General features: G+C 69.2%; 53 protein-coding genes (1 of these 53 cut by a window edge). 27 read left to right on the top strand and 26 right to left on the bottom strand.

Translation table 11 applies throughout. From position 1 onward, the window contains the following. The 4 genes from HGG74_RS14595 to HGG74_RS14580 all read left to right on the top strand — a co-directional run. Positions 1-236: the 3' portion of a YybH family protein gene (locus HGG74_RS14595; protein ID WP_168487473.1), read on the top strand. The gene continues 187 nt to the left of window position 1, outside the view; 236 of the gene's 423 nt are visible here — the last part of the coding sequence; its start codon lies beyond the left edge, outside the window; its stop codon occupies positions 234-236. Positions 237-239: 3 nt separating this feature from the next. Further along, complete coding sequence (locus HGG74_RS14590) at positions 240-1,628, top strand: purine-cytosine permease family protein (RefSeq protein ID WP_312856857.1); 1,389 nt, start codon at positions 240-242, stop codon at positions 1,626-1,628. After that, a complete protein-coding gene (locus HGG74_RS14585; RefSeq protein WP_168487471.1) occupies positions 1,621-2,262 on the top strand; it encodes a cyclase family protein in 642 nt (213 codons plus the stop codon). Before HGG74_RS14590 ends, HGG74_RS14585 begins: the two co-directional genes overlap by 8 nt. Before the next feature lie 89 nt (positions 2,263-2,351). Further along, complete coding sequence (locus tag HGG74_RS14580) at positions 2,352-2,570, top strand: hypothetical protein (RefSeq protein WP_168487470.1); 219 nt, start codon at positions 2,352-2,354, stop codon at positions 2,568-2,570. 44 nt (positions 2,571-2,614) lie between these two features. On the opposite strand, the gene HGG74_RS14575 is transcribed toward HGG74_RS14580, so the two are convergent. Genes HGG74_RS14575 through HGG74_RS14550 form a run of 6 tightly spaced genes read right to left on the bottom strand, consistent with a single transcriptional unit; the run spans position 2,615 to position 7,840 of the window. Beyond that, positions 2,615-3,142 (bottom strand): flavin reductase family protein, encoded by a 528-nt coding sequence (locus HGG74_RS14575; protein ID WP_168487469.1) that lies wholly within the window; start codon positions 3,140-3,142, stop codon positions 2,615-2,617. Position 3,143: 1 nt separating this feature from the next. Continuing rightward, complete coding sequence (locus tag HGG74_RS21960) at positions 3,144-3,500, bottom strand: cupin domain-containing protein (protein ID WP_168487468.1); 357 nt, start codon at positions 3,498-3,500, stop codon at positions 3,144-3,146. A gap of 2 nt (positions 3,501-3,502) precedes the next feature. Further along, a complete protein-coding gene (locus HGG74_RS14565; RefSeq protein ID WP_168487467.1) occupies positions 3,503-4,966 on the bottom strand; it encodes a 4-hydroxyphenylacetate 3-hydroxylase family protein in 1,464 nt (487 codons plus the stop codon). Further along, positions 4,963-5,643, bottom strand: a complete 681-nt coding sequence (locus HGG74_RS14560) for a DUF2848 family protein (RefSeq protein WP_168487466.1) — start codon at positions 5,641-5,643, stop codon at positions 4,963-4,965. The genes HGG74_RS14565 and HGG74_RS14560 overlap by 4 nt, the downstream gene beginning before the upstream one ends. A 10-nt stretch (positions 5,644-5,653) precedes the next feature. Beyond that, positions 5,654-6,448, bottom strand: coding sequence for a carbon-nitrogen family hydrolase (locus tag HGG74_RS14555; RefSeq protein ID WP_168487464.1), 795 nt, complete (start codon positions 6,446-6,448; stop codon positions 5,654-5,656). Positions 6,449-6,493: 45 nt separating this feature from the next. Then, positions 6,494-7,840 (bottom strand): MFS transporter, encoded by a 1,347-nt coding sequence (locus HGG74_RS14550; RefSeq protein WP_168487462.1) that lies wholly within the window; start codon positions 7,838-7,840, stop codon positions 6,494-6,496. A 557-nt stretch (positions 7,841-8,397) separates the two neighbouring features. On the opposite strand from HGG74_RS14550, the gene HGG74_RS14545 reads away from it, so the two are divergent. From HGG74_RS14545 to HGG74_RS14535, 3 genes are read left to right on the top strand one after another with little or no spacing between them, the layout of a single operon-like run. Then, positions 8,398-9,876 (top strand): APC family permease, encoded by a 1,479-nt coding sequence (locus HGG74_RS14545; protein WP_168487460.1) that lies wholly within the window; start codon positions 8,398-8,400, stop codon positions 9,874-9,876. A gap of 22 nt (positions 9,877-9,898) precedes the next feature. Next, positions 9,899-10,537, top strand: a complete 639-nt coding sequence (locus HGG74_RS14540) for a TetR/AcrR family transcriptional regulator (protein ID WP_168487458.1) — start codon at positions 9,899-9,901, stop codon at positions 10,535-10,537. Between the two features lie 51 nt (positions 10,538-10,588). Then, the gene (locus HGG74_RS14535; RefSeq protein ID WP_205761967.1) at positions 10,589-12,238 is read left to right on the top strand and encodes an amidohydrolase; all 1,650 of its coding nucleotides are present in this window, start codon (positions 10,589-10,591) and stop codon (positions 12,236-12,238) included. A gap of 143 nt (positions 12,239-12,381) precedes the next feature. Here the strand turns inward: HGG74_RS14535 and HGG74_RS14530 are convergent, their stop codons facing one another. The 4 genes from HGG74_RS14530 to HGG74_RS14515 form a co-directional block, all read right to left on the bottom strand. Further along, a complete protein-coding gene (locus HGG74_RS14530) occupies positions 12,382-13,062 on the bottom strand; it encodes a haloacid dehalogenase type II (protein ID WP_168487456.1) in 681 nt (226 codons plus the stop codon). 70 nt (positions 13,063-13,132) lie between these two features. Then, positions 13,133-13,411, bottom strand: coding sequence for a hypothetical protein (locus HGG74_RS14525; RefSeq protein WP_168487411.1), 279 nt, complete (start codon positions 13,409-13,411; stop codon positions 13,133-13,135). Positions 13,412-13,552: 141 nt separating this feature from the next. After that, entirely contained in the window at positions 13,553-14,155 is a 603-nt protein-coding gene (locus HGG74_RS14520; RefSeq protein ID WP_168487455.1) for an NADPH-dependent FMN reductase, read from the bottom strand. Positions 14,156-14,245: 90 nt separating this feature from the next. Further along, positions 14,246-17,194 carry an aminotransferase gene (locus HGG74_RS14515; protein ID WP_168487453.1) on the bottom strand — a complete coding sequence of 983 codons (2,949 nt, stop codon included), beginning with the start codon at positions 17,192-17,194 and terminating at the stop codon, positions 14,246-14,248. Positions 17,195-17,382: 188 nt separating this feature from the next. Here HGG74_RS14515 and HGG74_RS14510 point away from each other — a divergent pair, with 188 nt between their 5' ends. Both HGG74_RS14510 and HGG74_RS14505 read left to right on the top strand, forming a co-directional pair. Continuing rightward, on the top strand, positions 17,383-18,957 hold the full coding sequence (locus HGG74_RS14510; protein ID WP_168487451.1) for an APC family permease: 1,575 nt from the start codon (positions 17,383-17,385) through the stop codon (positions 18,955-18,957). A gap of 115 nt (positions 18,958-19,072) precedes the next feature. Continuing rightward, a complete protein-coding gene (locus HGG74_RS14505; RefSeq protein WP_168487449.1) occupies positions 19,073-19,588 on the top strand; it encodes an OsmC family protein in 516 nt (171 codons plus the stop codon). 119 nt (positions 19,589-19,707) lie between these two features. On the opposite strand, the gene HGG74_RS14500 is transcribed toward HGG74_RS14505, so the two are convergent. After that, entirely contained in the window at positions 19,708-22,269 is a 2,562-nt protein-coding gene (locus HGG74_RS14500) for an ATP-dependent Clp protease ATP-binding subunit (protein WP_168487448.1), read from the bottom strand. Positions 22,270-22,683: 414 nt separating this feature from the next. Here HGG74_RS14500 and HGG74_RS14495 point away from each other — a divergent pair, with 414 nt between their 5' ends. Next, positions 22,684-23,085: a VOC family protein gene (locus HGG74_RS14495; protein ID WP_168487446.1), complete on the top strand. Its 402-nt coding sequence runs from the start codon at positions 22,684-22,686 to the stop codon at positions 23,083-23,085. A gap of 85 nt (positions 23,086-23,170) precedes the next feature. After that, on the top strand, positions 23,171-24,340 hold the full coding sequence (locus HGG74_RS14490; RefSeq protein ID WP_168487444.1) for a glucose-1-phosphate adenylyltransferase family protein: 1,170 nt from the start codon (positions 23,171-23,173) through the stop codon (positions 24,338-24,340). Positions 24,341-24,494: 154 nt separating this feature from the next. Here the strand turns inward: HGG74_RS14490 and HGG74_RS14485 are convergent, their stop codons facing one another. The 7 genes from HGG74_RS14485 to HGG74_RS14455 all read right to left on the bottom strand — a co-directional run bounded on the left by HGG74_RS14485 (position 24,495) and on the right by HGG74_RS14455 (position 30,130). Next, positions 24,495-25,577 (bottom strand): LLM class flavin-dependent oxidoreductase, encoded by a 1,083-nt coding sequence (locus HGG74_RS14485; protein ID WP_246262918.1) that lies wholly within the window; start codon positions 25,575-25,577, stop codon positions 24,495-24,497. Further along, the gene (locus HGG74_RS14480; protein ID WP_168487442.1) at positions 25,574-25,825 is read right to left on the bottom strand and encodes a tautomerase family protein; all 252 of its coding nucleotides are present in this window, start codon (positions 25,823-25,825) and stop codon (positions 25,574-25,576) included. Before HGG74_RS14480 ends, HGG74_RS14485 begins: the two co-directional genes overlap by 4 nt. A gap of 25 nt (positions 25,826-25,850) precedes the next feature. Next, positions 25,851-27,332: an aldehyde dehydrogenase gene (locus HGG74_RS14475; protein ID WP_168487440.1), complete on the bottom strand. Its 1,482-nt coding sequence runs from the start codon at positions 27,330-27,332 to the stop codon at positions 25,851-25,853. Next, positions 27,325-28,077: an alpha/beta fold hydrolase gene (locus HGG74_RS14470; RefSeq protein ID WP_168487438.1), complete on the bottom strand. Its 753-nt coding sequence runs from the start codon at positions 28,075-28,077 to the stop codon at positions 27,325-27,327. The genes HGG74_RS14475 and HGG74_RS14470 overlap by 8 nt, the downstream gene beginning before the upstream one ends. A gap of 12 nt (positions 28,078-28,089) precedes the next feature. After that, complete coding sequence (locus HGG74_RS14465; protein WP_168487437.1) at positions 28,090-28,641, bottom strand: amino acid synthesis family protein; 552 nt, start codon at positions 28,639-28,641, stop codon at positions 28,090-28,092. Then, the gene (locus tag HGG74_RS14460) at positions 28,638-29,267 is read right to left on the bottom strand and encodes an amino acid synthesis family protein (RefSeq protein ID WP_168487436.1); all 630 of its coding nucleotides are present in this window, start codon (positions 29,265-29,267) and stop codon (positions 28,638-28,640) included. Before HGG74_RS14460 ends, HGG74_RS14465 begins: the two co-directional genes overlap by 4 nt. Positions 29,268-29,446: 179 nt before the next feature. Next, a complete protein-coding gene (locus HGG74_RS14455; RefSeq protein ID WP_205761966.1) occupies positions 29,447-30,130 on the bottom strand; it encodes a GntR family transcriptional regulator in 684 nt (227 codons plus the stop codon). A gap of 140 nt (positions 30,131-30,270) precedes the next feature. Between HGG74_RS14455 and HGG74_RS14450 the strand changes: the two genes are divergently transcribed. Beyond that, positions 30,271-31,218, top strand: coding sequence for a flavin reductase (locus HGG74_RS14450; RefSeq protein ID WP_168487435.1), 948 nt, complete (start codon positions 30,271-30,273; stop codon positions 31,216-31,218). A gap of 81 nt (positions 31,219-31,299) precedes the next feature. Further along, positions 31,300-32,901 carry a BCCT family transporter gene (locus tag HGG74_RS14445; protein ID WP_205761965.1) on the top strand — a complete coding sequence of 534 codons (1,602 nt, stop codon included), beginning with the start codon at positions 31,300-31,302 and terminating at the stop codon, positions 32,899-32,901. Between the two features lie 81 nt (positions 32,902-32,982). Here the strand turns inward: HGG74_RS14445 and HGG74_RS14440 are convergent, their stop codons facing one another. Beyond that, a complete protein-coding gene (locus HGG74_RS14440) occupies positions 32,983-33,366 on the bottom strand; it encodes a hypothetical protein (RefSeq protein ID WP_168487433.1) in 384 nt (127 codons plus the stop codon). 241 nt (positions 33,367-33,607) lie between these two features. Between HGG74_RS14440 and HGG74_RS14435 the strand changes: the two genes are divergently transcribed. Beyond that, a complete protein-coding gene (locus HGG74_RS14435; protein WP_168487432.1) occupies positions 33,608-34,087 on the top strand; it encodes a nucleoside deaminase in 480 nt (159 codons plus the stop codon). 66 nt (positions 34,088-34,153) lie between these two features. Here the strand turns inward: HGG74_RS14435 and HGG74_RS14430 are convergent, their stop codons facing one another. From HGG74_RS14430 to HGG74_RS14420, 3 genes are all read right to left on the bottom strand, one after another. Further along, positions 34,154-35,428 (bottom strand): ArgE/DapE family deacylase, encoded by a 1,275-nt coding sequence (locus HGG74_RS14430; protein ID WP_168487431.1) that lies wholly within the window; start codon positions 35,426-35,428, stop codon positions 34,154-34,156. Between the two features lie 80 nt (positions 35,429-35,508). Beyond that, positions 35,509-36,831 carry an MFS transporter gene (locus HGG74_RS14425; protein WP_168487430.1) on the bottom strand — a complete coding sequence of 441 codons (1,323 nt, stop codon included), beginning with the start codon at positions 36,829-36,831 and terminating at the stop codon, positions 35,509-35,511. Positions 36,832-37,060: 229 nt separating this feature from the next. Continuing rightward, positions 37,061-38,257, bottom strand: coding sequence for an RsbRD N-terminal domain-containing protein (locus tag HGG74_RS14420; protein ID WP_246262917.1), 1,197 nt, complete (start codon positions 38,255-38,257; stop codon positions 37,061-37,063). A gap of 165 nt (positions 38,258-38,422) precedes the next feature. On the opposite strand from HGG74_RS14420, the gene HGG74_RS14415 reads away from it, so the two are divergent. Continuing rightward, a complete protein-coding gene (locus HGG74_RS14415) occupies positions 38,423-40,123 on the top strand; it encodes an amidohydrolase (protein WP_168487429.1) in 1,701 nt (566 codons plus the stop codon). After that, positions 40,123-41,373: a M20 family metallo-hydrolase gene (locus HGG74_RS14410; RefSeq protein ID WP_168487428.1), complete on the top strand. Its 1,251-nt coding sequence runs from the start codon at positions 40,123-40,125 to the stop codon at positions 41,371-41,373. The genes HGG74_RS14415 and HGG74_RS14410 overlap by 1 nt, the downstream gene beginning before the upstream one ends. Positions 41,374-41,410: 37 nt before the next feature. Here the strand turns inward: HGG74_RS14410 and HGG74_RS14405 are convergent, their stop codons facing one another. Then, positions 41,411-42,217: an alpha/beta fold hydrolase gene (locus HGG74_RS14405; protein ID WP_168487427.1), complete on the bottom strand. Its 807-nt coding sequence runs from the start codon at positions 42,215-42,217 to the stop codon at positions 41,411-41,413. Between the two features lie 119 nt (positions 42,218-42,336). On the opposite strand from HGG74_RS14405, the gene HGG74_RS14400 reads away from it, so the two are divergent. Then, positions 42,337-42,603: a hypothetical protein gene (locus tag HGG74_RS14400; protein ID WP_168487426.1), complete on the top strand. Its 267-nt coding sequence runs from the start codon at positions 42,337-42,339 to the stop codon at positions 42,601-42,603. Positions 42,604-42,632: 29 nt separating this feature from the next. After that, positions 42,633-43,520 (top strand): PaaX family transcriptional regulator, encoded by an 888-nt coding sequence (locus HGG74_RS14395; protein WP_312856856.1) that lies wholly within the window; start codon positions 42,633-42,635, stop codon positions 43,518-43,520. Here the strand turns inward: HGG74_RS14395 and HGG74_RS14390 are convergent. Both HGG74_RS14390 and HGG74_RS14385 read right to left on the bottom strand, forming a co-directional pair. Continuing rightward, positions 43,487-44,254 (bottom strand): alpha/beta hydrolase family protein, encoded by a 768-nt coding sequence (locus tag HGG74_RS14390; protein ID WP_205761959.1) that lies wholly within the window; start codon positions 44,252-44,254, stop codon positions 43,487-43,489. The genes HGG74_RS14395 and HGG74_RS14390 overlap by 34 nt on opposite strands. Positions 44,255-44,331: 77 nt before the next feature. Beyond that, complete coding sequence (locus tag HGG74_RS14385) at positions 44,332-44,817, bottom strand: cupin domain-containing protein (protein WP_168487425.1); 486 nt, start codon at positions 44,815-44,817, stop codon at positions 44,332-44,334. 209 nt (positions 44,818-45,026) lie between these two features. On the opposite strand from HGG74_RS14385, the gene HGG74_RS14380 reads away from it, so the two are divergent. The 4 genes from HGG74_RS14380 (at position 45,027) to HGG74_RS14365 (ending at position 49,092) form a co-directional block, all read left to right on the top strand. After that, entirely contained in the window at positions 45,027-46,082 is a 1,056-nt protein-coding gene (locus tag HGG74_RS14380) for an MBL fold metallo-hydrolase (protein WP_246262916.1), read from the top strand. Then, complete coding sequence (locus tag HGG74_RS14375; RefSeq protein WP_168487424.1) at positions 46,079-47,536, top strand: MFS transporter; 1,458 nt, start codon at positions 46,079-46,081, stop codon at positions 47,534-47,536. Before HGG74_RS14380 ends, HGG74_RS14375 begins: the two co-directional genes overlap by 4 nt. Before the next feature lie 144 nt (positions 47,537-47,680). Next, complete coding sequence (locus HGG74_RS14370) at positions 47,681-48,121, top strand: acyl-CoA thioesterase (protein WP_312856855.1); 441 nt, start codon at positions 47,681-47,683, stop codon at positions 48,119-48,121. A gap of 62 nt (positions 48,122-48,183) precedes the next feature. Beyond that, positions 48,184-49,092: a PaaX family transcriptional regulator gene (locus tag HGG74_RS14365; RefSeq protein ID WP_246262915.1), complete on the top strand. Its 909-nt coding sequence runs from the start codon at positions 48,184-48,186 to the stop codon at positions 49,090-49,092. A gap of 107 nt (positions 49,093-49,199) precedes the next feature. On the opposite strand, the gene HGG74_RS14360 is transcribed toward HGG74_RS14365, so the two are convergent. Then, complete coding sequence (locus HGG74_RS14360; RefSeq protein WP_168487423.1) at positions 49,200-49,616, bottom strand: RidA family protein; 417 nt, start codon at positions 49,614-49,616, stop codon at positions 49,200-49,202. Positions 49,617-49,771: 155 nt separating this feature from the next. Here HGG74_RS14360 and HGG74_RS14355 point away from each other — a divergent pair, with 155 nt between their 5' ends. The 5 genes from HGG74_RS14355 to HGG74_RS14335 form a co-directional block, all read left to right on the top strand. Beyond that, positions 49,772-50,629: a fumarylacetoacetate hydrolase family protein gene (locus HGG74_RS14355; RefSeq protein WP_168487422.1), complete on the top strand. Its 858-nt coding sequence runs from the start codon at positions 49,772-49,774 to the stop codon at positions 50,627-50,629. Between the two features lie 44 nt (positions 50,630-50,673). Then, positions 50,674-51,168, top strand: coding sequence for a cupin domain-containing protein (locus HGG74_RS14350; RefSeq protein WP_168487421.1), 495 nt, complete (start codon positions 50,674-50,676; stop codon positions 51,166-51,168). Beyond that, positions 51,165-52,067, top strand: a complete 903-nt coding sequence (locus HGG74_RS14345; protein ID WP_168487420.1) for an acyl-CoA thioesterase — start codon at positions 51,165-51,167, stop codon at positions 52,065-52,067. The genes HGG74_RS14350 and HGG74_RS14345 overlap by 4 nt, the downstream gene beginning before the upstream one ends. Before the next feature lie 28 nt (positions 52,068-52,095). After that, positions 52,096-53,754: an AMP-binding protein gene (locus HGG74_RS14340; protein WP_168487419.1), complete on the top strand. Its 1,659-nt coding sequence runs from the start codon at positions 52,096-52,098 to the stop codon at positions 53,752-53,754. A 20-nt stretch (positions 53,755-53,774) separates the two neighbouring features. Then, positions 53,775-55,707: oxidoreductase (locus HGG74_RS14335; protein WP_168487417.1), on the top strand; the 1,933-nt coding region annotated here is incomplete at its 3' end.

Below are 55,707 nucleotides of genomic sequence, written 5' to 3'. Positions count from 1 at the left end.
ACGGATGGGTCGGCGGGGGATGGCGCGTCCTCTCCTGCGGCTCGACCGACCGCCGCGTGGACACCTTCGCCGGCGGGGCCGTCTTCACCCACACCGTGGATACCACCGTGAGCACCCCGGACGGCACCGAGAGCTATACCGAACGCGAGACCATTGTCTTTGCCGCCGGCGCCGACGGCCGCCCGGTTGCCGTCCACGAACACCTTTCGCCCGTTCCGAAATCCCCGGAGGCCTGACCCGTGTCCTGGTATTCCCGGCTGGAAAGCCACCTCGAAGCCAACGCGGAGGGCACCGGCCCGGCCCGGGGCACCCTGGGCTTGCCCCGGATCCTGATGATCTGGCTGGCCGCCAACCTGGTCGTGACCACCCTGCTCACCGGGACGCTCTTCGTCCCCGGCGTCGGCTACGGCACCGCCCTGCTGATGATCGTGCTCGGCACGCTCGCCGGCGCCGTCGTGCTCACCCTCGTCGGCAACATCGGCACCCGTACCGGCCTGCCCACCATGGCCCTGACCCGCGGGGCGTTCGGCACCCGCGGCAGCCTGCTGCCGGTGGCGGCCAACGTCGTCATCCTCATGGGTTGGAGCTGGGTCCAGGCCATGCTCGCCGGCCTCGCCGTCGACTACCTGGTCGCCAGCGTCACCGGTTTTTCCAACCCGGCCCTGTTCGCCGTGCTCTGCCAGGTGCTGGTGGTGTGCCTGGCGATCTTCGGGCACGAGGGCATCGCCCGCGTCGAGCCGTGGCTGGCCGTACTGATCCTGCTGATCATGGGCTACGTCTTCGCCACCGCATTCGGCACCTTCAGCTTCGGCGAATTCACCGCGATAGCCCAGGATCAGGCCATCGGACTCACCACGATCACCGTGCTCGACGTCGTCATCGCCACCGCCATTTCCTGGACGGTGCTCTCGGCGGACTTCAACCGGCTGGCCAGGAGCCAGCGGGCCGGGATGATCGGCTCCGGGATCGGCTACAGCCTCTCCACCATCCTGTCCATGTCCCTGGGCGCGACCGCGATCGGCTTTGTGGTGCTCTCCGGCGGCGAGGCCGTCCCGTTCGACCCGGCGGTGATCGTCGGCCCCTTCGGCTGGCCGCTGGCCGTCGTGATCTTCATGTCCGTCATGGCCACCAACACCATGGTGGTCTACGGCATGGTCACTTCCGTGGTGAACGCCCTGCCCGGCCGCCGGCTGCCGTTCCTGGGGGTGGCCCTGGTGCTGGGCCTGGTCTCGGTCATCGGGTCCACCTGGTTCGGCCTACTGGAGCAGTTCACCGGGTTCCTGGTGATGATCGGCGCGTTCTTCGTCCCGGTCTTCGCGATCATGATCGCCGACTACTACCTGGTCCGGCGGGCGAACTACACGGTCGACGTGCTGCGTGCGGCCGGCGGCCGCTACTGGTACACCGGCGGGGTGAACTGGATCGCCATCGTGGTGTGGGTGGTCGGCGCGGTGCTGTCCTACCTCTGGACCTACGTCTGGATCAGCCCGGTGGGGGCAACCCTTCCGGCCTTCGCCGTCAGCCTGCTGCTCTATCTGGGCGGCATGAAAGCGGTCCGGGCCCGCGCCGCGGAGGGACGCCAGCGGCACCTGGCCGAGCAGGTGGAGGACGACGCCGTCCGTGCGTGACCTCACCCAGGCGGTGCGCACCGGGATGCCGGTCTTCCCGGGCGATCCCGAGGTGAGCATCGAGCCGGCCCTGAGCATCGAGCACGACGTCGTCGCCGTGTCCCGGCTGCACCTGGGCTCGCACAGCGGCACCCACGTCGACGCCCCCTCGCACACTGTGGCCGGCGGGCGGAGCGTGGACCGGCTGCGGCTGGAGGAACTGTGCGGGCCGGCCCTGGTGCTGCAGGTTCCCGGCCTGGCCGACGGCGAGCCGATCGGCTGGGACCGGCTCGCCGGCGGCGCCGGGGACGGCGAGGTGCCCGCCCGGGTGGTGATCTCGACCGGCTGGGACCGGTACTGGGGCAGCGCCCGCTACGAGCGGCACCCGGTGCTGTCCGCGGACGCGGCCCGGCAACTGTGGGACCGGGGGATGCGGCTGCTGGCCATGGACACGCTCAACCCGGACCCCACGCACCAGGAGGGCGGGTTCCGCCTTCCGGTGCACGATCTGGTGCTCGGCGGCGACGGCATCATCGTGGAGAACCTCCGCGCCGCCACCGGGCTACCGCAGCAGACCGTGCTGGGCATCTTCCCGCTCAACCTCGAAGGCTGCGACGGCGCCCCGGCCCGGGCCGTGGCCTGGGCGGCAAGCTGAGGCAGGTTCAAGCGGGAAATTCGCCCGAAGCTCTTGCGCTGCGGGCGGGAAGGTGCATAATTGACCAACCCGGCGATAGGAGGGTGGTCATGCTGTTCCTCTCCGCAACTGAGGCCATGCTCTGGCCGCAGCTGAGACGGCTCGGCCCCGGCCAGAGCATCGCCCTGGCCGGCCGCACCATTCTCGGCCGGGCCGAGGACGGCAGGCCGTACCTGGACGGGACCTTCGGGATGCTCAGCACGCATCCGGCCAGCGTTCCGTGCGGGCCCTGGTGCCGGCTGGACGTACCCAACGAAGCGGCCAGCTAGGGCCGGGGGCCGGCCAAGGGCCAGCCCCCGGCATCGTCATTCACTCAGAAGATCCAGGGCAGTTCCTGGTGGCCGAAGTCCTTGAAGGAGCCGAACTTGCCGGCGTTGAAGGCCAGGCCCTGCCCGTCGCGGTCCCGGCAGCCGGTGACCTGTCCGAAGAAGACCTGGTGGTCCCCGATGTCGTACTGGTTCACCACCTCGCAGTCTGCCTGCGAGAGCGCACCGCGGATCACGGGCAGCCCGCTGCCGGCGACGTCGAACTCGCCGCCGTCGAACCGTTCGCCCCCGCGGACCGCGAACCGGCGGGCCACCGATTCCTGCTTGGCGCCCAGGATCGAGATGGCGAACTTTCCGCTCTCGAGCAGGGCATCTCCGGTGCGGGTGCCGAAGTTGAGCGAGATCATCAGGATCGGCGGCTCCAGGCTGATGGAGGTCAGGGAATTGATGGTCATCCCGTGCAGCCCGCCGTCATTGGACCTGGTGGTGACGACGGCGACGCCGGTAAGGAACCGGCCCATGGTCCGGCGCATGGCCAGCGCGTCGGGTTCGGTAAAGAGGGTTGCAAGCTTCATGTCAGTTGCCGCTGTTCTGGTAGTACCGGACTTCGAACATCTTCGCCCCGGACTCCGAGAGCCACGGGCCGTGCTTCATGCCCGGCGGCCGGGTGGCCCAGTCGCCGGCCTTGAAGGTTTTGTTCAGCCGCAGGTCGGTGAAGGAACCTTCGAAGATGAACACTTCCTCCCAGAAGTCGTGAGCCAGCACGCCGTTCGGGGAGGTGTCGGTACCCGGCTCGAACTTGAGGATCCGGGTGACGCTGTCGTTGCTGTCGTCCCGGGCCAGGACGGCTTCGGAGAGGCCCTCAATGGGCGGGTTGCAGGGGGTGAATTCCACCGACGAGGCGGGGGTGAACTCGAATTCCGGCTTGGCCACGGTTACTTCTCCTTCGATCCGGCGATCCCGTAGGCTGCCAGGTACTGGTCGAGCTCGGCCACGAGGGCGTCGTAGCCGAAGTTGCGGTAGGTGTAGGCGCCCTTCACGATGAACGGGGCCCCGGCGTAGAACATTTCGTACTGCTGGTGCCGGCCGGCGAATTCGGAGCCGACGATGTCCCAGGCCAGCTTGAACAGCTTGACCCGCTCCTCGCTGGGCACCCCGGGCGACTGCACGTACCGTTCCATGTCGGGACGGGTCACCTCGCTGCGCATATCGGCCACGCTGGAGGGCAGCTGCAGCACGCCCCCGCCGACCAGGTCGCGCAGGATGGAGATGGCCCGGGGATAGGTTTCGGCCTGCAGCCCCATGGCGCCGTAGAGGGCGCGCTTGCCCGGAACCATCATGCCGGCGCTGTCCCGGGTGGCGGTGTATTCGGCGGCCAGGACAGCGGACTCGACCGAGGCGACGACGGCGGCGAGCTCGCCAAGCTTTTCCTGCACGCCAGGGATCTTGTCCGTGCCATTGACCTGGGTGACCTTGCGGGCCACGGCGGCAATGAACTTCAGCTTGGTCATGAAGCGGATCTGCGCCTGCCAGTTGCCCAGGGCGTGCGCGCCGGTGTCGAAGAACTGGCGCCGGAGCGTATCGATGTCGCGGTTGATGAACACCCGCTCCCAGGGGACCAGGACGTCGTCGAAGACCACCAGTGCGTCGGGCTCGTCATATTTGCTGGTCAGCGGGTAGTCGAAGTCGCTGGTGGCGGCCGGCGCGTAGGGGCGCCGGCAGTAGAGCTTGAGTCCTTCGGTGGCGACCGGCAGGGCGAAGCTGACGGCGAAGTCCGCATCATCGGGTCCCAGCGGCTTGATGCAGGTGACGAACACTTCGTCGGCGATGGCGGCGCCGGTGGCCAGCATCTGCGAGCCGCGCACAATCAGTCCCTCGTCGGTCTCACGCACGACCCCGACCTGCAGGAAGTCGCCTTCCCAGCCCGAGACGGTGGAGGCCCGGGAGACCTGCGGGGGAATGATGGCGTAGGAGACGTAGAGGTTTTCGGCCAGGATCCGCCGGTAGTAGTTGCTGATGTTGGCGGCGAAATCGTGCTTTTCGTTGGCGAAGACGTCCGGGTGGGCGCCGAAGGCGGCGAAGAAGGTGCCCACGTGGTCCGGGCTGCGGCCGACCCAGCCGTGGGTGTGCCGGGCCCAGGTCTCGATGGCCTGCCGGCGCAGCGTGAGTTCCTCCGCGGAGCGGGGCGCGGCGAAGACACGGTTGGCCGGTCCGCCGATCTCCTCGCAGTGGAACTGCATGCCGTTGGCCGGGTCGGCGGCCAGGTCGAACAGTTCGGCCATCGTCTGCGCGACGCGGGCAAACGCGGGGTGTTCGAGGACGTTGTCCACGGCCTGGCCATCCAGGATGACCGTGCGGCCGTCGTTGAGGGTCTTCAGGTACTGCTCTCCGGTTCTCACAGGTTCGTGCCTTTCGTCATTTTGTAGGTGTGTTCAAGAGTTGTGCCGTCAGGGAAGGTCAGTTCGAGGTGCCAGACGGTGCCTGCGGCGAACGTGCCGTCCAGCAGGGGCAAGGTGCCGCCGAGGCAGAGGAAGTCATCGTCGCCGATGCCGGTGCGCTCCAGCAGCAGCTGCACGACGTCGGCGGGGGTGCGGATCCCTGCCAGCGATCCTTCCTGGTAGAGCCGGCCGTCGACCCAGGAGCGGGCGATGCAGTCATCCAGGGAGAGCGACTCCAGGGAATCGACCGGGATGACCTGGGCCGAGACCGGCTTGGGGCAGGCCCGTTTGGAGGCGCCGATGTCCTCGGTTTCCAGGTCCCGGTCCGTGTGGTCCGACCCGATGCCGAGGTAGAACCTGCCGTGGTGGCGGATGTACAGGGGTTCGATTTCCCCGGACGTCAGGTTCGCGGAACCGGGGTGTTCGCCCGAGGAGTCGAACAGTTCGGCGTCCACGGGGTAGAACATGGGGACTTCGGGCGGGGGAGCCACGCCGATGGCGGCCAGTTCGTCGATGTGGTGCTGGACCGCTGCCAGGTCCCGGCCGGTATAGCCGGCCACGATGCCGTGGAAGCCGGTCAGGGTGATGGTTTCTCCCGTCCCTATGACCTCAAAGGTCCGTACGGTCTGCGTGCTCATTGAATTCCTTCTAGTTGGTGAGGTTGTCGTAGGCGGGCAGCCGGTCCGCGATGACCGGGAATTCCTTCCGGACGCGTGCCACCTGTTCCGGGTCGATCTCGACCATCAGCACCTGTTCGTCCGCACCGCACTCGGCCAGCACGGCACCGGAGGGGTCGACTACGCGGCTGTGTCCGCCCAGTTCGACGCCTTCCTGCTCGCCGACGGCGTTGCAGGCGATCACGAAGATCTGGTGCTCAACGGCCCGTGCCGAGGTCAGCAGCCGCCAGTGCTCCCGGCGGGCAGCGGGCCAGGCCGCCGGCACGATGACGATTTCGACGCCCCGGTTGCTCAGCTCCAGCCACAGCCCCGGGAACCGCAGGTCGTAGCAGGTGGTCCCCGTGACCCGGCCGAACGGCGTCTCGGCCACGAGCAGCGAGCTGCCCGCCGTCAGCAGGCTGGCTTCGAGGGACTGGTAGCCGAAGACGTGGATCTTGCTGTACTGGTGGGCGATCCGGCCCTGCGGGTCGAGCAGGATGGAGGTGTTCTTCAGCTGGCCGTTCGCCGCACGTTCGACAATGCTGCCCAGGTGCAGGTGGACGCCCAGCTCCGCAGCGACGCGGGAACACATCGATACAGTCGGGCCGTCCAGGGTCTCGGCCAGGGCCTCGTACTGGTCGAAGTGAAAGTATCCGGCGCTCCAGAGCTCGGGCAGGACGATCAGGTCAGCCCCCTGAATGCCCCGCAGCGTCCGTTCGACCCGTTCGATCCGCCCCTGGCGGTCCTCGCCGTCAGGGCTGGCGACCTGGACAAGTGCGACTTTCATGGTGTGTTCCTTCGTGTGAATGTGAATGGAGGTTTGTAGCCGGTCCTACCGGGCTGCCGGCACGTCCAGGTCGCTGAGCCTGATGCTCTTGGTTTCCTTGGCAAAGAGCACCGAGACCAGGGACACCAGGCCCATGCCCGCCAGGTAGATGCCGATGGCATAGCCGGTGCCGAACTGCCGGTACAGGGCCAGTGCGATGATCGGGGAGAGGGAGCCGGCGACCAGCGACGCGAGGTTGTAGGCCACCGAGGTCCCGCTGTACCGCACGTCGGTGGGGAAGAGTTCCGAGAAGAACGCCCCGATCACCGAGCTGTAGGCGGCAAAGATCAGCAGCCCGCCCACGGCGGCGACGATCGTGCCCCACATCTGGCCGGTGTTCAGGAAGTAGAAGAACGCGAAGGCCCAGACCACTGTCGCCAGCGACGCCCCGACCAGCATCGGCTTGCGCCCGATCCGGTCGGCGTAGATGGCCAGCAGCGGAATCGCCACGATGGCAGCGCCCTGGCCGAGCATGACGGCGGTCAGGCCGTTCTGACGCTCCTGGCCCAGGATCTCGGTGACGTAGGTGATGATGAACAGCGAGTAGATGTAGAAGCCCGCGTTCTCGCCCATGCGGCTTCCGGTGGCGATCAGGATTTCCCGCCAGTTGCGGCGGAACAGCGTGCCGATCGGCAGGTTGGACTGTGCCGAAGCCTGCGCATCGCGCTTGAGCTGGGCCTCCTTGAACAGCGGGGTTTCCTGCACGTACAGCCGCAGCACCAGGCCGATGATCACCAGTAGGGCGGAGAGGCCGAAGGCGATCCGCCAGCCCCAGCCCAGGAAGGCTTCCTCGGGCAGCAGCCAGGCCAGCAGGGCCAGGACCCCGGCTGCCATCAGGTTGCCCAGGGGCGGGCCGACATTCGGCCACGAGGCCCAGAAGGCCCGCCGCGAACTGTCATTGCTGTGCTCGGAGACCAGCAGGACCGCCCCGCCCCATTCGCCGCCGAGCGCAAAGCCCTGGACCAGGCGCAGGAACAGCAGGATCAGCGGCGCCGCGACGCCGATGGCTGCATACGGCGGGATGAACGCAATGAGGGCGGTCGCGATGCCCATCAGCAGCAGGCTGGCCACCAGGGTGGCCCGGCGTCCGTGCTTGTCCCCGTAATGGCCCAGCACGATCGCGCCCAGCGGCCTGGCCACGAAGCCTGCCGCGAAGGTGCCCAGGGCCAGCATCGTGCCCACCAGGGGATCTTCCGAGGGGAAATACAGCTTGTTGAAGACCAGGGCCGCGGCAGTGCCGTACAGGAAGAAGTCGTACCACTCGACGGCGGTGCCGGCCAGGCTCGAGGCTGCCACCGTTGGCAGGCTCGAATGCTTTTGCTGCCGCAGCTCGGCTTTCGTCAGTTCTGTCATTGAAGCGTCCTTTGCAGGTAGGAGCCTTGGCCCGCCGCGGGAGAAACGGCGGTTGCCGCCCGGAATGGCCGGGGAAGCTCTGCGGTGACTTGGGTCACGGCAAAGACTGTAGACCATCTGTATACAACTTGTCTACGCAGAGGGGAAGGCCGTCCGGTCCCGCGTCGCATTCGCGGCATCAGGCTCAGATGCGGGCTGGCCGTATCGAGCAACGCGACCGCCGCGAGTCCCTTGGCTTGGTCGACCGGCAGCGGCCAGGCCATGCCGGTCCCTTCCGGATCCACGACGATGAACGCGTCATGGCGGGCAGCGGCACGGAAAGGCTGCCGAGGTCTTCGGACGCCCCGGCCAGAACCGCGGTCCTGGCCGGGTCCGCGCCGATCCGGATGTTCGGAAACGGTTCGTCCATGTGCTGGAACGCCCGCCGGAGGCGGACCGGGGCCTGCCGGTTCCCGGGGGTGATGGCCCCCTTGGCGTGGCTGTTCTTGTCCATGATCCGTCCTCCTGCAATAGCACTGCGGCTTGACGTGTGCTCTCTGTCACCCCACAATAAGCGAATGGCTTTCACTAATAAAGGGGCGGCGCCGACGCTGCCCGCTCCCGCCGGTGCCGGCGACGGTCTGAAGAAGAATGCGCTCGGTGCCCGGGACATCGTGTTCATGCTGGTCTCGGCGGCGGCTCCGCTGACCATCGTGGTGGGCATCGCTCCGCTGGCGTTGGCCGTCGGCGGCGCCGGCGCGCCGGTGATCTACGTCGTTGCCGCGCTGGGCCTGGGGCTGTTCGCGGTCGGGTTCATGGCACTGACCCGCTACGTGGTCTCGTACAGCGGCTTCTACGGGTACATCTCGAAAACCCTCGGCCGCGTGCTGGGGCTCGGGTCCGGGCTGACCGCGTGGATGAGCTACAACGGCATCCAGATCGGGCTCTACGGGCTCCTGGGCATCCAGGCGGACATCTCCATGCAGTCGATCTTCGGCCTGGACCTGCCGTGGTGGCTCTATGCCGTCGTCTCGATTGCCGGGGTGTGGTACCTGGGCTGGCGCGGGATCGACGTCGGGGCGCGGGTGCTGGCGGTCCTGCTCACTCTGGAGACGGTGATCGTGGCGGTCATCGCCGTGTTCGTGCTGGCGCAGGGCGGCGCGCAGGGCCTCGGTTTTGACTCGTTCAGCCCGCAGGCGGTCTTTTCGCCCGGGTTCGCGGCCATCCTCGGTCTGGGCTTCTCCGCGTTCATGGGCTTCGAGGCGGGGGCGCTCTACCGGGAGGAGGCCCGGGATCCGGACCGGACGGTTCCGCGGGCCACCTACATTTCCATTGCCTTCATTGGCGTGTTCTATGCCTTCTCGGTCTGGGTCATCGTGCAGGCCTTCGGTGCGGAGGCGGTGCAGGCGTTCGCCGCCGGGCACCTGGATACGGGTGACACTGCGTACATCATGGCCGGGCAGTTCGCCGGGGAATTGTGCGTGAACGTAATGAGCGTGCTGATCGTAACCAGCATCTTCGCCTCCCAGCTGGCCTTCCACAACACGATCAACCGCTACACGCTGTCGCTGAGCCGGGAAGGCATCTTCCCGCAGTGGTCCGGCCGGATCAGCCCCCGCTACCGCACGCCGTCGGCGGCCGGCGCCGGCCAGACCATGCTCGCCTTCGCGTGCGTGGCCGTGTTCGCCGCGTTCGGGCTCGACCCGTTCACGCAGTTCCTGATCTGGATGAACACCCCCGGCGTCATCGGCATCCTCTTCCTGCAGGCATTGACCAGCATCGGCGTCGTCGTGTTCTTTGCCCACCGGAAGGACAGGGCGCTGCGCTGGTACGTGGTCCCCTCGGCCATCACCGCCGCCGCGGTCATGTGCGCCGTCGTCTACCTGATGGTGGCCAACGCCGAGCTGATCACGGGGGCGCCTGCCGGGGCCCTGCTGAACACCGTGCTGATCGCCGTCGCCCCGGCGGTCTTCGCCGCCGGCGTTGCCGCGGCGCTCATCCTCCGCCGCACCCGCCCGGAACTCTACCGGCGGATCGGCCAGGGACGAGGCGAATGATCCCAACGCCTAGGCTGGAGGGATGGAACCAACCAGCAAGCCAAGCCGGCTCGGCCGGCCGTTGTCCCCGCGCCTGTCGCGGCAGGCGATCGGCCGCACCGCACTGGCCATGCTCGAAGAGGAGGGGAGCATCTCGCTGCCCCGGCTGGCAGAACGCCTCGGCGTGCGGCAGTCCTCGTTCTACAAGCACGTCACGGGACGGCAGGAGATCATCGAGCTCGCCCGCGGCGCACTCGTGGAGCGCGTGCCGGCGCCCGAACAACGCACCGGCAGCCTTGACGATGTCATCCGCCAGACCTTCGATGCGCTCCGCAGTGCCTACCGCGAGGTGCCGGCACTGCTTCCGCTCATGCTCGCGCAGCCGGTGTCGCACCCGGCGGCCCTGGCGCTCTATGACCGCTTCGCCGCAGCTTTCGAGCAGGCAGGCACTCCGGCGCACCTCATCATCCCGGCGCTGGAGGCGCTGGACAGCGCCGCGATCGGAGCCACCCTCGACGCGTACACCATGGAGGCCGCCTGGAATATCGGTGACGAGGACCAGTCCCGCTATCCCCATCTCTCCGCAGCGCAGGAGGCGGTGGCGGCCAAACACGTGGACCGCTTCGCCTTCCTCGCCGACGTCCTCTCGGCGGGCCTGCGCGCAACCATCGACGACGCCTGAGCTTCCGGGGGTCGTCGCCGGATTTTCGACCAACGACCCAGGAGTTCAACCTTGACCCCCACCGGCCCCCTCGACCTTGTCATCCTCTCGTCCAGCATCCTCCGCGGTGAAGACCTCACCGCTGCACCGGGCTTCGTCGCCGTCGACGGCGGACGCATCGCCGCCGTCGGGCCGGCGGACGCTGCCGGCGAATGGACGGCCCGCGCGGCCCGGGTCATCGACGTCGCCGAGGCGACCGTCTGCCCGGGACTGACCGATGCCCACATCCATCCGGTCCTCGGAGCGGCCATTGCCCGCGGACTGGACCTGTCCGGCATGACCGGCCGCGGCGCGGTCCGCGACGCCCTCGCCGGCTATGCGGCCGCGACCCCGCACACTCCGGGAACCGACTGGATCTTCGCCTGGGGGCTCGACCCGGCGGTGTTCGGCGACGGCCCGTGGGACAACACCCTCTTCGACGGCGTCCTGGACGAAGAACTGGTCTACATCACCCTCTTCGACGGGCACGCGGCGCTGGTTTCCGAAGCGGGGCTGGCCCTCGCCGGCGTCAGCGGTGCCCGGGACCTGCCCGGCTCCGCGTATGTCGGCGTCGACCCTGCCGGGCACCCGACCGGAATGCTCTACGAGGTGGCCGCCCTGGACCTGGTCCGCCCGGTTCTGCCCGAGCTGTCGTTCGAGCAGCGGGTCGACGACGTTGACCGCCTGCTGAAGGCGATGGCCGCATCCGGTCTGGTCGCCGGACAGGTCCTGGACTTCGGCGCGCCCGACATGCTCGAGGTGCTCGAAGCGCTCGAACGCCGCGGCGACCTCGCCATCCGCCTGCGGATCTCGCCGTGGGTGATGCCCGGGGCCACCGAGGAGGACCTGAAGGCGATGGTGGCCATGCAGGGCAGGCACGGCCGGCGGTGGCACGTGCGCGGCATCAAGCTCATGATGGACGGCACCATCGACAACGGCACTGCGTGGCTGTTCGAGCCGGACACCCACGGCGAATCCCTGCACCCGCTGTGGAACGAGCCGGAGGAGCTCGCCGCGGCGATGAGGTTCTTCCACGACCGCGGCATCCCGACCGCGACCCACGCCATCGGCGACCAGGCTGTTTCCTTCGTCGCGAAGACCATCGGGGACCTGCCGCCGAACGGGACCGTGCACCGGATCGAGCACATCGAATCCATCCCCGACGCCGTCCTGCGCCAGATCATCGATGCCGGCGCGTCGACGAGCCTGCAGCCCACGCACTGCTCGCTCTACAGCAAGGCCGACCACAGCGACAACTGGTCCCGCAGGCTCGGCGCCGAGCGGGCCAACCATGCCTGGCGCACCCGCGACCTCCGGGAGGCCGGCGCCGTCGTCGCCCTCGGTTCGGACTGGCCGATTGCCCCGTTCGATCCCCGCGCGATCATCGCCTCCGCGCAGACCCGCCGGCCTGCCGGCAGGCCCGACATTGCGCCGGTGCAGCCGCGGCAGGCCCTCACGGCCCGGGCCGCGCTCGAAGGCTACACCAGCCAGTACTGGCGCTCCGTCGGCGAAACCGGCGGCGTGATCGAACCCGGAGCCCGGGCCGACCTCACGGTGTTCGCACGCAATCCCCTCACCGCCGCACCGGATGACTTCGCGGAGGCCGGGGTCGTCCTCACCGTCGTCGACGGCGAGGTCGTCGTCGACAATTCCCGAACCGCCGCTGTCCCGGCGCACGCTTGAGCCGCGCAGGATAAAGCGCCCGGGCCCGGCTGCCGGCCGGAGGTCTCGGGCGCCTAAAAAGTTACGCACGAAACCTGGTTTCGCGCGTAACTTTTTAGGCGGAACAGACGTTCTACCCGGACTGCCCGTCAGGGTCCTGCCGTTCAGGCTCCGCCGGCGAGGACGGCGGCCAGGTCCTCCAGGCTGTCCACGATGTAGTCGGGTGCCTGGAAGTAGCCGGGGTACTGCGCCTGCGCCCGGTTCAGCCAGGCTGTCCGCAGTCCGGCCCGGGAGGCGCCGTGGATGTCCCACGGGTGGACGGCGACCAGCAGCATTCCGGCCGTTTCCGTGCCGCAGGTGTGCACGGCGTGCTCGTACGCCGCCTTGGCCGGCTTCCACGCGGGGGCGTCCTGGACGGAGAGCAGGGCCTCGAAGTCCTCGCGGATCCCGGCGGCGCGGAAGAGCTTGTCGGCCACTTCCGGCGATCCGTTGCTGAGCGTGACCAGGCGGAAGCCGGCCGCCTTCAGCTGCCGGACCCCGCCGGCGACATCCGGATGGACCGTCAGGGCGGAGAACGCTCCCATAATGTGTCCGACCGCCTGGTCAAGCTCCCGGTTCAGCGGCAGCGGCCGGAGCAGTCCGCGGAGGGACTCTGCGCCGATGTCGGCGAAGCCTGCGTTGTCTCCGCTGGCCGCCAGGGCGAAGCCGTCCCGGAGCAGGCCGGCGAACCACAGCTGCGCGAGATAAGCCGGCGCTCCGGTTTCGGTGAAGTAGCGGGCCAGCGCGGACATGTCAGAGAGGGTTTCGTTGACGTCGAAAACGATGACCGACGGTGTGCTGTCCATGGGCAGGTCCTTCCTCGCAGGTGCCGCAGCCGATGGCGGGCAGCTTACCCCGTCCGCCGGAAACCGGGCCTTAGCCTTCGACGCCGGTGAGTTCGTTGGGCACGTGCGGCAGTCCGGCGCTGGCGGTGACGACCAGCGCGACGCGCCGGGGGGGCGTTCGAGTTCGGCCTCCGGTTTTGTCATCACCCAGGACCACGGTGGAGTGCTCCGATCCGGCCTGGTTGCCGATCCGGCCGTAGCCGTCGGGGCTGGGGACCTTGGTGAAGCTGCCGTTCCGGTAGATCAGCAGGCCGTTCTCGCGGCCGCGGCCGACGCTGCCCCGGGCGGGGGAAACCCGGGGCAGCGCCATTGCCACTCCCGCGGGAGCGGAACGGCATCGCCGGAACTATCCGGCGCACCATGCCGTGATCGGAAAGCTATGCCAGCCGGGTTGGGAAAAGCCGGTGGAACAGCCCCCGCATCAGGCGCCGCGGCACCGGAGCCCGGCCGGCTACTTGCGCGAATCGGGATCCTCGTCGCCGATGTGCCCGGGGGCATTGGCGTCCAGGACGCGCTGGACGAAGGCGCAGTATTCGTCCATGTAGTGGCGCAGGAACTTTTCGGTGCGCTCGTCCCTGACCTCGCCGTCGCTGCCGAACACCTCCGGGTCGAACTTGACGTAGGCTTCGGGGGCATTCAGCTGCGGGGCATCGAGGAAGCTCAGCACGGCGCGCATGGAGGACTGCATCACCGCGGTGCCGATGTTGCCCGGGGAGGCGCCGATGATGCCCGTGGGCTTGCGGGCAAAGGAATTGGTGCCCCAGGGCCGGGAGCCCCAGTCGATGGCGTTCTTCAGCGCGCCGGGGATGGAGCGGTTGTACTCGGGGGAGATGAACAGGATCCCGTCGGCGGCCTCGACCGCCTCCTTCAGGGCCCGGCCTGCCGGCGGGAAGTCGGTGTCGTAGTCCGGGCTGTACAGCGGCAGGTCCCGGATGGGGATCTCGGTGAATTCCAACGAATCGGGGGCGAGCCTGATCAGCGCCTTGGACAGCGTGCGGTTGATGGAGCCGCTGGCCAGGCTCCCGACAAAGTAACCGATCTGGTGCGTGGGCATCTGGGTAATCCTTCCCTGCGTCTGGTCTGTCCGGACAGTCCAGCACACGGCACCGCCTGCGGCCCAGACCCGGCAGCGTTTCGGCCCGGATCACCAGCCGTTGCTGAGCACCTCCTCGAGGGTGTCGACGAAGAACCGGGCGCTGTCCCGGGTGAAGCACAGCGGCGGCTTGACCTTCAGGACGTTTTGCCGGTCGCCGGTTGGCTGCACGATGACGCCGAGTTCGCGCAGGCGGTTGCAGATGGCGGCAGTCTCGGTATCGGCCGCTTCGAGGCTGCTTCGGTCGCGCACGAATTCGATGCCGAGATAGAGCCCCAGGCCGTGCACCGCCCCGATCAGCGGCTGGCGGTCCGCCAGGGCCTCGAGTTCGGCGCGCAGGTAACTGCCCACCTCGCGGGCGTTCTCCTGCAGGCCTTCGGCCTCGAGCACCTCCAGGACGGCAGCGCCGATGCGCGAGCTCAGCGTGCTTCCGCCGGAGGAGGAAAAGAAGCTGCCCTGGCTGGCCAGGGCGTCGGCGATCTGGCGCCGGGTGATGACGGCACCGAGCGGGTGGCCGTTGCCCATGGCCTTGGCGACCGTGATGATGTCGGGCACGACGCCGTGTTCCTGGTAGCCCCAGAAGTAGAACCCCTGCCGCCCGTAGCCGACCTGCACTTCGTCGGAGATGCAGACCCCGCCCTGCCTGCGGACCGCGTCGTACACGGCCGGCAGGTAGCCCGGTGGCAGGCCGATGCCGCCGGCATTGCCGTTGCGCGGCTCGGCGATATAGGTTCCCACCGGCGTCCCGGCGTCGGCCAGGGACTGGAGCATGGCCCGGGCATCGCGGGCATAGGCCTCACCTGCGCCGGCGCCCCGGTGGGTTCCCCGGTAGCTGTTGGGGGCATCGAGCACGTGCACCCAGGCCGGCCGGGTCTCTTCCGCCCGGGGGTTGTCCGAGGTGGAGGTGGACACCGCGTCCGCGGCCAGGGACCAGCCGTGGTAGGACTCCTGGACGCACAGGACGTCTTCCCGGCCGGTGAAGGCCTTGGCCAGCCGCAGGGCCAGGTCGACCGCCTCCGTGCCGCTGTTGACCAGAAGCACGGTGTCGAAGGAGTCCGGTACCGTGCGCAGCAGCCGCTCGCTAAGCTCGGCCACGGCGCCGTAATGGAACCGGGAGTTGGTGTTGAGCATCCGCCACTGGCGTTCGGCGGCGGCGGCAATGGCGGGGTGGCCGTGGCCCAGGACCGTGACGTTGTTGACCATGTCCAGGTAGTGCCGGCCCTGGGTGTCGATCAGGTGCTCCTTCCAGCCCCGTTCGATCCGCGGCGGTGCGGCATAGTAGTGGCCCTGCAGCGGGGCGTAGGAGCGGTTCCGGCGGTCCAGGACCGCGGCGGCATCCTCCTCGGGCAGCTCCGGCAGGACGCCTGCGCCCAGCAGCGGCGCGGGATCCTGGTACAGGGCGGCGAACGCGGGGAACTCCGAGGCCCGCACGAACCGCGGTGGTTCCCCGGAGCCGGCCGGCCGGACTCCGGCCGCGGCCAGCCACACCGTCAGGGCGGAGGTGACGGTGCCCAGCAGCCGGCCGGCCGCCACCGCGGCGCCGGGCGCCAGGGACTCCGTGCTGCTGATTCCGGCCAGGAAGAGTGTGTGGTCCGCGCCCTCCAGCATGAGTAAGCCGGGCGCGGTGCCGGTGATGGTGCCGGCGAACGGGGCATGCACCGCGGACGGGACCCCGAGGTGGACCTCCAGGGCCAGGGCCAGATTGGCCGGCTCGGTGCGGCTCAGGGTCTGGGAGCGCGTCAGCCTGGCCTCGCCGAACCGGGCGAGCGCGGCGTCGGCGGAGGCCAGCGCCGCCTGGACGATGCGTGCCTCTTCAGCTGCCTGTTCTGCGGGGCTGCCCAACCAGGAGCCGTTGGTCAAGGAATCGCTGGTCCAGCCGAAATCCAGGACCGCCGGTTTCCGCTGCTGGAGCGAGGGCAGCAGGACGGACCGGGCAGCGGGCGGTTTCGTGGTCCGGGAGCCGCCGAGGCCAAGCGCTGCCCGGATGCCTGCCGCCGCGGCCTGCCAGTCGTAGGCGGCCGGGGTTTCGAAGATCGTCCACTCACGGGCGAGGGCCGCTTCGGCGTAGCCGTTGCCGGGATCGACGGCGACCTGCTGCTCCCCGCTGACCACCAGGACAGCTCCGCGCAGCACGATCAGCGGCCAGAGCGCATCCAGTTCCGCCTCCGTCAGCCGCACCTGCCGGTGGAAGGCCTCGATGAGCGGGAGCACGGCCAGCGGGTTGTCCGGCTCATGGTGGAAGACGGCGGTACAGGCCACCGCCAGCTCCGCCACGCGCCAGCTGTACATGGTGTCGCCGAAGTCGATGATCCCGGTGGCCAGGGGCCGGCCGGACCCGTCCGGCCGGCAGACCACGTTGTCGTCGGTCAGATCGCCGTGCACCGCCTGGACGGGCAGCTGGGCGCGGAGGGGCTCCAGCGCCGCCCGGGCGCGGGCGGCGGCGGAGGCGACCAGCTCCCGCTTCCGGTCCTCGCGGACGCAGCCGAGCAGCGAGTCGACGACGTCCCCGCCGGCCCGCAGGTCCCACTGCAGGCCGCGGTCCAGTCCCGGGTGGCGCAGCTGCGCCAGCGCGGCGGAAACCTGTCCGGCCAGCCGGCCGAGATCACCGACCACGGGCGGGGGCAGATACCGGTTCTCGATCAGGGGAGTGCCGTCGACAAAGCTGAGCAGCCGCACGCAGTGCCCGGCGCCGTCCACCGCTACAGTGGCGATCTCTTCCCCGTGCACCGACGGCACCGGCGCGGGCACAGCCAGTCCAGCGGCGGCCAGGTGCTTCATGGCGGCGTTCTGGGCCTGGACCTCGGCCCGGGCGAAGGCCGGGTTGCTGATCTTCAGCAGGTGGCGGCCGGCGGGGGATTCGACCAGGAAGTTCCGGTCCTGCTGGCTGCCGAGCTCGCGGACGGGACCCTCCACGCCGAAGAGTTCCCGGGCCCAGAGCGCGGCCTGTTCCGGCGGGACGTTCGGCCGGGGCAGTCCGGTGGCTGACGTCGCTGCAGTCATGCTGGCTCCCTTGTTCCTGATGGCGGACTTGGTGGACGGGGCGGCGCGGCGGGACAGCCCGGCCGAAAAAATCTTGTGAAGTTGTGACCCTAACCATAATATGAACGTTGTTCGTTTAGCGCGAGGGCCTTCGGCTCAAGCAGGTTGACAGCGCCGGGCGGCCTCTGGCCCGGCAGATTAAGGACAGCATGAACAAGAACACACCTTCCGCAGGCACCGCTGCGCCTCCCGGCCGCCGGGCTTCCGGGCTGTCGGCCAAGGGGCTCGGCGCCGGAACGGTCGGACTGGCAGGCGCCACCGTCATTGGCGTTTCGGCCATCGCTCCCGCCTACACGCTCACCGGAGCCCTGGGGCCTGCGGTGGCCGAGGTCGGGGCCCACCTGCCCGGCATCCTGCTGATCGGATTTATCCCGATGCTGCTGGTGGCCTTCGGCTACCGCGAGCTCAACCGTGCCATGCCTGACAGCGGAACCTCCTTCACCTGGGCCGCCCGGGCCTTCGGGCCGTGGGTCGGCTGGATGGCCGGGTGGGGCCTGTGCGCGGCGACCATCATCGTGCTGAGCAACCTCGCAGGCATCGCCGTCGACTTCTTCTACCTGCTGCTCTCGCAGCTCACCGGCAACGCGGACCTGGCCAGCCTGGCCGCGAACCCGCTGGTCAACGTGGCCACCTGCCTGGCCTTCATGCTGGCGGCCACCTGGGTATCGTGCCGGGACATGCAGACGACCCAGAAGCTGCAGTACTGGCTGGTCGGGTTCCAGATCCTGGTGATGGTGGGCTTCGGCGTGGCCGCACTGGTCCGCCTCGCGGACGGATCGGCCTTCGACCCCACCCCCATCCAGGCAGAGTGGTTCAACCCGTTTGGCGCGGGTTCGGCGAGCGCGGTGGTGGCCGGCCTGTCGCTGACGCTGTTCATGTTCTGGGGCTGGGATGTCACCCTGACCATGTCCGAGGAAACCAAGGGGTCCTCCAGCACGCCCGGGCGGGCCGCGACGCTGACGATGGTGGTGATCGTGGGCATCTACCTGCTTGTCTCGGTGGCGCTGCTGGCCTTCGCCGGCACCGGCTCCGCGGGCGTGGGGCTGGGCAATCCGGAGATCCAGGGGAACGTGTTCTTTGCCCTGGCCGGCCCGGTGATGGGACCGCTGGCCGTGCTGGTCTCCATCGCGGTGCTCTCCAGTTCGGCCTCGTCGCTGCAGTCCACGTTCGTGTCGCCGGCCCGGACGCTGCTGGCCATGGGGCACTACGGGGCGCTGCCGGCGCGCTTCGCCTCGGTGAGCAAGCGGTTCTCCACCCCGGTGTTCGCCACCGTGGTCTCCTCGCTGATCGCCTCGACGTTCTACGCCGTCATGCGCCTGGTGAGCGAAGATGTCCTGTGGGACACGATCACCGCGCTGGGCGTGATGGTGTGCTTCTACTACGGGCTGACCGCCTACTCCTGCGTCTGGTACTTCCGCAAGCAGTGGACCGCCAGCATCCGGAGTTTCTTCTTCACGCTGCTGTTCCCGCTCACCGGTGCGGTGGTGCTGACCATCCTGTTCTTCACCACGCTCATCGACAGCATGGACCCGGCCTACGGCAGCGGCTCGAGCGTCTTCGGCGTGGGCCTGGTCTTCATCCTGGCGGTGGTGGTGCTCCTCTCCGGGGCGGTAGTGATGTTCGTCCAGGCCCGCCGCAGGCCGGACTTCTTCCACGGGCTCATCCTGCCCCGCGGTGCCGCCGGAGCGGCCCGGGCGCAGGAAGAGGAACTCGAGTACGTCTGAGCTTAGGCATTGCGGCCGGGACCATCGCCGGCCTGCAGCAGCTAGCGCTGGTGCGGTGCCGGCACAGCCCGTACCCTCGGAACCGGAGGGACCAGAGGCCACGGAGGCGCCGGACATGGGACAGGCAGAGATCGCCAACGCGTTAAGGAACGCCCGCGAGTACCTGGGCAGCCACCCGGAGCAGGCACGCTACCGCGACTCGGCGGCTACCGCCGTGGTGGAGGAAGGCCTGCGGGTGCGGGTGGACGGTGCCGACGGCGCGTCGGTCGTCACCGACATGGTCACGGGGATCGGCGGCGGCGGCACGGCTCCCTCACCGGGGTGGCTGTTCAGGGCAGCCCACGCTTCGTGCGTGGCCACGCTGATCACGATGCGCGCCGCGGAGGCCGGCGTGACGCTGACCCGGCTCGAGGTGACGGTGGACAGCGAATCCGACGACCGCGGCATCCTCGGCCTCGACGACGGCATGCCCGCCGGTCCGCTCGCTGCACGCGTCGTGGTCCGGGTTGCCTCCGCCGGGGCGGACGAGGCGGCCGTCCGTGGGATCGTCGCGTGGGCAGCGGCGCACTGTCCCGTCGACGACGCCGTGCGGCGTCCGGTCCCGGTAGAGCTCGAAGTCGAGACCGGCTGAGGCAACTGCGCCAGACGGGGCCGGCCGGGAAGAAGAATCCTTCCCGGCCGGCCCCGTGCTGCGGACTGCCTGGCGCGTTCCGCCTTCCACTCGCTGCGCTCGCGGCGGGACCCTCGGCGCTACGCGGCCGCCGCCACGGCAGCGGCCTCCACGGCCAGCGCTTCGCCGTCGACGGAGACAACAACCCGTCCGCCCTCGGCCAGGCGGCCGGCCACCAGCAGGTCCGCGACCGCGTCGTCGAGCTCGCGCTGGATGACCCGGCGCAGCGGCCGGGCGCCGTACTCGGGCTCGTAGCCGCGCTCGGCGATCCAGTCCACGGCCGCCTCATCCACGGACAGGCCAATGCCCTGGGCCGCCAGCCGGGCCTCGGTCCGGCGCAGCTGCAGCCGCACAATGGCCCGCAGCTGCTCCTTATCCAGCTTGCGGAACAGCACGATCTCGTCGATCCGGTTCAGGAACTCCGGCCGCATCGTTTCGCGCAGCCGGCCCATCACCCGGTCCCGCAGCGCCTTCTCGCCGCCGAAGCCGTCACCGCCGTTGGCGGTGAAGCCCAGCGCCCCGCCGCGGCTGGCCAGGAACTCCGATCCGAGGTTGCTGGTCATGATCACCACGGTGTTGCGGAAGTCCACCGTGCGGCCCTGGCCGTCGGTCAGCCGGCCGTCGTCGAGCACCTGCAGCAGCAGGTTGAACACATCCGGGTGCGCCTTCTCGATCTCGTCCAGCAGCACCACGGAGTACGGCCGGCGCCGCACGCGCTCGGTCAGCTGCCCGGCCTCGTCATAGCCGACGTAGCCCGGAGGGGCACCGACCAGCCGGCTGGCGGTGTGCCGCTCGCCGAACTCGCTCATGTCGAAGCGGACCATGGCGTTTTCGTCGCCGAACAGCGACTCCGCCAGCGCCTTGGCCAGTTCGGTCTTGCCCACGCCGGTGGGGCCCAGGAACAGGAAGCTGCCCACCGGCCTGCCCTCGTCACCGAGTCCGGTGCGGTTGCGCCGCACGGCCTTGGCAATGGCGGCCACGGCGTCGTCCTGGCCGACCACCCGGGAGTGCAGGTCCTCCTCGAGCCGGCCCAGGCGCTCCCGGTCGCCCTCGGTCAGCCGGGCGGCCGGGATGCCGGTGGCCCGGGAAACGATCCGGGCGATCTCGGCTTCGCCGACGACGGCGGACTGCGCACCCTGGCCGTCGCCCGGGTTGTCCTTCAGGGCTGCGGCGATCCGGCCGTTGAGCGCCTCGATCTCGTCGCGCAGCCGCGAGGCCTCCTCGTAGTCTTCCCTGGCGACGGCGGAGTTCTTGGCCGACTCCAGTTCCGCGACCTTGCCGCGCAGCGCGTCCACGTCCACCCGCGGGCCGCGCTGCAGGCTCAGCCGCGCCCCGGCCTGGTCGATCAGGTCGATCGCCTTGTCCGGCAGGAAGCGGTCGGTGATGTAGCGCGCGGACATTTCGACGGCAGCGCGCAGCGCACCGTCCGTGTAGGTCACCGCATGGTGCTGTTCGTAGCGGTCCTTGAGTCCGGCGAGGATCCGCACGGCGTCGTCCAGGCTGGGCTCGCCGACGTGCACGGGCTGGAAGCGGCGCTCCAGCGCCGGATCCTTCTCGATCTTCCGGTACTCCTTCAGCGTGGTGGCCCCGACCAGGTGCAGCTCCCCGCGGGCCAGGCGCGGCTTGAGGATGTTGCCGGCATCCATGCCGCCCTCGCCTCCGCCGCCGGCCCCGACCACGGTGTGCAGTTCGTCCACGAAGACGATCAGGTTGCCGCCCTGGGCGCTGATCTCGTCCATGGTCTTGGTCAGGCGCTCCTCGAAGTCGCCGCGGTAGCGGGTGCCGGCGAGCATGCCCGGCAGGTCGAGGGACACCACGCGCTTGCCGCGCAGCTGCTCCGGGACGTCGCCGGCGACGATCGCCTGGGCCAGGCCTTCGACGATCGCGGTCTTGCCCACGCCCGCCTCGCCAATGAGGACCGGATTGTTCTTGGTGCGGCGGGCGAGGATCTCCACGGCCTGCTCGATTTCCTCCGCACGCCCGATCACCGGATCCAGCTTGCCCTCGCGGGCCCGGGAGGTCAGGTCGATACCGAACTGGTCAAGCATCGGCGTTTCGCTGCCGGTCCCCGCCTCGGGGCCGGGTGCCTGGCCCGCCTGCGCGGTCTGGCCGGCTGCGGCCCCACCGGCCTGCTGCAGCGACTGCGGCGTGATGCCGGCCGCGGCCAGCAGCTGCCCGGCGGGCGACTCCTGGTTCAGCACGAACGCGAAGAACAGATGCTCGGGATCGATGTAGGTGGACCCGAACGCGCGGGCCACCTGGTAGGCCTCGAGCAGGGCGCGCTGGGCCGAGGGCGTGAGCGACGGCGGGGAGTCGGGCCGTTCATCGGACTTCTCCGGCAGGCGCTGCTCGGCGGCCTTGGCGAGGGCTGCCGGGTCGGCGCCGCTGCGCTTGAGCTGTCCGGCTGCCGGTTCCTGCTCGACCATCACGCGCAGGATGTGCAGCGCGTCGACGTCGGGATGGCCGTGCTCGACGGCAAAGCGGGCGGCCTGGGCGAGCAGCTCGTGCGAGCGGCGGCTCAGCAGGCGCATAATGTCGATCGTCTGCCCGGAGCGGGCCGCACGCTGGCCCTGCAGGTACCGGGCAAGGAATTCATCGAACGAGCCGCTGCCGGATGCTGCGGGTCCGAAGAATACAGGCATTGGTCCTCCTCTTAGACTTGAGTGCCTTCGGCTCAAGTTAACGCAGGCGATGCCATTTTATTCCGGAGCGTTTCCGGCGCAAGTTTCATGGCGGAGCCGGTGGCGCCGCAGGTGGTTCGGATGCCCGGGTGGTTAAACGTAAAGATCGGATAACGGGGCAGCTTTAGAGACAGAATGGTCTGTCCTTGCTAAGCCTGCTGTGCTTTTATGGGGCGCAGGGAAATTCCAAGGCCTATCCTGCGCGGTCACCCGCTGAGGGCCGGGCAGGATATCCCGCCTCCGGGCTTGCCCCCCAATGAGCACGGAGGCTGCAGGTGCGGCCCCCGATGTCCCCATTCCCCCAAGAAACATCGGGGGCCGCACTTATTCCGGCCGGATTTTGACTGTGCTCCGCAGCCGGGCAATGATCGGGGGATGGAGACACTCAGCAGCCGGATCCTCCTCCGGCCGTCCGACCCGGGCAAGAGCCGGGCCTTCTACCGGGACACACTCGGACTGGCCGTGTACCGCGAGTTCGGCGACCCGGAGAACCCCGGGCTGGTGTTCTTCCTGGGCAACGGCCTGCTGGAAGTCTCCGGGCAGCGCGACGCCGAGGGGCCGGGACGGCTGGAGCTGTGGCTCCAGGTCCGGGACCTGGCCGCCGAGCACCGCCGGCTGCAGGAGGCCGGGGTTGGCATCCTGCGGGCGCCGCTGCAGGAGCCGTGGGGCCTGCTGGAAATGTGGATCGAGGATCCCGACGGCGTGCGGATCGTGCTGGTGGAAATTCCCGCGGACCATCCGCTGCGCCGGGACCAGCGGAGTGTGGCGGACCTGTAGATCGGCTAGTCGCACACGGCTAGCGCTCCGCAGCACCCCCGCCCTCACGGGCTCGGGCGGGGCCCCTGCTGCTACGCTTGGCGCCATGCTGCGACCCAAAATCCTGGCAATGATCCTGGCCGGCGGCCCGGGCGGGCGGCTGGGGGCGCTGACCGACAGGCGGTCCAAGCCCTCGCTGCCGGTCGGCGGGCACTACCGGATGATCGACATCCCGCTGTCCAACCTGGCGCACAGCAAGATCGCTGACGTGTGGGTGGTGGAGCAGTACCTGCCGTTTTCGCTCAACGACCACGTCGCCAACGGCCGCCCATGGGACCTGGACCGGACCGACGGCGGCCTGCGGATCCTGCCGCCGTACCAGGGCGCGGCGGGGGAGGGGTTCGCCGAAGGCAACGCGGATGCGCTGCACCGGCAGGCCGGGCTGGTCCGGGACTTCAACCCCGACCTGGTGCTGGTGCTCAGCGCCGACCACCTGTACCGGCTGGACTACCGCGACGTGGTGGACACCCACTATGAGGCCGGGGCCGACCTGACCATGGTCACCACCAAGGTCGGCGGCGATGTCTCCCGCTACAGCGTGGTCGAGGTGGAGGGCGGCAGGGTGACCGGCTTCGAGTACAAGCCGGAGCAGCCCAAGACGGACCTGGTGGCCGCCGAGGTGTTCCTCTACAACGCGGACGTGCTGCTGGAGACGATGGACCGGCTCGCAGCGGAGAACGGCGAGGGCCTGAAGGACTACGGGGATGTGCTGGTGCCGCACCTGGTGGAGCACGCCACGGTCGCCGAGCACCGGCATGACGGGTACTGGCGGGATCTGGGCACCATCCCGAGCTTCTGGGAAGCGCATATGCAGCTGCTGGACGGGACCGGCTTCAACCTGCAGGAGCAGGGCTGGCCGGTGCGCACCGCCAGCCCGCAGCTGATGCCGGCCTTCGTGGCCTCCGCAGCCAGGATCGAGGGGAGCCTGGTCTCGGCAGGTTCCACCGTCCACGGCACGGTGGTGCGCAGCGTCGTCGGACCCGGTGCGGTCGTCGAGGAGGGCGCGGTGGTCAGGGATTCGGTGCTGCTGCACGGGGTGCGCGTGGAGGCCGGCGCGGAACTGGTGCGCACGGTGGCCGACGACCGGGCTATGGTCGGCCGGAACGCCAAGGTGGGCGGCGACGGCGACATTACCGTCCTCGGGCAGGACAGCAAGGTGGCCGCCGGGACCTCCGTGGCGGCAGGGGAGCAGCTGGAGCCGGACAGCGGCCGCTGATGTGTCCCTGCCCCGGCAGGAGGCAGGGACACATCAGCGGCCGGCGGCGCAGGTCGGCCGCTGGTCCGCACGGCCAGCCGGACGACCCGGCACGGGCCCAATCCGTTGGCCTCCGGTGCACCGGAGCGTTGCCGTGGCTAACCGCCAGCTGGCATCAACGTGCCGCCGATGCGGGCTGCTCCTGGAAGGCCGGCATGACATGCTCGACGAAGAGCTCGAGGGAGCGTTTCTTCTCCTCATGGGTCAGGCTGTTGTCGGACCAGAGGCTGAACTCGTTAACGCCGAGTGCTTCGTAGTGGCGCAGGCGCTCGATGATTTCGTCGGGCGTTCCGATCATCGCTGTTTTGTGGAGGGACTCCGGCGTGAACTCGGGTCGCTCGGCAAACTTCTCGGCCGGGCTGGGCTCGAGGAACCCGTTCTTCGGAGTGGTCTTGTTGCCGAACCAGGCATCAAAGGTCCTGTAGAACTTCTGGATGCCCTCGGCCGGGCGGCGCCATCCCTCAGGTTCGTCCGCGGAGTGGACGTGCGTGTGGCGGAGCACCATGAGGTCCGGACGGGGAATGCCGGGATTGTTCGCGACAGCCGTGTCGAACTTGCGGGCGAGGTCCTCGACCTCCTCGTCGCCCTTCATCAGCGGCGTCACCATCACGTTGCAGCCGTTGGCGACGGCGAACTCGTGCGAGGAGATGTCGCGGGCGGCGATCCACATGGGCGGCGTCGGCTGCTGAATGGGCTTCGGGACGCTGGTCGAGGTTGGGAACTGCCAGACCTCGCCGTCGTGCGCGTAGTCGCCCTCCCACAGAGCACGCACGGCCGGAACCATCTCGCGCAGGTGCTTGCCGCCGTCGACCGCTGACATGCCGCCCATCAGGCGGTCGAACTCGAACTGGTAGGCACCCCGGGCCAGCCCAACTTCAGCCCGGCCGTTGCTGATGACGTCCAGGAGCGCTGTCTCGCCGGCGACACGGATCGGGTTCCAGAAGGGTGCGATGATCGTTCCTGCGCCCAGGCGGATGCGCGACGTGCGTGCTGCCAGGTATGCGAGCTGGGGCATGGGACTGGGGGAGATGGTGTATTCCATCGAGTGGTGCTCACCAATCCAGACGGTGCTGAAGCCTCCTGCCTCGGCGATGAGCGCGAGTTCCGTCAGGTTCTCGAAGCATTCGCGGTGTGAGACGCTCTCGTCCCAGCGCTCCATGTGGACGAAGAGGGAAAAGCGCATTGGTGACTCCTTCATTCTGCGGCGGTTTTGGCCGACGGGTCGCGGGTGGGTACAGCCGCCGGGGCTGCGGCGGCCTGCTGGCGTTCGGCGATGGTCTGGTCCGCCTTGGACCAGTGCGTGACGGGCACCTCGCGGATGATCACGGTGGTGTTCTCCGGCAGGGCGCCGACGGATTCCTCCGCGGCGCGGTGCAGGGCCGAGACCAGGGCGCGCAGCTGTTCGGGGCTGCGGCCCTCGGCGATGGAGACATCGATCAGCGGCATGAACTGTTCCTCTTCCGGTCGGGTGTTAGCTGCGCAGGACGAAGGGATCGGCCACGGGCCCTTCGTCGGTGTTGATCCACACGCTCTTCAGCCGCGTGTACTCGTTCATGGACTCGATGCCGTGCTCGATCCCGACCCCGCTGTTCTTGAACCCCTGGCGCGGGGACATCGGGGACATCGCCCGGTAGGTGTTCACCCAGACGGTGCCGGCCTCCAGCCGGCGGGCCATGCGGTGCGCCCGGGCCAGGTTCTGCGTCCACACCCCGGCGGCCAGGCCGTACTCGGTGTCGTTGGCCAGGCGCAGGACCTCTTCCTCGGTCTCGAACGGCATGATCGCTGCGACCGGGCCGAAGATCTCCTCGCGCACCACGCGCATCGAGTTGTCCACGTCCGTCAGTACGGTGGGGGAGTAGAAGTAGCCGGGCAGGTCCACCTCCGGGCGGCAGCCGCCGGTCAGGACCTTCGCGCCTTCGGAGACACCCAGTTCCACGTACGAGTTGACCTTGTCCTGCTGGGCGCTGAAGGCCAGCGGGCCCAGCTCGGTGCTGTCCAGGGCCGGGTCGCCGATGACGATGCGCCTGGCCCGCTCCGCAACCTTGTCCAGCAGCTCGTCATAGACCGAGCGGTGCGCGAAGACGCGGCTGCCGGCGATGCAGGTCTGCCCGGCGGCGGCGAAGATGCCCGCCACCACGCCCATGGCGGCGTTGGACACGTTCGCGTCCTCGAACACGATGTTGGGGCTCTTGCCGCCCAGCTCCAGCGTGCAGCCGATGAAGCGGGAGGCGGCCGAGGAGGCGATGGCCGAACCGGTGGCGGTGGAGCCGGTGAAGGAGATCTTGGCGATCTCCGGGTGGCCCACCAGGGCGGCCCCGGCCTCGGCACCGAAGCCGGTGACAACGTTGACCACACCGTCCGGGAAGCCCGCCTCGCTGGCCAGCTCGGCCAGGCGCAGCACGGTGCGCGAGGTGTACTCGGAGGGCTTGATGACGATCGTGTTGCCGCCGGCCAGCGCGGGGGCCAGCTTCGAGGTGGTCAGGGTCAGCGGAGAATTCCACGGGGTGATCGCCCCGACCACGCCCAGCGGCTCGCGCTGGGTGTAGTTGAGCATCTCCACCGAGCTGGTGGGGATCTGGTGGCCCTGGACCTTGTCGGCCAGGCCCGCATAGTAGTAGTAGTACTCCGGCAGGGTGGCCAGCTGGCCGCGCATCTCGCGCAGCAGCTTGCCGTTGTCGGCGGTCTCCATCCGGGCCAGTTCCTCGGCGTGCTCGCCGATGAGGTCCCCGAGCCGGCGCAGCAGGTGCCCGCGCCGGGTCTGGCTCAGGTCGCGCCAGAGCGGGTTCTCGAAGGCCCGGCGGGCGGCGGCCACGGCGGCCTCGACGTCGGCACCGGTACCGCGCGCCGCGGAGTAGAGCACCTCCAGGGTGGCCGGGTTGGTGCTCTCGAAATACTGGCCGTCGGCGGGGGCCTGCCAGCGGCCGTCGATGAAATGGTCGAATTGCTCAGTCATGGTTGTTTCCACTCGATTCTTCGATGAATCCGGCAACCAGCCGGGCCAGGGCGGCCGGCTGCTCCACCGGGAGCATGTGCCGGGTGCCGGGCACGACGGCGGTGCGCGCCCCGGGCAGCGCCTCGCCCAGGCGCCGGGTCATCTCCGGCGTCGACCCGGGGTCGAGTTCGCCGGTGACGGCCAGCGCCGGGACCGTGATCGCCCCGAGCTCGGCGCCGATTTCGGCGTCGGCGGTGGCGAAGACCCGGTAGGCGTGCAGGTAGGACTGGATGTCGTTGGCCAGCAGGACGGTCCGGGTCCGGGCCACGGTCTCCTCCGGGACGCCGGAGCCCTCCGGGTACCAGCGGGTGAGGGAGGCGTCCACGCTGGCCGGGAAATCCTCGGCGGCCACGGCCAGCCGGGAGGCCACCGAGGCCGCCTCCTCGGGGGTGCGCAGGCAGACCGAGCTGACGCTGGTCAGGCTCGCCACCAGTTCGGGGCGGAACCTGGCCAGGTGCTGGGCGATCAGGGCGCCGAGCGAGAACCCGACCAGGTGGGCCCGGCCCGGAAGCCGCCCGGCGACGTCGCCGGCCAGGTCGGCCAGCGAGGCCTGCCGGAGAAGCGGCGGCTGGCCGCCGTGGCCCGGCAGGTCCAGCGCCAGCACCTGGCGGTCGCTCAGCTGCCGCAGCTCGGCCTCGAACCGCTCCCACATGGTGCGGTCGAGCCCGACGCCGTGCAGAAGGACGATCGGCAGTTTCGCCTCCATCTCTCCGTCCCGCTACTGCTCGGTGGACAGCGGCGCGAGGCGCTGCTGCGGCCGGCCCTGGGCGGCGGCGGCCAGCGCGATGACGATCTCGCCCGGATGCGGTGCGTCGGCGAGGCGGACCTCGATGCTCTGGTGGTGGGAGCGGATGGTCGCGTCCGTGACGTGCTTGAGCGGGATGTCGAAGGTGACGCCCGCCGGGCCGCGCTTCTCCACCGCCGGCAGCAGGGTGGTGGCGCTGGCCGCGTTGCGGAAGTGGTCGCCGAACTTGAGCGTGTGGATCAGCGCCGAGCCGTGCTCGATCTCCCCGTCCAGGCCCACGATGGCAGCCTTGCCGTAGGCCTCGACGGTCCCGCCGAGGGCCTTGACCACACGGGGCGCGAGCAGCTCGCCGACCCGGGAGGCGGCGGCGTCGATGCCTGCGCTGAGGTCCTCGACGAAGCCCTGGCCCTTCCACGGGTTCTCAATGACCGCGGCGACGACGGCGACGCGGGCGTTCGGCTCCACCGGGCGGCCGCCTTCGGTGAGGGTCTCTTCGACCAGGGTGACGATCTTGCGGATGTTCATAGGGAAGCTCCTTCGAGGATGCGGGAGGTAACGGCGGGATCGGTGGCGCGGTCCCCGATCCTGGCGTGCGGCCGCGGACCGGTGGACGCGGCGGCGATGACGACGATCTCGTCCGGCCGGGGACCGTCGGAGACGCGCGCGGTGACCGTCTGGTAGTGGCTGCGCGTGGCCGCCTCGGTCTTGTGCCAGAGCGGCACGACCAGCGGCTGGCCGGCCTCGGCGCGCTCGTCGGCGAAGCAGATGATGGACGAGCCCTCGAGGAATTCGCGCACGAGGTTGCCGAAGAACGGGGTGTGGATCAGCGCTCCGGCGTGTTCGATCTCGCCGGCGGTGCCGACGATGGCGGCTTTGCCGAAGGCCTCGATCTTCTCCGCGCCGCCGAGGCCGGCAATCAGCCGGTCGGTCAGGGCCCGGGCAATCTGCGGGGCGATCTCCCGGGTTGCCGGCCCGAGGTCGGTCTCCGGTCCGGTGCCGGCCCAGGGGTTGGCCAGGACGGCGGCCGCGGTCGCGCGCAGTGCCGGGACCGGCGGCAGCACGCCGTTCTCCAGCAGGACTTCTTCCTGGTAGTAGACGATCTTCCGGATCCCGGCGGCGCGCGCTTCGGGTGAGGGGGTCGGGCTAAACAAAGTGCAGCATCACTTTCTCGGAGAACAGCTCCGGGGTGGCCAGGTCTTCGGGGGCGCCGAGACCGTGGAAGCTGGAGAAGCGCATGGAAAGTCCTTTCAGTGCTTGTTGCAAAGTGCTTGCAGATCGGTGGCCTGGCGGCAGCGGTGCGCAGCCAGGGTGCTTTCGGGTCGGGAAGGTTTCAGTCGCCGTCGGCCCGGGAACCGGTGAGGACTTCGCGGGACGAGGCGTAGACGTGGTTGCGCATGGCCGCTTCGGCGCCGAAGTGGTCCTTGGCCTTGATCATTTCCAGGACCGTGCGGTGTTCGGCGGTCGAGGCGCTGATGCGTCCGGGGCGTTCGGCGGTCCGCAGCACCAGCCGGTGGTAGGCCAGCTGGTTCATGAGGCGCTCGTAGTGCTCCATCAGCTTGTGGTTGTCGGCGCCGCGGATGATCGTCTGGTGGAACTCGTGGACCAGCTCGGCGTAGCGTGCGGCGTCCTGGTCCGCGGCAGCCTCGTCGGATTCCTCGATGTTGCGTTCAAGGATGGCGATCTCGCGCACCTTGCCCCGCCGGGCCAGCAGGCCGGCGGCCAGGCCCTCGAAGCTCTCCTTGAGCTGGAACATTTCCACGATCTCGCGGCGGCTCGGCTCCCGCACGAAGGTGCCGACCTTCGGCCGGATTTCCACCAGCCCTTCGTGCTGGAGCTGCTTGAGGGTCTCGCGGATCGGAGTGCGGCTGACCTCGAACTCCTGGGCCAGGAAGACCTCCGACAGCGGGGCCCCCGGAGGGAAGTCGCCGCCCAGGATGAGGCCGCGGACCCGGTCCAGCAGCGTCATCTCCTTGGCCGTGCCCCGGCCGTCCTGATCAACCAACGTCTGATGCATGCATCACAGCTTACGTTGCATGCATCAGGCGGTCAAGGAATTGATGAAGGGAGGGTGCTCATCCCAGTAAAACCGCGGAATCTCGGGAACTTTTGCCAAACTGTTGACCGTGCCGAGTGATGTAGCTTACGCTTTCTGCCATGCAACAGACTTTTGAAAGCGCAGTGGCCAGTGTGTGGGCGGCGGCCTGGGACCGTGGAGAGGTCGAGGCTCTGGAATCGCTCCTGACCCCGGATTACGTACGGGTGGGCAAGGGCAGCGGCAAGGCCGTGAACCTGGCGCAGCTGCAGGACGAAATCAGGACCGTCCGGGAGGCGTTTCCGGACCTGACCACCACCGTGGACTCCGTCGTCGTCGACGGGGACCACGCGGCCATCTTCTGGACGACGACCGGGACCCACACCCGGCCCTTCATGGGCGTGCCGCCGACCAACCGCCGGGTGCAGACCCGCGGATCCAACTTCGTGACCCTGCAAGGTGGCAGGATCGCGCACGAAACGGTCACCTGGGACAGCAGCGAGCTGCTGAACAGCCTGGGCATCCGCCACCTCGGCGACGCCGTCGAGGCCGGCGCGGCCGACGTCGTCGTCGATTCCCTCTCCGGGGAGCCGGACCCGGAAATCATGAAGGGGTTCAACCGCCAGTTCGTCACCGGCGTGACCGTGGTGACCACGAAGGACGGCGGGATTCCCAAGGGGCTGGCAGTCAATGCCTACTCCTCGGTCTCGCTCGAACCGCCGCTGGTCATGGTGTGCGTGCAGAAGACCTCTTCCACCTATCCGGCGCTGTTCGCCTCGACCCACCTGGGCATCAACATCCTGAGCAACCAGCAGAAGGAAACCGTGGCCACCTTCGCGTCCAAGGCAGCGGACAAATTCGCGGAGATCGCCTGGCACGAAGGTCCCAACGGCTCCCCGCTGATCGACAACTCCTCGGCCGCCCTGGAAGCCGAAATCCGCGAGCGGTTCCAGGCCAAGACCCACACCATCTTCATTTGCCGCGTGCGCCACGCGGAAGTGAGCGAAGCATCCCCCATGGTCTACCAGGCGGGCCGCTTCTACGACAGCGAAAACCTTTCGCAGCTTTGACGTCCCGTGAGGCCGTTCCGCTACTCCCCAGATTCGGAGACCACCATGGTTCAACAACTCACTACGACTGCGCCTGAAACCATGCCGTCCCAGCCAGCTCCCGACGGCGCCGGCAGGCCCCGCGGCGGCCGGCCGGGCACGGTGTTCTGGACGTCCGTCGGACTGATCGCCGCCTTCGTGCTGTGGGCCGCCATCTCGCCCCAGAGCCTGGGCGACGTGATGACCGCCAGCATGAACTGGACGGCGGCCTCCCTGGGCTGGAGCTACCTGGTGGTGACGCTGCTGTGCATCCTGCTCATGCTCTACCTGGGCTTCAGCAGGTTCGGCGACATCCGGCTGGGCTCGAGCACCGACCGGCCCGAACACAGCACCTGGGCCTGGCTGGCCATGATCCTGTCCGCGGTCATGGGGATCGGGCTGATCAGCTACGGCGTGGCCGAACCGATCTCCCACTTCCTGGCCCCGCCGCACGCGATGGCACAGCCGGAGACCATGGAAGCTGCGGTGCGCGCCATGCAGTTCAGCTTCTTCGACTGGGGCCCGCACGCCTGGGCCGTCTTCGGCATCTTCGGCCTGGCCATCGGCTACTCCACCCACCGCAAGAAGCGCCCGGGCCTGGTCTCCCCGATGCTGCGGCCGATCTTCGGCAAGCTGGTGGACGGCTGGTTCGGCAAGATGATCGACGTGTTCGCCATCATCGCCACGCTGTTCGGCACCACCACCTCCCTGGGCCTGGGCGCCTCGCAGATCGCCGAGGGCCTGGGCCGGATCCTCGGCCTGCCCACCGGGCTGGGCGCGCAGATCGTGATCATCGCCGTCGTGACGGTCCTGTTCACCCTGTCCGCGCTCTCCGGCGTGCACCGGGGCATCAAGTACATCAGCCAGACCACCATGGCGCTGTCCCTGCTGCTGGCCGTGTACGTCTTCTTCGCCGGGCCGACCAACTTTGTCTCCAACCTCTTCTTCCGTTCGGTCGGCCAGTACTTCAACGACTTCTTCCAGGTCAGCCTGATCACGCCCAGCACCCCGGATGACCTGCAGTGGATGCAGTGGTGGACCTACTTCATGATGGCCTGGTGGCTGAGCTGGGGCGCCTTCGTCGGGGTGTTCCTGGCCAAGATCTCCAAGGGCCGCACCGTCCGCCAGTTCGTCGCCGGCGTCCTCGGGGTGCCAAGCCTGGTCTTCTTCGCCTGGTTCACCATCTTCGGCGGCACCGCCATCAAGATGGACATGGACGGGGCAGGCATCGGCGAGGCCACCACCGCGAACATCAACTCGGCCTTCTTCGCCATGCTGGAGAACCTGCCGCTGGTCCAGGTCACCGCGGTGGTCACGGTGGTCCTGGTGGCGCTGTTCTTCATCTCGGGCGCCGACGCGAACACCTTCGTCCTGAGCATGCTCTCCTCGAAGGGCTCGCTGGAACCGGGCAAGCCGGTGCTGACCGTCTGGGGCGTCCTGACCGGGGCCTGCGCGGTGCTCCTGCTGATCGTCGGCGGCCTGGCCGCCCTGCAGCAGGCGGCCATGCTCTCGGCCCTGCCGTTCACGGTCATCGTGGCCCTGCTGGGCATCTGCCTGGTCATGGAGCTGCGGCGCGACGACGAATTCAAGCCGCTGCGGCACGCCAGGATCAAGGACCTGCCGCCGGCAGGGAAGCCGGCACCGGGCACGGACGGCATCGCCTGACGACTCTTTCCGGCAGCTAAAAGGCTCCGCGTCCCTCTGGACATCCAGAGGGACGCGGAGCCTTTTTGGCCGCTCGGAGCCTTACTTCTTCCGGGACTTGGACTCGTACCTGTCGTACTGGACCTTGTCCTTGGCATAGTGCGAGGAGTAGTCGGTCCTGCTCCCGCTGCCGGAGTACGAGAAGCGGAAGTGGGACTGCTTGGTTCCGTCCTCGTCCATGGTTTCCTGGCCGTGGCTGGAACTGCTCCAGGAATCATCCGAGCCGCCCCCGGAACCGCTGTGGTCGTTGTACTGGACCATCAGGTTCCCGCTCGGCGTCTGGACAAAGTTGGATTCATAGTGGCCGTACGATTTATCGACCCAGGCGCCCTCGCTGCTCCGCGCCGCCGCCGGCCCTGCCCCCAGGACCAGCGCAGCACCCGCTGCGAGGGCCACGACGATGGTTTTCCAAGTGTTTTTGGCCATGGTTCATCCCCAATTGCATGAATCGGATCCGGCAGTGGCCGCGCGGAGGCACCGTTGTCCCCGTGGGACGCGGATCCAGTGGGCACAATTGCCCGGACTGACAAAGTGTTCCCCGCTTTGACGAGCAAGCGGGGAACCAAAATTAGGCAGCGAAGCTGACAATTGGCTCAAAAAGCTCTTAAAAACATCTTGGAAGCCGGAAGCCCATCTGTATCCGCCCGCACCGGGCCATAATCGTGGCATGGCGATCACGGAGAAGGACCTGTGGCATCTGCGGCGCTGCGTGGAACTGGCACGCGAGGCGCTCGAGGACGGGGACGAGCCGTTCGGCTCGGTGCTGGCCGACGCCGGCGGGAAAGTTTTGTTCGAGGACCGGAACCGGGTCAAGGGCGGGGACCGGACCCGGCATCCGGAGTTTGAAATCGCCCGATGGGCCGCGGCCAACCTGGACCCGGACGCCCGGGCCGAGGCCACCGTCTACACGTCCGGCGAGCACTGCCCGATGTGCTCGGCAGCGCATGCCTGGGTGGGGCTGGGACGGATTGTCTATGCCGCCTCGTCGGGACAGCTCGCCGCTTGGCTGCAGGAGTGGGGCGTGCCGCCGTCGCCGGTGGCCTCGCTGCCGATCCAGACGGTGGCCCCGGACGTGCCCGTGGAGGGGCCTGCCGCCGAGCTGGAGGACGAAATCCGCGAGCTGCACCGGCGGATGTACGGCAAGTAGCAGACGGAACGGCGGCGGCACCCGCTCCCGGGTGCCGCCGCCGTCCGTTTCCTGGGGTGCTGCCGGTCAGGCCCGCTCGTCGAGCCCGCACCAGCCGGCGATGAACAGCGCGATGCTCTTGGTGATCCGGCGGACCGACTCCACGCTGACGCGTTCGTCGAACCCGTGGATCGCCTCCGAGACCGGCCCGTAGACCAGCGCCGGGGTGCCGGCATAGAGGGTGAAGACCCGCCCGTCCAGGTAACCGGGAGTGGTGAAGCTTTCCAGCTCGCGGCCGAAGACCTGCCGGTGGGTGCGCTCCAGCAGCGCTTCAGCCTCGCTGCCCGGCTCCAGCACGTAGCCCTCGGCGAAGAACCCGGTCCTGGTGGCGACGGCGTGGATGGGGGTTTCGCCGCCGGCTAGGCGGGCCAGGCACTCCTGGAGTTCGGCCCAGGCCTGCTCGGCGGGAGTGCCCGGGTAGATGGCCGCCCGCACGTCGAATTCGCACCAGGCCGGCACGCTCGAGGGCCAGTCCCCGCCGTTGATCCGGCCGAAGTTGAAGTTGATCGGATGCTCCAGGTCCTCGAACCAGCGGTGCCGGCCCCGGTCGGCGTTCCACTTTTCCTCGACCTCGCGCAGCGCGGCCATGGCGGTGTAGGCGGCGTCGATGGCGTTGAAGCCGGCGCCCATTTCGCGCGGATGGGTGGGGCTGCCGCTGACCCGCACCCGGAACCAGAGCACGCCCACGTTGGCGCGCACCAGCATGTCCTCTTCCGGCTCCGGGATGATGACGGCGTCGGCGGTGTAGCCGCGCATCAGGGCCGCCAGCGAGCCGTTGCCGGTGCATTCCTCCTCGACCACCGACTGGAAGTGGATGCGGCCGGCCGGCTCGAAGCCGGCGGCGCGGACGGCGTCGAACGCAAAGAGGTTGGCCGCCAGGCCCGCCTTCATGTCCCCGGCACCGCGGCCGTACAGCCAGCCGTCGATGATCGGGGCGTCCCAGGGGGAGCGGGACCAGGCCTCGGCCGGGCCTTCGGGCACGACGTCGACATGGCCGTTGAGGATGAGCGAGCGGCCGCGCTCGGCGGCCGGGGTGTAGGTGCCGACGACGTTGGTGACGTTGTCGTAGGAGACGGTCGCCGGGCCGAAGCCTTCATGCGTGGCGAGCTCGTCCGCATCCAGCCCCCAGCGATCCATCGCCAAGCCGCGCCGGGCCATGGCCGAATACAGCAGGTCCTGGGCGCTGCCCTCCTGGGTGCGCAGCGAGGGGTGCTTGACCAGTTCCTGGGTGAAGGCGAGCTGGGCGTCGAAGGCGGCGTCGACGGCGTCGGTAATGCGGCGGGACTGTTCTTCGCTGATCATGGTTTCCTCCCGGGGATGGGACGGGGGAGCCATCCCATGGGACGGCTCCCCCGAATGGTTGAGCGGCTGGGTGTCAGCTGTTAGTCGGCGACGAGCTGCTTGTCCTGGACCCGCAGTCGCTCGCCGACGAACCCGCCGACGGCGGTGAGCAGCGAGATGATGGCCAGGATCAGTGCCGCACCCCAGGAGTGGTTGCCGGAGACGCCGAGCATGGCGGTGGCAACCATCGGCATGAAGCCGCTGGTGGCGCCGGCGATGTTGTAGCCCAGGGCCACTCCCGAGTAGCGCAGCTTCGGCGGGAACAGTTCGGTCAGCAGGGCGCCGTTGACGGCGTAGGCGACGGCGATGAGCACGATGCCCAGGGTGATCGCCAGCGTGATCAGCAGCGGGGACCGGGTGTCGATCATGGCGAAGATCGGGAACGCCAGGATGGCGCTGAGGATGCCGCCCCACATGGTGACCTTGCCCGGGCCGATCTTCTCGGCCAGGCGGCCCATGAGGATGGTGACGACGATCTGGGCAACGGCGGCGATCAGCGTGGCGTTGACCATGACATTGCGGTCCACCCCGAGGCTGTTGGAGCCGTAGCTGACGGCGAAGGTGGTGATCATGTAGAAACCGCCGACGCCGAGCAGGGCGGCGAGCACGGCGACCAGCAGGCGGCCGCCGGCGTGGCGGAACACCTCGAAGGCCGGGACCTTGACGGTCTCCTCCTGGGCGAGCAGGTCCTTGAAGATCGGGGACTCCTCGACCTTGAGCCGGATCCAGAGCGCGACGAGCAGCATCGGAATGGCCAGCAGGAACGGGATGCGCCAGCCCCAGGCGTCGAAGGTCTCGGACGGGAGGAGCAGAACCAGCGTGAAGGCCGTGGAGGCCATCAACGTGGCGACCGGCGAGCCGACCTGGACCAGCGCGGCGTACCGGCCGCGCTTTTCGGCCGGGGCATGCTCGACGGCCATGGTCACCGCGCCGCCCCATTCGCCACCGACGGCCAGGCCCTGGACCAGGCGGAGCACGGCGAGCAGGATCGGGGCGGCCAGGCCGATGGTCGCGTAGTCCGGCAGCATGCCGATCAGGGCGGTGGCGATGCCGATCATCACGATTGTGGTCAGCAGCGCGGGCCGGCGTCCGTACCGGTCGCCGATGTAGCCGAAGAGCATGGCGCCGATCGGGCGGGCGGCGAAGCCGACGCCGAAGGTGGCGAAGGAAGCCAGCAGGGCTGCGGTGGGGTTCATGTCGGTGAAGAAGAGCCGGTTGAACACCAGGGCGGCGGCCGTGCCGAAGAGGTAGTAGTCGTACCATTCCAGCGCGGTGCCGACGAATGCTGCGCGGGCGATTTTGCCCGCGTCCTTGCCGGAGACAACCGGCGGGGCGCCTGCGGCGCGGGGCGGTGACTGTGACATGGTCACGTGGTGGGCCTTTCGAACTGGGGGGAAGTCTGCGTCGCGGATCCTGAGGCGGTCTATGGACCGTGGCCTCCGCGGCGCTCCCGGCGGGATGCGCCGGAGGGTAGTCCCCCGGCAGAACAGAAATATCCCTTTAAGCGTAGAGGGGTGGGAAAAGCCTAAACAATGACAATAATCACCCGGTTCCGGTCAGGAAGTTGGGCAAATTCACAATTTGAGCTTGGAACTAGGCCGGAAACTGCTCCCGGGGCCCGTCGTACAGGCTCAGCGCCACGAGCGCCCGGGCTGCCTCCGCCGGCACGGTCAGGTCCAGGCCGATCACTTCCTGCAGGCTGTGCAGCCGGTTGACCACCGTGTTGCGGTGGCAGTACAGCTCCTCCGAGGTTTCCTTGACCGAGCCCGTCCGGGCGTAGCTGCGGGCCACCTGCAGCAGCCGCTGGCGTTCGTGCGGCATGCACGCGTCCAGGGCGCGCCTGACCGGTGCGGAGAAGCCCGGCAGCGTCCCTTCCAGCAGCTGTCCGGCGATACCCATCCAGCTGTCCTCCACGGTGGCAAGCCCGGGGAGCCGCTGGCCGGCCAAAACCCGTGCCGAGGCGGCAGCGGCGGGGACGGCGGCCAGGCCGCCGACGCCGTCCAGGTAGCCGGCGTCGAAGCCGGGCGGGTCCTGCCGCCAGGTGCGCCCGGCCCGCTCCGGGCGGAACAGGTACACGGCGCCGGTCGCCTCGTAGACGAACGTGCGGTGGTCGGCCTCGTACTGCCGCAGGGCCTGGGTGGCGCCGTCCCCGGTCACCGCGAGCACCTCGAAGGTGTCCGCCGGCTGGACCCCGAGGGACGCGGCGATCTCCGCGGCCTTCTCCGGGTCCGGCGCTTCGGCCTGGAAGAGCCGGGACAGCAGGCGCTGCCGGTACAGCTGCTTGTTGCGGGCCAGCAGGGCCTCCTCCTCGGAGAAAGCCTGCTGGATGTGGCTGACGTACCCCTCCACGCTGTCCAGCACCCGGTCCATGTTGGCGACCAGGACGCTGATGCCGTTGTCCCGGGCCACCCGCTCGAGCCCTTTCCACAGGACCCGGAAGTCGTTGCGGACCGCTTCGAGGAACGCATCCAGCGGCACGCCCTGGCGGGCGCGCCGGATGGCGACGTCGCGGGGGAGCGTGCGCAGGTCCGGCGGAAGCTCCTGGCCGGCCAGCTGATACAGGAACATATCCATCGTGTCCACGGCCGTCCGGTACACGTCCTCCTCGGGGACCAGCGCCTCGCCGTAGGAGATGGCGGAGAAGCGGCCGAGGAAGTCGCTGACCAGCAGCCCGCGCTCCTGCCAGAGCCGCCGGATGAGTTCGGTCCATTCGGGCTCGGCGGACGGTCCCGGGCGGAAGTCCCGGGCGGGCAGTGCAGGGCCGCGGACTTCGCCGTACATCTCGGTCATGGATCCATTTTATGCAAATGCTTAAACTCCGGCGGAAAAGCGGCGTGTTTTGTCCATTGAATGCGTCATTGTTCCAGCGTTGAATGGAACGCAGGGCCGCTGCTCCCCCAACGCAGCGGCCCTCCTCCTTCCGAAGCAGCGGAAGGCCCGACTTAAGAGGACTTTATGCTCGTCGATCTGCTGATCCGCAACGCCCACATACTGACCCAGGATCCCGCGCACCCGGTGGCCGGAAGCCTGCTGGTCCACGACGGCAAGATCCTTGCCGTGGACCCCGACCTGGAAGGCGCCGGCTTTCCCGTCCGTGCCGCCAGGACCATCGACGCCGGCGGAGCCACCATTGTTCCCGGCTTCAACGACGTCCACGCCCACAGCGTGTGGTTCGGGCTGGGCCTGATGGAAGCCAACTTGGGCGCGGCCAGCTGCCTGGAGGACGTCTACCGGATCATCGCCGAAGCCGCGGAGCCGCTGGCCACGGACGAATGGGTCATCGCCTCCGGCTTCAGCCCGCTGCTGCTGGGCGGCCGGCAGCCGGACCGGGACCGGCTGGATGCGGCCGCCGGCGGCCGCCCGGTCTGGATCAAGCATTCCTCCGGCCACGCCTGCACGCTCAACGGCGCGGCGCTGGACCTGGTGGCCCGGGGCGCGGACCTGGCCGCACCCATCGACGGCGGCGTCGTCGCCGTGGACGGCACCGGCAGGCCCACCGGGCTGCTGGAGGAAAACGCCATGCGGCTGGTGCAGGACCTGATGCTGCCGTACCCGCTGGAGACCATCGAGCGCGCCCTGGACCTGGCCACCACGCACTATCTCTCCGAAGGCATCACCAGCGTCACCGACGCGGGCATTGCCGGCGGCTGGATCGGCTACTCGCCGCGCGAGTTCGCTGCCTACCAGAACGCCCGGGACAAGGGACTGCTCAGTGTCCGCATGCAGCCGATGATGGTCCTGGATGCCCTGCACGAGGTCCGCGGCCATGCCACGGACCCGGACTCCAGGGGCCTGGACGCCGGCATCCGCACCGGCCTGGGGGATGAGTGGCTGCGGCTGGGCCCGGTGAAGATCTTCAGCGACGGATCGCTGCTGGGCAGCACGGCGTACATGACCGAAGAGTACGTGGGCTGCCCGCACAACCACGGCTACCTGCAGATGGACGCGGAGCAGCTGCGCAGCTCGGCGCTTCAGGCGTACCGGGCCGGCTGGGCGATCGCCATGCACGCCATCGGGGACCATGCCATCGACCACGCCATCGACATCATCACCGAGGCCCAGGACACCTACGGCCGCAACGCGCTGCCGAACCGGATCGAGCACGGCGGCGTCGTTCGGCCCGAACAGCTGGACCGGATCGCCGAGGCCGGCATTGTGCTGGTCCCGCAGCCGCACTTCATCACCGAATTCGGCGACGGCATGGCCCAGCTGCTCGGCCCGGAGCGCACCCTCAGGTCCTACCCGGCCAGGAGCCTGCTCGAACGCGGCGCCGTCCTGCCCGGCAGTTCGGACCGGCCCGTTTCCAACGGCCGGCCGCTGGACGTCATGCAGTCCTTCGTCGAGCGCCTGACACCCTCCGGCCAGGTCTACGGCCCCGGCGAGCGGATCACCGCCGCCGAGGCGCTGGCCGCCTATACCACCGGCTCGGCAGCGGCCACGGGGGCCGGCGGCATCAAGGGGCGGCTGGCACCGGGATACCTGGCGGACCTGGTGATCCTGGACCAGGACCCCACCGCCGTCGAACCGTCCCGGATCTCGGCCACGCAGGTGCTGGGTACCATGGTCGGCGGCGACCTGCGCTTCGGCGCCGAACATTTTCCGGCACTGACAGACACGGACGATCTTGCCGCAGCTGCTGCGGGGAAGGACAACTGATGAGCACCACCAACACCGGCTTTTTGGAGGACTTCGCGGCCATGTCCGGCTTCGGCGCGACCGCCGCCGGCGGCGTCGACCGGCAGGCCGGCACCGCTGCCGACCACGCCACCCGCGCCTGGTTCGGCGACTGGCTGGCCCGGCACGGCTTCACCGAAAGCGTGGACGCGATCGGGAACCAGTTCGGCACCCTCGAACTGGTTCCCGGGGCCCCGTACGTGCTGATCGGCTCCCACCTGGACTCCCAGCCGATGGCCGGCCGGTTCGACGGCGCCTACGGGGTGCTCGCCGCCGCGCACGCCGCCGCCCGGGTGGCCGCCGAGGCCCGCAGCGGCCGGCTGGAGCCGGCCTGCAACCTGGCCGTGGTCAACTGGTTCAACGAGGAAGGCAGCCGCTTCACCCCCAGCATGATGGGCAGCTCCGTCTTCACCGGCAAGCTGGCCCTGGACGAAGCCCTGGCCGTCACCGACCCGGCCGGGGAGAGCGTCGCCGCTGCCCTGGCTGCCGGGCACCGCCCGGCCGGCGGCGCGCCGGTGCTCGCCGACGTCGCCCGCTACGCCGAAATCCACATCGAGCAGGGCCGGAACCTGGAAGAGACCGGCACCCAGGTCGGCATCGTGGACTGCACCTGGGCCGCCAGCAAGTACCGGGTCACCGTCGACGGCGCCCAGTCGCACACCGGCTCGACCCGGATGGAGGACCGCCGCGACGCCCTCTACGGGGCGGCCCTGGTCATTGCCGCCGCGCGCGACCTGGCCGCCGAATTCGAGCCGGGGCAGCTGCACACCTCGGTGTCGGAAATGTACGTCCTGCCCAACTCCCCGGTGACCATCGCCCGGCAGGTGCGGATGAACCTTGACCTGCGCTCGCCGGACGAGGCGGTGCTCGCCCGGGCCATGGAGCTGCTGGGCAAGTCGATTGCCGACGCCGAAGGGCGGTCGCGGACGCAGGTCACCCTGGAGCAGACGCACCAGTGGGGGCTGGTGCCGTACCAGTCCGAGGGCGTGGCCCTGGGCGTGGCCAGCGCCAAGCGCCTGGGGTTCAGCCACACACAGATCATGACTGTGGCCGGACACGACTCGACGAACCTGAAGGACGTGGTGCCGACGGTGATGCTGTTCGTGCCCAGCGTCGAGGGCGTCTCGCACCATGAGGCCGAGTACACCCGCGACGAGGACGCACTGCGCGGCGTGGAGCTGCTCACCGAGGTGGTGCGCCGGCTGGTGGCCGGGGAACTTCCGGCGGAGTAAGGATCGTCCGGACCGGGCGCCGCGCCGCCGGTCCCGGCTACCTGAGCCCGGCCAGGAACGAGCCGAGCGCGCGGTTGAACTCCTCGGGCTGTTCCAGGCTGGGGGTATGGCCGGCGCCGTCGATCGTGACGAGGCTGCCGTGCGGCAGGAGCTGGTGCATGCGGGTGGCGGCACCGCCGTCGAACGCGTCGTCGGCGCCGGCGATGACCAGGGCGGGCACCTCGACGGCGCTGAGGGTGTTGGTGAAGTCGCGGCGGGCCGCGCGGCCGCGCATCGCGGCGGCGGCCCCGGCGGCGGGGGAGCGCCGGATCATCTGCAGCACCTTGTCGGCCACCTCCGGCAGCTTCTCCACGTTGTACCCGGCGATCATCACGTCCAGGACATCGGCGGCGTAGCCGTGCATGCCCTCGGTGATCAGCCGGTCCGCGACGACGTTCCGGCGGCGTTTGCCCGCGGTGTCCTCGGCCTGCGGAACCGTGTCCACGATCACCAGGGCGCGCACGCGTTCAGGGTAGGAATGCTGGATCTCCATGGCCACCTGGCCGCCCATCGAATAGCCGAGCACCACCGCCTGGCCAATCTTCAGCTCATCGAGCAGGCCGACGGCGTCGGCAGCGAACTCCTCGGTGTAGACGATGCCGGGGGTGACCTCCGATTCGCCGAAGCCGCGCAGGTCCGGGGCGATCACGCGCCAGCCCTCGGCGGTGAAATGCCGCACCTGGCCGTCCCACATGGTGCGGTCGAAGGCATGGCCGTGCAGGAGCAGCAGCACCTTGCCGGTGCCGGCCTCCGGGGCCGAGTCGGTGTAGGCAAGTGTGACGTCGTTGACCGTGGCGGTGGGCATGCAGGTCCTTTCCATTGCGTCCTGCCTGCGATTCTGTCATGGCAAACACCGGCCGCCCTGTTAATTCGCGGACGCGGGCATACGATGGGTGCACTGGTACAGGACACAAGGAACCTCCCATGAGCGAAGAACCTGTCAACCCCGTGAGCGAAGAACCACCGGCCAAGCCGGCATTGCCGGTGCGGAGGGCGGCTGAACCCACCCGGCAGAAGGCCACCGCGGCCAGGGATGCCGTGGCTCGTCTGGCGAAGGATCCGGTGCTGCGGGACAAGGCGCGGCGGCTCTGGACAACGGCGCAGAAACTCTACGATGTCGCCGCCAGCCCGGAGGCGAAGAAGCTCTACCGCGAGGCCCGCGACATCCTGCGGGACAACTGGAAGCGCTGACGGCACGCCGGGCTGCCTAGGATGGAAGGGTGTCCACCCCCGAGCTGGAATTGAGCCGCCCGCCCCAGCCGCCCCGTGCCCAGCGGGTGCTGCACCAGGAACTGATCGTGACCCTCTACGGGCTGTACGGCGGCGGCGCCGGCGGCGTGCTGCCGGTCTCGGCGCTCGTGGCCATGCTGGCGGACCTGGAGATCGACGGGCAGGCGGCCCGGTCCACGATCTCGCGGCTGAAGGCCAAGGGAATCCTGCACAGTATCAAGGACGACGGCGTGGCCCGCTATGCGCTCTCCGAGGACGTGCTGGACCTCTTTAACGCCGACGACCAGCGCATCTTCGCGCCGGAGCGCTCGCGGCCGGGGGATCCCTGGTCGCTGGTGGTCTTTTCGGTGCCCGAGGCCGAGCGCAACCGCCGCTACGAGCTGAAGGCCGAACTGACCAGCCTTGGGTTCGGTTTCGTGGCCGCGGGCGTGGCGATCGCGCCCAGTACCGTGATGGAGCAGGCGATGGCCCGGCTGGCCGCGCGCGGGCTGGACCGCTACGCCGAGTATTTCTCCGGCGACTACCTCAAGGGCGGGGATATCCGTGCCCAGGTGGGGCAGTGGTGGGACCTGGACTCGCTGGACCGGCAGTACACGGAGTTCCTGGACGACTACTCGGAGCTGGCGGACTACTGGGAGCAGCGGGCGGCGGACGGCGGAACGCTGCCGGCCACCGAACGCCGGCTGGCCTTCCGCACCTACGTGCCGCTGCTGACGCTGTGGCGGAAGTTTCCCTACCGGGACCCGAACCTGCCGCTGGAGTACCTTCCCCCGGAGTGGAAGGCACCGCGCGCCAAGCAGGTCTTCCTGACGCTGCACAGGATCCTGCGGGCCCCGGCGGCCGATCACGCCGGGGAACTGCTGCGCAGCCGGAGCTGATCCGCGGCGGTTTCCAGCCAGTGGCGCACCCGCTCCCACGCAGGAGTCGACGGGTCGATCGCGGCCAGATGGTCCAGATCGTGCGGGGACGCGAAGTCCACTTGGTCTCCGCCGCTGCGGGCAGCCGCCACGAAATCCTGCGAATGTTCCACCGGCACGCGCTGGTCCGAGGCGCCGTGGACCACCAGCAGGGGAATCCCCAGGGGCAGCTGCCAGACCGGCGAAGCCGCCTCGTACACGGCTGGGGCCTGCCCAGGGGACGTGCCGAAAAATTCCGCGGCGGCGTTTTCGCCCAAGCCTTCGCGCCAGGTGCGGGCGGCGTCGGTGACCGGGGCCAGGGCGACGGCGGCGTCCAGCCGGTCCGCCGTCAGCAGGGCCAGCTGCCCGCCGACCGAGTGTCCGATCCCGACCAGCGGCCCGTCCCAGCTGGAACGCCACGGCGTCGCGGTGACGGCATCGATTGCCGCCCGAACGTCGTCCAAGGTGGCCGGCCAGCCGCCGCCGTTGCCGGTGCGGCGGTATTCGATGTTCGCCACGGCCCAGCCGTGCGCGGTGAGGTCCCGGACAAGGGGCGCCATGAGCGAGGCATCGAAGCGGGCCCGCCAGTAGCCGCCGTGCACCAGGACGGCGACGCCGCGGCATGGGCCATGCGCCGGGTCCCAGCACTGGACGGTCTGGGCCGCGTGCGCCCCGTAGGCCAGCGTCAGCGGCGGCAGGGAGATGCCGGTCTGCATGGGGATTCCTTTCACGAAGCCAGCCCGGCCGGTGCCCGGTGCCGTGGCACCGCGCCCCGGCCAGGAGCGGCTGAACGTTACGCGCCGGGGACGGTGCCCGGGGGCAGGAAGTCGACGTCGTGCAGGGCCGAGCGGCGCACCACCTCGGCGGGGTCCTCCAGGTTGTGCAGCTGGTCGAACAGCTGGGCCAGGCGCCCGGCGGGGCTGACCCAGAACAGGGCCTTGCCCGGGGTTTCGCCCTTGTTGTAGTAGGCGTGCGGCAGGTCCTTGGGCATCCGCACGGTGTCTCCCGGGCCGGCGGTGGTCCACTCCCCGTCCAGGTAGAGGGTGTAGACGCCTTCCATCACATAGATGTGCTCGTCCTGGGTCGGGTGCACGTGCGGGGGCACCCCGGTGCCGGTCGGGTCCAGGGAGAGCCAGGCGAAGCTGGTGGCGCTTTCGACCTTGGCCAGATAGGTGTGCCCGAGCACGTTCCACGTCTTGTTGCCCATCGCCTCGCTGGCGGGCGTGATGCCCTTCGGCAGCGCGCCGAGCACGATTTCCTGGTCTTGCTGGATACCCATGGAAGGTCCTTTCGTTGGGCTTGCGGTGGAGCCAGCATGCCAGAGCAGCACTGGATATGCAATAGGTATTGCGATCGCAAAAGCTACTACATATGATGTGGATCACGTCCGGCCGTCCGTGCCGGTTCTTTCCGTTCAGCACGCCGCAGCCCGCCTTCCGGCACGTGCGGCCTCCGCCCATCCATTGAGGAAACGAGGGCCAGTCAGTCATGAACAATCCCGAACGAGGCATGTCCGTCCACACGCTGGGGACAGGGGGCGGCCCGATTGTCTCCGCCAGCCGCGCCGGTACCAGTACCGCGGTGAAGGTCGACGGCGCCGCCTACGTCGTCGACTGCGGCATGGGCAGCATCCGCAATTACCGCTCCAGCTGCGCGTGGTCCGAGCTGCGCGCCGTCTTCCTGACCCACCACCACTCGGATCATGTCTACGACCTGGGCTCCTTCCTGGTCACCGGCTGGCAGGTGCCGGGCGAATCCTTCAGCGCACCCGTCCAGGTCTTCGGACCTGGCCGGCCACCGCGCGTACCGGCCCTGGACGCGGCGCACGCCGGTTACGTCGACGAGCGGGTTGGTGACCGGACCATGGCCGGCACCACCGAGATGGTGGACGCACTGCTGGACCGGGTGTTCGCCTCGGATATCTGCATCCGGATGGCCGACGAGGGCCGCAGTGAGCCGCACGAATGGGTTACCGCGCACGATATCCAGATCCCGCCGTCGGCCGGCGCCGACCCGGTCACCGCCCGGCACCCCGTGATGGAGCCCTTTGAGGTCTACCGCGACGAACTGGTGACCGTTACTGCCATCCTGGTGGACCACCGCCTCTGCTATCCCGCCTTCGCCTTCCGCATCGATTCGGCCTACGGCTCCGTGGTCATCTCCGGCGATACCGCCTACTCGGAAAACTGCATCAGGCTGGCGCGCGGCGCCGACCTGCTGCTGCACGAGGTCATGGACCTGGAGGCCATCCTGGCCACCTTCCCGGACGGGCCCACGCGGGACGGCATCGAGGTCCACCTGCGCGAATCCCACACCTCCTTCGACGAGGTGGGCAAGGTAGCCAGCGCCGCCGGCGTCGGTTCGCTGGTGCTGCACCACATCGTGCCGAATACCCCGGGGGCAGCGGACGTGCGGAAAATGGAAGAGGCCGCGCGGCGGGACTTCGCCGGTCCGGTGCAGGTGGCCGAGGACAATGACTGCTTTGTCATCCGGCCCGCAGCCGGACTTGCCGCGGGCCGCGAGGAAGCGCAGGTGGGCGCATGAGCACGCAACAGCAGATCCCGCCGCACACCCTGCGCGCCGCCGTCACCCACGGGAAGATGAACCGGCGCGCCTGGCTGGTCACCTCAGCCCTGGTGGTCTTCCAGATCATCAACTTCGCGGACAAGGCAGTCCTGGGCCTCGTCGCGGATTCGGCCATCCGGGAACTGGGGCTGACCGCCGGCGAATTCGGCTTCATCGGCAGCGCCTTCTTCTTCCTCTTCGCCATCGCCGCCGTCGCCGTCGGCTTCCTGGCCGGGAAGGTACCCACGCGCTGGATCATCCTCACCATGGGCATCTCCTGGGCCGTGCTGCAGTTCCCCATGCTGTTCGGCGGCGGTGCCGCGGTGCTGCTGGTGACCCGCATCCTGCTGGGCGCGGCCGAGGGGCCGGCGACGCCGATTACCCTGCAGCACGTGCACGGCTGGTTCCCGGCCAAGGAGCGCGGGCTGCCCAGCAGCCTGGTCGCCATCGGGTCCACCCTGGGGCCGATTGTCGCCGCGCCGGCGCTGGCCTGGATCATCGCCAACCCTGCGCTCGGCTGGCGCTGGGCGTTTGGGTTCCTCGGTATCGTCGGGCTGGTCTGGTCGCTGTGCTGGCTGCTGGTCGGGCGCGACGGCCCATACAGCCACACCACCCGGAAGCGCGCCCCGGCTCCCGAGGAACCTGCCGACGGCGGTGCGGCTGCCGCAGGGCCGGTGGAGCAGCCGGCGGACGGCGGCCGGGACAGCATCGCCGACCGCGCAGACCTGCTGCACATGGTGCCGATCCGCCGGGTGCTGGGCACCCGCATGTTTGTCGCGGCCGTGCTGGCCGGGGCCGGCTGCTTCTGGGCGCAGGGCTTCCTGACCACCTGGTCGCCGAAGTACCTGGCCTCGGTGGTGGCGCTGAGTCCGGAAATGATCGGCCTGGTCTCCACCTTCCCCTGGCTCCTCGGCGCGGCGGCCCTGCTGGTCCTGGGCTACGCATCGCGCTTTTTGATGCGCCGCGGCGTGACCGTGCGCTGGGCACTCGGGGCCCTGTTCGGCGCCATGCTGCTGTGCTCGGGTGCCTGCTTCCTCATCCTGCCCCACCTGGGCGGTTCCGCGGCGGTGGTGTTCGTGACCCTCGGCGCCGGCCTGGCCATGATCTACCCGCTGGCCCCGACCGCGGTGGCCTTCTGCGTCTGCTCCAGGCAGCGGGCCGCGGTCATGGCCTCGCTGACCGGCCTGGCCTCGCTCGGCGGCGTAGTGGCCCCGGCCATGGTGGGCATGCTGATGGACGCGGCAGGCTACGTCCCGGCCCCGAAGGGCGTGCCCGAGACCGCGGAGATGGCGGCCCGGCTGGGCGAGGGCATGGATTCGGCGTTCTGGATGATCGGCATCTACCTGGTGGTGGTCGGACTGCTGAGCGTGCTCATGCTGAACCCGGACCGCACGGCGTCCCGCCTGCAGGAACGGTTCGCCTTCAACGGTTAATTATTAAGGAGTGGCTGCCTGCCTGCACGTATGTGTGCAGGCAGGCAGCCACCTGGCACTGGATTCTTTTTTATTGCCGTCATATTCACACGATAAAATGGCGCCCAGGAGCCTGCGGAGAACCGCGGGACGGAGAGGAGCGGCGTGGACACCCCGGAGAGCCAGGCATTGCCCGGCGCCTGCATCGAGCGGACCGTCGAATGGGTCGATACCGACGCGGCCGGCCACCAGCACAACTCCGCCATTGTGCGCTGGGTGGAGGCTGCCGAAGCCGAACTGTTCCGCCGACTGGACCTGCCCGGCTACTTCCCGTGCGCCCCGCGCGTGCAGCACGTGCTCAACTACCGGGGCAAGCTGTGGTTCGGCCAGCGCATCACCGCCACGGTGAAGGTGCAGAAAATCGGCCGCACCTCGATGACCTTCGCCTTCGAGATCCACGGCCAGCCGCACGAAAAGTCCGCGGGCGGACTGGCCGCCTACGGGACCTTTACCACCGCCTACGTGCCCGAGGGGGCCGACGCCGCGCAGCCCTGGCCCGGGCACTTCCTGCGGGCCATCACCGGTGCCGGCGCCGTGCCGGCCTGAGCTCGCGGCTTCTTCCCGCTCCTTCCAGGCCTGGCGCCTATGATGATCGGAGTCCTATTGCCATGCCTGATGTAGAAACGAGGGTCCAGCGGATGGTCACCGTCCCCGTACCGCCGCTGCGGCACCAGCCGCTCATCCTGACCATCTACGGCCTCTACGGCCGGCGGGGCGGCGGCCCGCTGCCGGTCTCGGTGCTGATCGAGATGCTCGGCGACCTGGGCCACGACGCCCCCGGCGTACGCTCGGCCGTGTCCCGGCTGAAGGCCAAGGGGGTGCTCAACAGCGTCAAGAACGGCGGCGTGGCCAAGTATGAGCTGTCCCCGCGCTCGCTGGAGATGGTCAGCGAAGGTGACGAGCGTATTTTCGCCCCGTACCGGGCAGCGGCCGGCGGCCCGTGGGTCCTGGCCATCTTCTCCGTCCCCGAAACCATGCGGGACCGCCGGCACCAGCTGCGCACCGAACTGACCCGGCTGGGCTTCGGGTCGGTGTCGCCGGGCGTGTGGATCGCGCCCTCGGGGGTGCGCGAGGGGGCCAAGCGGCGTCTGGCCGCGCGGGAGTTGGCCGAGTATGTGGAATTCTTCACCGGCGACTACTCCGCCGAAGGGGATATGCGGGCGCGGGTGGCGCAGTGGTGGGACCTGGAGGAGCTCGCCGCGCAGATCGGCGAGTTCATGCAGTTCTACGGCAATTCGCTCGCGGAGTGGACCGCCGAGGTGGGGGAGGACCCGGAAGCTGCGTTGGCCGCCTCCACACCGGAGCTGCGCCGCGACGCCTTCAGGTACTACGTTCCGATGCTCACGCTCTGGCGGCGGCTGCCGTACCGCGACCCCGGGCTGCCGCTGGAGTACCTGCCCGAGGACTGGCAGGGGCCCGAGGCTCGGCGGATCTTCTTCGGCGTGCACCGGCTGATCGCCCCGATGGCCGAGGCCCACGCCATGGCCCTGGTGGCCAAGGCGGACGCGGCGGTCTGAGCCGCAGTGCAATTAAAGGCGACTTAAGGCAGGCCGGCCGGGAACATTGTCCCGGCCGGCCTGCCTGCCTGCTCTTACTGGCGCTCAGCGCTCCGGAGTCACAGTGTTCAGCGGTCCTGGATCACCGCGATGCCCTGGATCTCGATCATTGCTTCCTTCTGCCACAGCCGGGACACGCCGATCCCGGCCATCGCAGGGTATTCAGAGCCGGCCATCTCGCGCCAGATGCGGCCGATCTCCTTGCCGTGGGCCATGTAGTCGTCCACATCGGTGAGGTAGATGGTCACGCTCACCAGGTCCTGCGGCTTGCCGCCGGCTTCCGCCAGCGTGGTGAGCACGTTGGAGAAGGCCTGCCGGAACTGCTCCACGATCCCGCCCGGGACGATGTTCATGTCCTTGTCCAGCGCGGTCTGGCCGCCGAGGAAGACGGTGTTGCCGGACAGGATCCCGTGCGCGTACCCGGAGGGTTTCGGCAACGAGGCCGGGTTGATGGTGCGGTTGCCGGTTGCTGTCTGGTTGGTCATCTGGTGCCTCCTTGGCATCGCCGGTAGGTCCGGTTCCGGGGATTTGAAAAAACCTCTAGTGCAGACCAAGTGATCGTGCTAACTTGAGCATATGTGACGGCCGTAAAAAAGTCGATACATTGAACCAGGCAGGCAACACAGGAGGAACCGAGGGCATGAAACTGGCCACCCTGCGCACCGGCGCACAGACGACGACGGCGGCGCTCGCCGTCGGCCCGGATGCCTACCTGCCGCTGCCGGCGGGCGACGTCGGGGCGCTGCTGCGCGACCCGGCCTGGCGCGAGGTGGCCCGGGAAACGGCCGCCCGCGCGGCCCGCTCCGCCGTCGTGCAGGCCGCCGCCGGTGACCTGGCCCCGCTGCTGCCGCAGGCCGGCAAGGTGATCTGCTGCGGGCTGAACTACGCGGACCACATCCGGGAAATGGGCCGGGAACTGCCCGAGTACCCCACGCTCTTCGCCAAGTTCGCCGACACGCTTGCCGGGGCGGCGGACGAGGTAGTGGTCCACGGCAGCGAGCGCGTGGACTGGGAGGCCGAACTCGCCGTCGTCGTCGGCGGCACGCTCACCCGCGCGGACGAGGCCGAAGCCGCAGCGGCGATTGCCGGCTACACCGTGGCCAACGACGTCTCCATGCGCGACTGGCAGAACCGTACCCTGCAGTGGTTCCAGGGCAAGGCCTTCGACGCCACCACCCCGGTGGGCCCGGTCATGGCCACCCCGGACGAGGTCGGCGGCGCCAACGTGGAAGTCCGCGGCTACGTCAACGGTGAACTGGTCCAGCGCGGCCACACCTCCACCCTGGTCTTCGGGCCGGCCCGCCTGCTGGCCTACATTTCCCGGTTCACCACCTTGCGCCCGGGGGACCTGGTCCTGACCGGCACGCCCGGGGGAGTGGGCATGGGCATGACGCCGCCGCGCTTTCTGGCTGACGGCGACGTCATCACCACCGAGATCGACGGCATCGGGCGCCTGGAGAACCGGGTGTCGATCCGCCAGCCGGCACTGCAGGACTAACCAGCCGCTACCGAGCAGATACTGAATTAACAAGGAGCACGACGATGACCGACACCACCACCGATTCCCGCACTACCTACCGCACCGAAGGGGACAACTCGATCTATGCCGGCCCCGACGGCAAGGTGGTCCCCGTGGTCACCCGCAGCGGCGCCGAGGACACGAACACGGCACAGTCCGGCGACTGCGTCCGGGTCTCCGGCGTGAGCATCCAGCACACCCCCGCCACCAGGATCTGGTTCGGCCAGGTCTCCAACGTCCCGGGCTACCGCTCGCTGCCGCACCACCACGGCGAGGCGGAGACCGGCGGCTACGTGCTGCGCGGCCACGGCCGGATCTACTTCGGCGAGGACTACTCCGAATTCATCGACATGAAGGCCGGGGACTGGGTGTTCGTCCCGCCGTTCATGCCGCACGTGGAAGCAAACATGTCCGTGACCGAGGAACTGGTCTGGCTGACCACCCGCACCCCGGAGAACATCGTGGTCAACCTGCCGGACGTGGCCGACGAGACCCTGGAAGGATACCGGCGGGCATGAACACCGTGACACTGGACGGGGCCCTGACCGCGCAGACGTTCCTGCGCGCCGTCGACCTGGCCCCGGTGGAGCCCCAGATCCACGACGAGGCGTACGAGGCGACCACCCAGTACGTGCCCTGGCCCAAGGCCTACGGCGGGGACATGGTGGCCCAGGCCGCCGTCGCCATGATGCGCTCGGTCGAGGCGGACCGGCAGCTGCACTCGATGCACAGCTACTTCATGCGCCCCGTGGACATCGGTGCAGCCGTCCGCTACGAGGTGGAGCGGCTGCGCGACGGGCGCGGCTATTCCACCCGCAGCGTGCGCGGCTACCAGGGAGGCAAGGCCGTCTACGCGGCCATGGGGTCCTTCCATGTGCCCGAGGAGGGGCCGGAGTTCCAGCCGGCAATGCCGGCCGCCGTCGACCCGAACTCCCTGCGCAGCGCCGCCGAGGCGCTCGAGGGTGTCGAGGGGGCGGCCGCCGAATACTGGTCCGCCGGACGCAGCTTCGACATGCGCCATGTGCCGGGCCCGGTCTATGTGCAGGTCGAGGGCGAACAGGTGGCGCAGCAGGCGGTCTGGGTCAAGGCCTTCGACCGGCTGCCCGACGGCGCGGACGCGCACAGCACGGCGAACCTGCACCGGACCGCGCTGGCGTACGTATGCGACTACACCATCCTCGAACCCATCCTGCGGGTGCACGGGCTGGCCTGGGCCGATGAGGGCCTGGCCACCGCAAGCCTGGACCACTCGATGTGGTTCCACCGTGACGGCCGGATGGATGAGTGGGTGCTCTACGCCCAGGAAGCCGTGTCCGGACAGCACAACCGCGGCCTGGCCATGGGCAGGTTCTTCGACCGCTCCGGCCGGCTCCTGGCCACCGTGGCCCAGGAAGGCATGATCCGTGCCGGCCGCTGACCGCTTCCCCGACTTCGAAAGGAACGCCATGGAACTGACCCCTTCGGCCCACGTGGACTCCTTCACGCGCGACAACCTGCCGCCGGCCGAGCAGTGGCCGGTGCTTGAATTCACCCTGCCCGAACTGCAGTACCCGGAGCGCCTCAATGCCGCGGCGGTCCTGATCGACGACGCGGTAGCCACCTTCGGGGCGGACCGGCCGGCACTGCGGACCCCGGACGGCACCGTCTGGACCTACGGCGAGCTGCTGCTGCGCGCCAACCAGGTGGCCCAGGTCCTGACCGAGGACCTGGGCGTAGTGCCCGGCAACCGGGTGCTGCTGCGCGGACCCAACAACCCCTGGCTGGTCGCCGCCTGGCTCGGCGTGCTCAAGGCCGGCGCCGTGGTGGTCACCACCATGCCGGTGCTGCGCGGCAGCGAGGTGGCCAAGATCGTGGAGCTCACCCGCCCGGCGGTGGCCATCTCGGACCACCGCTTCCTGGACGGGGTCGCCGAGGCCGCCGGCGGCGCCGCCGTCGTTCCCTACGGTTCCGACGACGCCGCGGACCTCACGGTGCGCTGTGCCGCCAAGAGCGGGGAGTTCGCCAACGTGGAGACCGCCGCCGACGACGTCGCGCTGCTGGGTCCGACCTCGGGGACCACCGGCAGCCCCAAGGTCACCATGCACTTCCACCGGGACATCCTGGCGAATGCGGACACCTTCGCCCGGCACATCCTCAAGCCCACCGCCGAGGACGTCTTCGCCGGGTCCCCGCCGCTGGCGTTCACCTTCGGGCTGGGCGGGCTGGTGGTCTTCCCGCTGCGCTTCGGGGCCAGCTCGCTGCTGACCGAGCGCGCCACCCCGCTGCAGCTGGCCGAGTACGCCGCGGCCGCCGGCGCCACCATCCTGTTCACCGCACCGACGGCCTACCGGGCCATCCTCAAGGACGGCCAGGGCGGGCTGCTGAAGGGCCTGCGGGTGGCGGTGTCCGCCGGCGAACACCTGCCGAAGGAAACCTGGGAGGCGGTGTTTGAGGCCACCGGCCTGCGCCTGGTCAACGGCATCGGCGCCACCGAGCTGCTGCACGTGTTCATCTCCGCCGCCGGCGACGATATCCGCCCCGGGACCACCGGGGTGGCCGTGCCCGGCTACCGGGCCACCATCCTGGACGAGGACGGCAACGAGCTCGGGCCGAACCAGCCCGGGCGCCTGGCCGTGATCGGCCCGACCGGCTGCCGCTACCTGAATGACGCCCGGCAGGCCAACTACGTCCGCGGCGGCTGGAACATCACCGGGGACACCTTCCTCAAGGACGAGGACGGCTACTTCGTCTACCAGGCCCGCTCGGACAACATGATCGTCTCCTCCGGCTACAACATCGGTGCCCCGGAGGTCGAGGCGGCCATCGACCAGCACCCGGACGTGGTGGAGAACGCCGTCGTCGGCCGTCCCGACCCCGAACGCGGCAGCGTGGTCTGCGCCTTCATCGTGCTGCGCGAGGGCGTCGAGCCCAGCGCCGCCAAGCGCAAGGAGATCCAGGACTTCGTCAAGGCCACGATCGCCCCGTACAAGTACCCGCGGGACATCCGCTTCGTCACCGAGCTGCCCCGCAACCCCAGCGGCAAGCTCCAGCATTTCAAGCTGCGCCAGGGCCTCGCCCAGGAATCCGGGGAAGAAACCGCAGAATTAGCCGGCGCCACGGCGTGAACCGGCCGAAAGGACACACCATGAAAATCGCAATTATCGGCGGCGGTCCGGGCGGGCTGTACTTCGGGGCCCTGATGAAGCAGCTGGACCCCAAGCACGAGGTCACCGTCTGGGAGCGCAACGCAGCCAGCGACACCTTCGGCTTCGGCGTCGTCTTCTCCGACGAGACCCTCGGCGGAATCGGCAACGCCGATCCGGTGGTGGCCGGTTCCATGAGCCGCCGCTTCGCCCGCTGGTCCGACATCGACATCCACTTCCGTGGCGAGATGACGACCGTCGGCGGCCAGGGCTTCGCCGCCATGAGCCGCAAGGAACTGCTGGAGCTGCTGCAGCGCCGCTGTGCCGAGCTGGGCGTGGACCTGCGCTTTTCGACCCTGGCCCCGCCGGTGGAGGAACTCGAGGCCAACTATGACCTGGTGCTGGCCGCGGACGGAGTGAACTCCCAGGTCCGCGCCAAGTACGCGGACTCCTTCGGCCCGGACCTGGACGTGCGGGGCAACAAGTACATGTGGCTGGGCACCACCCAGGTCTTCGAGGCGTTCAAGTTCTTCGTCAAGGAGACCGAGGCCGGGGTCATGCAGATCCACGGCTACCCGTACTCCGATGCCGGCTCCACCTTCATCGTGGAAATGCACGAGGACGTCTGGCGCGCCGCCGGCTTCGACGAGACCGCCGGCGAGGTGTTCGGCCCCGGGGTCTCGGACGAGCTGGCGATCGCCAAGATCCGGAAGATCTTCGCCGAGGAACTGGACGGCTACGAGGTGCTGGCCAACAACTCCAAGTGGCTGAACTTCACCACCGTGCGCAACCGCAGCTGGCGCCACGGCAACGTGGTGCTGCTCGGCGACGCCGCGCACACCGCGCACTTCTCCATCGGCTCCGGCACCAAGCTGGCCATGGAGGACGCCCTGGCCCTGGCCGCCTGCCTGCACGAGCACCCGTCCCTCGAGGCCGCGCTGGACGCCTACGAAACCGAGCGCCGGCCGGTGGTCGAATCAACCCAGCGCGCCGCCCAGGCCTCACTGGAGTGGTTCGAGCGGATCGGCCAGTACAAGGACCAGTCCGCCACCCAGTTCGCCTTCAACCTGCTCACCCGCAGCCGCCGCATCACGCAGGAGAACCTGCGCCTGCGCGACCCGGAATTCGCCGGGCAGGTGGACCGGCACTTCGCCGAAGCCCAGGGCCTGGACCAGGTGGCCCCGGCGATGTTCCAGCCGTACCGGATCGGCGGACTGGAACTGAAGAACCGCATCGTGGTCTCACCGATGGACATGTACAAGGCCGTGGACGGGGTGCCCGGGGACTTCCACAAGGTGCACCTGGGCAGCAAGGCCCTGGGCGGGGCCGGCCTGGTAATGACCGAGATGGTGTGCGTGTCCGAGGAAGGGCGCATCACCCCCGGCTGCACCGGCCTGTACAACGACGTCCAGCGGGACAGCTGGAAGGGCATCGTCGACTTTGTCCACGCCCAGTCCACCGCCAGGATCGGCGCCCAGCTGGGACATGCCGGCCGCAAGGCCTCCACCCGGGTGATGTGGGAGGGCATCGACGAGCCGCTGGAGTCCGGCAACTGGGAAGCCGTCGGCCCGTCCGCGCTGCCCTACGGCCCGGGCAGCCAGACCCCGCGTCAGATCGACCGCGCCGAGATGGACAAGGTGGTGGCGGACTTCGTGGCCGCCGCCCGGCGCGCCGACGAGGCAGGCTTTGACCTGCTTGAGGTGCACGCCGCGCACGGCTACCTGCTCTCCTCCTTCCTCTCGCCGATCGCCAACCGGCGCACCGACGAGTACGGCGGCAGCCTGGAAAACCGGCTGCGCTTCCCGCTGGAGGTCTTCGACGCCGTGCGCGCGGCCTGGCCGGCGGAGAAGCCGCTGACCGTGCGGATTTCGGCCACCGACTGGATCGAGGGCGGCAACACCCTTGAGGACGCCGTCGAAATCGCCCGGGCCTTCG

It is taken from the genome of Arthrobacter mobilis, assembly GCF_012395835.1.
Classification (GTDB): domain Bacteria; phylum Actinomycetota; class Actinomycetes; order Actinomycetales; family Micrococcaceae; genus Crystallibacter; species Crystallibacter mobilis.
Note: the sequence above shows the minus strand (reverse complement) of the source record. Positions and strands in the feature narration are given on the sequence as shown.

Bases quoted from the DNA above. Each gene is read 5' to 3' on its own strand.
- HGG74_RS14450 (WP_168487435.1), top strand. From the start codon at position 30,271: ATGCAACAGACTTTTGAAAGCGCAGTGGCCAGTGTGTGGGCGGCGGCC.
- HGG74_RS14495 (WP_168487446.1), top strand. From the start codon at position 22,684: ATGGAGACACTCAGCAGCCGGATCCTCCTCCGGCCGTCCGACCCGGGC.
- HGG74_RS14555 (WP_168487464.1), bottom strand. From the start codon at position 6,448: ATGAAAGTCGCACTTGTCCAGGTCGCCAGCCCTGACGGCGAGGACCGC.
- HGG74_RS14500 (WP_168487448.1), bottom strand. From the start codon at position 22,269: ATGCCTGTATTCTTCGGACCCGCAGCATCCGGCAGCGGCTCGTTCGAT.
- HGG74_RS14385 (WP_168487425.1), bottom strand. From the start codon at position 44,817: ATGGGTATCCAGCAAGACCAGGAAATCGTGCTCGGCGCGCTGCCGAAG.
- HGG74_RS14420 (WP_246262917.1), bottom strand. From the start codon at position 38,257: ATGACCGAGATGTACGGCGAAGTCCGCGGCCCTGCACTGCCCGCCCGG.
- HGG74_RS14365 (WP_246262915.1), top strand. From the start codon at position 48,184: ATGCCTGATGTAGAAACGAGGGTCCAGCGGATGGTCACCGTCCCCGTA.
- HGG74_RS14550 (WP_168487462.1), bottom strand. From the start codon at position 7,840: ATGACAGAACTGACGAAAGCCGAGCTGCGGCAGCAAAAGCATTCGAGC.
- HGG74_RS14475 (WP_168487440.1), bottom strand. From the start codon at position 27,332: ATGACTGAGCAATTCGACCATTTCATCGACGGCCGCTGGCAGGCCCCC.
- HGG74_RS14380 (WP_246262916.1), top strand. From the start codon at position 45,027: ATGAACAATCCCGAACGAGGCATGTCCGTCCACACGCTGGGGACAGGG.
- HGG74_RS14415 (WP_168487429.1), top strand. From the start codon at position 38,423: ATGCTCGTCGATCTGCTGATCCGCAACGCCCACATACTGACCCAGGAT.
- HGG74_RS14580 (WP_168487470.1), top strand. From the start codon at position 2,352: ATGCTGTTCCTCTCCGCAACTGAGGCCATGCTCTGGCCGCAGCTGAGA.
- HGG74_RS14480 (WP_168487442.1), bottom strand. From the start codon at position 25,825: ATGCCGCTGATCGATGTCTCCATCGCCGAGGGCCGCAGCCCCGAACAG.
- HGG74_RS14485 (WP_246262918.1), bottom strand. From the start codon at position 25,577: ATGAAGGAGTCACCAATGCGCTTTTCCCTCTTCGTCCACATGGAGCGC.
- HGG74_RS14560 (WP_168487466.1), bottom strand. From the start codon at position 5,643: ATGAGCACGCAGACCGTACGGACCTTTGAGGTCATAGGGACGGGAGAA.
- HGG74_RS14400 (WP_168487426.1), top strand. From the start codon at position 42,337: ATGAGCGAAGAACCTGTCAACCCCGTGAGCGAAGAACCACCGGCCAAG.
- HGG74_RS14520 (WP_168487455.1), bottom strand. From the start codon at position 14,155: ATGCCCACGCACCAGATCGGTTACTTTGTCGGGAGCCTGGCCAGCGGC.
- HGG74_RS14375 (WP_168487424.1), top strand. From the start codon at position 46,079: ATGAGCACGCAACAGCAGATCCCGCCGCACACCCTGCGCGCCGCCGTC.
- HGG74_RS14405 (WP_168487427.1), bottom strand. From the start codon at position 42,217: ATGCCCACCGCCACGGTCAACGACGTCACACTTGCCTACACCGACTCG.
- HGG74_RS14430 (WP_168487431.1), bottom strand. From the start codon at position 35,428: ATGATCAGCGAAGAACAGTCCCGCCGCATTACCGACGCCGTCGACGCC.
- HGG74_RS14545 (WP_168487460.1), top strand. From the start codon at position 8,398: ATGGCTTTCACTAATAAAGGGGCGGCGCCGACGCTGCCCGCTCCCGCC.
- HGG74_RS14510 (WP_168487451.1), top strand. From the start codon at position 17,383: ATGAACAAGAACACACCTTCCGCAGGCACCGCTGCGCCTCCCGGCCGC.
- HGG74_RS14470 (WP_168487438.1), bottom strand. From the start codon at position 28,077: ATGGAGGCGAAACTGCCGATCGTCCTTCTGCACGGCGTCGGGCTCGAC.
- HGG74_RS14505 (WP_168487449.1), top strand. From the start codon at position 19,073: ATGGGACAGGCAGAGATCGCCAACGCGTTAAGGAACGCCCGCGAGTAC.
- HGG74_RS14465 (WP_168487437.1), bottom strand. From the start codon at position 28,641: ATGAACATCCGCAAGATCGTCACCCTGGTCGAAGAGACCCTCACCGAA.
- HGG74_RS14435 (WP_168487432.1), top strand. From the start codon at position 33,608: ATGGCGATCACGGAGAAGGACCTGTGGCATCTGCGGCGCTGCGTGGAA.
- HGG74_RS14525 (WP_168487411.1), bottom strand. From the start codon at position 13,411: ATGGCGCTGCCCCGGGTTTCCCCCGCCCGGGGCAGCGTCGGCCGCGGC.
- HGG74_RS14455 (WP_205761966.1), bottom strand. From the start codon at position 30,130: ATGCATCAGACGTTGGTTGATCAGGACGGCCGGGGCACGGCCAAGGAG.
- HGG74_RS14360 (WP_168487423.1), bottom strand. From the start codon at position 49,616: ATGACCAACCAGACAGCAACCGGCAACCGCACCATCAACCCGGCCTCG.
- HGG74_RS14445 (WP_205761965.1), top strand. From the start codon at position 31,300: ATGCCGTCCCAGCCAGCTCCCGACGGCGCCGGCAGGCCCCGCGGCGGC.
- HGG74_RS14515 (WP_168487453.1), bottom strand. From the start codon at position 17,194: ATGACTGCAGCGACGTCAGCCACCGGACTGCCCCGGCCGAACGTCCCG.
- HGG74_RS14340 (WP_168487419.1), top strand. From the start codon at position 52,096: ATGGAACTGACCCCTTCGGCCCACGTGGACTCCTTCACGCGCGACAAC.
- HGG74_RS14490 (WP_168487444.1), top strand. From the start codon at position 23,171: ATGCTGCGACCCAAAATCCTGGCAATGATCCTGGCCGGCGGCCCGGGC.
- HGG74_RS14540 (WP_168487458.1), top strand. From the start codon at position 9,899: ATGGAACCAACCAGCAAGCCAAGCCGGCTCGGCCGGCCGTTGTCCCCG.
- HGG74_RS14530 (WP_168487456.1), bottom strand. From the start codon at position 13,062: ATGGACAGCACACCGTCGGTCATCGTTTTCGACGTCAACGAAACCCTC.
- HGG74_RS14440 (WP_168487433.1), bottom strand. From the start codon at position 33,366: ATGGCCAAAAACACTTGGAAAACCATCGTCGTGGCCCTCGCAGCGGGT.
- HGG74_RS14390 (WP_205761959.1), bottom strand. From the start codon at position 44,254: ATGCAGACCGGCATCTCCCTGCCGCCGCTGACGCTGGCCTACGGGGCG.
- HGG74_RS14350 (WP_168487421.1), top strand. From the start codon at position 50,674: ATGACCGACACCACCACCGATTCCCGCACTACCTACCGCACCGAAGGG.
- HGG74_RS14425 (WP_168487430.1), bottom strand. From the start codon at position 36,831: ATGTCACAGTCACCGCCCCGCGCCGCAGGCGCCCCGCCGGTTGTCTCC.
- HGG74_RS14345 (WP_168487420.1), top strand. From the start codon at position 51,165: ATGAACACCGTGACACTGGACGGGGCCCTGACCGCGCAGACGTTCCTG.
- HGG74_RS14355 (WP_168487422.1), top strand. From the start codon at position 49,772: ATGAAACTGGCCACCCTGCGCACCGGCGCACAGACGACGACGGCGGCG.
- HGG74_RS14410 (WP_168487428.1), top strand. From the start codon at position 40,123: ATGAGCACCACCAACACCGGCTTTTTGGAGGACTTCGCGGCCATGTCC.
- HGG74_RS14575 (WP_168487469.1), bottom strand. From the start codon at position 3,142: ATGAAGCTTGCAACCCTCTTTACCGAACCCGACGCGCTGGCCATGCGC.